We start from the raw sequence: 56,708 nt of genomic DNA, 5'->3' as shown, positions 1-56,708 counted from the left end.
GTTTTCACTTCCTCGGGAAAGGATTTGACCACGAAATCGTCGATCACCTGCGGGCTGATGACGAGCCAGGCACAGATCAGCACCAGAGCCGGCAAGACGGCCCAGATTGCTGCATAGGCGCCGTGATAACCGAACCGCGAATGCAGGACCGAGGACCTGCCGCCCGACAGCGCAGCCGCCTTCATCCGCCCCAGCACGAAGGCGGAGGCGCCGATGATCGACAGGCATGACAGCAGCAGTGACACACTCATTCCCATTCCCTGGCCTATTCTCCGGCCTATTTCGCCGCAATCGCCGGCGCGAGTGAGCGCACCGGCGGGTAGTCCTTACGCAATCACATGATCTTCCCGTCCGCGACATCCTTGCGGATCTGGTCGCGCTCGGCATCCGGCGCCGGCACCAGGCCATATTCGGCCAAGGGGCTGTCGGGTCCGATCATCTGATCGCTGGTGAAGAAGTCGACATATTCCTTCAGGCCCGGAATGACGCCGAGATGCGCCTTCTTGACGTAGAAGAACAGCGGCCGCGACACCGGATAGGTGCCATCGGCAATAGTCTGGCCCGACGGCACGATGCCAGCAATGGTCGCAACCTTCAGCTTGTCGGCATTGTTCTGGTAGAAATACAGGCCGAAGACGCCGACGCCGTGCTTGTTGGCATTGATGCGCGCGAGCGTCTCGGGATAGTCACCATCGATATCCACCGCGACGCCATCCTTGCGGACCGCGATGCATGTCTCGGCCTGCTTGTTGGCACCGGACACCTTAGCCTTGATGACGTCGAGCGCGCCGGAATCCTTGCAGCCGGCGGCAAGCACCTTCTCCTCGAAGACCTCGCGCGTGCCGTGCTTCTCGCCCGGAATATAGGCGGCGATCTCGAAGTCCGGCAGGGCCGGATTGATCTCCGACCATTTCTTGTAGGGGTTGGCGACCAGCTTGCCATCGACGACGACTTTAGCAGCAAGCGCCTTGTAGAGGTCGGCGGGGACAAACTTGATGTCGGGATTGCTCTTGTCGAAGGCGAAGACGATGCCGTCATAGCCGATCTTGATCTGCTGGATATCGGCGACGCCGGCCGCCTTGCAGGCGTCGACTTCGCTACCCTTGATCGGGCGCGAGGAATTGGCGATGTCGATGGTCTCAGGGCCGACGCCCTTGCAGAATTCCTTCAGACCGGCGCCCGAGCCGCCGGATTCGACGACGGGCGTCTTGTAGTTCGCAAAGGTCTCGCCGAAGGTCTCGGCAACGATCTTGGCGTAGGGGAATACGGTGGAGGAACCGGAAATCTGAATCTGATCGCGGGCCGTGGCAGCCCCGGCGAAGGCGACCGAAGCAACCAACGCTACGATAGACAGTTTCAACGCATTCATGGTGAACCCTCCCTGACGGACTGTGAAGAGCGCGACGGCGAACGGAACGTCCACCTGTTTCAGCATCTCTTTTTTAGCTGTCAAAGCACCGCCCTTTTATGTCAGGCGAGTGAAACAATTATGACAGTGCAATCCCTTGAAATTTATGGATTATACTGCGGTCAAAATTGCCGGTTCACAGAGGCTTTCAGAAGCGGACGGTAAAGTCCGTTCCTTTTCCCACCTCGGACTTGACGATCAGCCGCGCGCGATGACGGGTCAGAATGTGCTTGACGATGGCAAGCCCGAGACCGGTGCCTTTTTTCGAACGGCTGTCCTCGACATTAACGCGATAGAAGCGCTCGGTCAGGCGCGGCACGTGTTCGGCCGGAATGCCCGGCCCCCTGTCGGAGACGATGACTTCGACGGTCTGACCCGGCTCGTTCAAGAGCGAGACATCCACCATCTTGCCTTCCTGACCGTATTTGCAGGCGTTCTCGATCAGGTTTTCGAAGACCTGCACCAGCTCGTCGCGATCGCCCAGCACCTCCACCTTGCCGGGTGGCAGATGCAGGTTGATGGTGACATCAACATCGCCGGCGAGCGGCAGCAGCGCATCGCGGACATGGCCGAGCAAGGGCACCAGATCGACCTTCTGGTCCGGCGCGATATGCGATTTCAGCTCCAGCCGCGACAGTGACAGAAGATCGTCGACCAGCCGGCTCATGCGCGTCGTCTGGTCGAACATGATGCCGAGGAAACGCTGCTGCGCCTTCAGGTCCGCCTTGGCCGGGCCCTGGATGGTTTCGATGAAACCGCGCAGCGAGGCGAGCGGCGTGCGCAGCTCGTGGCTGGCATTGGCGACGAAGTCGGAGCGCATGCGGTCGATGTGACGGAGTTCCGAAATATCGCGGAAGGACAGCACGAAGAACATGCCCGGCTCGATCTCGGCCTCCGGCAGATCGATCGGCGCGATGCGGACCACATAAACGCGCTCGGATGGCAGCCGCTCGGAGTGCTCGATCTGGTTCGGCGCGTTGGTGGTGATCGTCTCGCGCACCATATCGAGGACGCCGGGAGAGCGCAGCTTGGCGGAGATATGGGCGTTGAGCGGAAAGGCGCCGAACGCCTTTTCGGCGGCGGAATTCTGCGCCACGACGGAGGCCTCGCGGTCGACGATCAGCACCGGCATGTCGAGTGCGGAAAGACCGGCGGAGACCGAACGCAGCAGAACGTCCGGATCGGCAGGCGCCGGATCGGAGGGCGATGGTGGCTCAGCCTGCTCAACCAGCGGCGAGCGGGTCAGCGCCACGATCACGGCAACCACCCAGATCCAGAAGACGATGGCAGTGTTGATGCCCTCGATGAGGGCCAGAATGGCGATCATCGTCGCCAAAATCAGGATAGCGGCCTCCTGCCGCAGCCGTGCCGCCAGCTTCCTGAGGAATGACCATTCGTCTTGCAAGTGCACCCGTCCCTTTTGCCTGCGATCACGGAAACCAAGACTCCGCGTCTTAACTGGGATTCATGACAGAAGTTTACGGCTCTATCCACAGAAGCCGTCAGCTTACGATAATAAATGTAGCCGGCGAAGGAGGGTATCGGCAAAGGGCTTGAAAATACTGCATAAATGCCCCACCTTGCCCTTGAGGTTTTTCCCGCGCCGACAAGTCAGGCCCGGGTGTCGCCAATTGCGGAGGAGCGGAGCGCATGGCAGAGGAAGTGGAAAGCCGCGCGGTGGAATTGGACATCCACGGCAAGACGCGCATCTTCGATGTCGATGACCCCGTCCTGCCGGCCTGGATCGAAGAGGAGGCGCTCGCCTCCGGCGGCTATCCCTACAAGAAGAAGCTGAAGGATGAAGACTATCTGGAAGAGCTGGAAAAGCTGCAGATAGAGCTCATCAAGGTGCAGTTCTGGCTACAATCGACTGGCAAGCGAGTGATGGCGGTGTTCGAGGGACGCGACGCCGCCGGCAAGGGTGGCTCGATTGCGGCGACCTCGGCGCATATGAACCCTCGCCTCGCGCGTGTCGTGGCGCTGACCAAGCCGACCGACCGCGAGGCCGGGCAATGGTATTTCCAGCGCTATGTCGCCCAGTTTCCGACGGCGGGCGAGTTCGTCCTGTTCGACCGCTCCTGGTACAACCGTGCCGGCGTCGAACCTGTCATGGGCTTCTGCACGCCGAAGCAATACGAGCAATTCCTGAAGCAGGCGCCACGGATGGAGAGGCTGATCGTCCAGGACGGCATCTTCTTCTTCAAATTCTATCTGGATATCGGCCGGGAAATGCAGCTGAAGCGCTTTCACGACCGGCGCCACGACCCGCGCGCGGTCTGGAAGCTTTCCTCCATGGATATCGCGGCCCTGACGAAATGGAAAGACTACGGCGAAAAGCGCGACCGCATGCTGAAGGACACGCATACGGACTATGCGCCCTGGACGGTGATCCGCGCCAATGACAAGCGCCGCGCCCGCCTCAACCTCATCCGTCACATCCTGCTGACGCTCGACTATGAGGGCAAGGACGAAAAGGCGATCGGCGAGATCGACGGCAAGATCATCGGCTCGGGCGCGCAGGTCCTCAAATAGAGGATCTGCGCCTTTTTGTGCTGGCCTTATTGTCCCGGAAGAATGCGGATCGCATAGACGTTGACGCCGCGCCCCTTGCCGTCGAGGTCGCTGTTGATGATCAGACGGCCTGATGCCGTGGGCGCCAGCGACCGATCGTAACGGACCTGGAGCAGAGCATCGGTCTTCTGCCGGGTGACGTTGAAGCGATGACGCCCGCAGGTGCCGAGCGAGCCGAAATTGCATTCCACGGTGATTTGCGTCGGCGTGTCGGATGTCGATTGCAGCGTGAGCGCGACGGTCGACGACTTGCCGGCCAATTGTTGCAGCACGCTGGCCGGCACTTCGACGGAGATGTCGCCGTCCGAGCCATTGCTCGTGGAGGTCAGCCGCACCGCCGGGCCTTCATTTTCCGACACGTTCTCGGCCTTGGCCTGCGTACCGCTGACAACTTTCGCCGCATCGGTGGGCTTCAAGACTTCGATCCACTCCTCGGAGAAGCTGTTCTGCGGATCGATCACCGCCAGGCCCGGATTAACGGGGCCACTATTGTCATCATCGTTCGACGCGGTGTCGTCGCCGCTGCCGTCGAAATCCTGAGAATCGACATGCGCCGGCGGATTGGGGACGCTGGTATCGCGCTGCGCCGCCGTCATGAACACACCCGAGGTCTTGACCCACCAGGCGCCGACGCCGAGGCAGGCGAGGAGAATGCAGAACACCAGCAGGCGCGAGAAGAACTTGCGCGGCTTGCGGCGCACGGCCGCGCGCTCCGGCTTGAAATTCATCGACCGTGTCGCCGTCGGCGCGGGTGCTGTCTGCCGCATGTCGCTATCGGCACCGAGATGATCGGCAGCGCTGGCACCCATGTCACCGAAATCGCCTTCCGGCGCGCGGGGTTGAGAGGCAACAGGGGCCGGCACGGCGACCGGATGGTGGTCGCGCGTGTCGCCACGCACGCTCATCGCAGGTTCCTGTTCCTGCTGCATCGGCTGCTGGGCTTGCTGCGGCGTCGTCACTGAGGGGATATGGGGTGCTTCCGGCTCGATCGGCGTCGGCGTCTCCGGCTGTCGGATACGCTCCTCGCCCTCGATCGCCCGGATCGTTTCTTCCAGGCGCTGACGCTGGCCCGAGACGATATTGATGTCGGTAACGTCCTGCTTGCGAAGCCCGGCTTCCAACGCCTGTCGCGCCGACTGATAGACACGGGCCCGAATTTCCGGATTGGCGCGATCGGATCGCTCCAAGGCGTTTCTGATAGCCGCTTCTAATCCGCTCACATCAGGTCCTTTACTCTCACTCGCGATACGCCCGCATACTTTACTGGCAAGACGACCATTCTCTTTACCATTGGCTAACCAGATTCGGTAACGCCCCGCTTGGCAATGTGCAAGTCTCTCTGAATCACCCACGGACACTCCGGCGGGGATAAATGGCAAAGACGACACAAATGGGGTGGCAGCAGGCAGTAGAGGGGAAGCGCTCACTCGCTATTGCCCACTGCCTCCCGGCATCTTCCCCTCCAAACAGACATCTGTTATCTGTTTGACGTTTCCGTAAACGTCAAAGATGGATGATATTCATGGCTCTTCCAGCAATCCTGACCGAGCGCCTGCGGCTGCCGGTCGTGGCTTCACCCCTCTTCATCATCTCGCATCCGGCTTTGACGCTGGCGCAGTGCAAGGCCGGCGTCGTCGGCTCGTTTCCGGCGCTGAACGCCCGGCCGGAGAGCCAGCTCGACGAATGGCTGGCGATGATTACCGAGGATCTTGCCGCCCATGACGCCGCCCATCCGGAGCGGCCATCCGCGCCTTTCGCGGTCAACCAGATCGTCCATACGTCGAACAAGCGGCTGGAGCACGACCTGATGCTCTGCGTGAAATACAAGGTACCGATCGTCATCTCGTCGCTCGGTGCGGTGCCGGAGGTCAATGCCGCCGTGCATTCCTATGGCGGCATCGTGCTGCATGACATCATCAACAACCGCCATGCCAATTCGGCGATCCGCAAGGGCGCGGACGGGCTGATCGCGGTGGCGACGGGGGCCGGCGGCCATGCCGGCCAGCTCTCGCCCTTCGCACTCGTCCAGGAGATCCGCGAATGGTTCGACGGACCGCTGCTGCTCGCCGGCGCCATCGCCAATGGCGGCGCGATCCTGGCGGCGCAGGCGATGGGGGCGGACATGGCCTATATCGGCTCGCCCTTCATCGCGACCGAAGAGGCGCGCGCGGCGGACGCCTACAAGCAGGCGATCGTCGAGGGGGCCGCCGCCGACATCGTCTATTCCAACTTCTTCACCGGCATACACGGCAATTATCTCAAGCCCTCGATCCTCGCCGCCGGCATGGACCCGGACAACTTGCCCGAGGCCGATCCCTCGAAAATGGATTTCGAAACGGCAACGACCGGCGCCAAGGCCTGGAAGGATATCTGGGGCTCCGGCCAGGGCATCGGCGCCGTCAAGGCCGTCGAGCCGGTGGCAGCGCTAGTCGACCGGCTGGAGGCCGAATACCGCCAGGCACGCGCCCGACTGGCGCTCTGAGACCATCACAAATGCGGCCGGCTTTTCACGGGCCGGCTGCTTTTTTGCCGATTGGCAATTTGAACGCTTGAAATCTGGTCGCATTGACTGTATCAGCGCCATGCAAATCGCGGGGCCGAACAAAACGCCCCTTGAATGCCGCTTTAGCTCAGGTGGTAGAGCACATCATTCGTAATGATGGGGTCGCAGGTTCGAGTCCTGCAAGCGGCACCATTTATTTCCAAAGACTTAGCACCGAATAATCAACACTGCCGTTCCAAGTACATTTACGGATGCTCGTTTTAGCCGCGCAGAGCTATTAATCGCGACGCAGGTAGCTCTTCTTGCCGCTATCGGTGATGCAGAAATGGCCGCCGCGCGGACCAACACAATATTTGCCGCCCCTGCATGAACATTCGCCCGACTGAACAGGAGCCATTTCCACAGCATTTGAGTCCAGAAGACCTGCGGCACCATTGAGACGGCCGGTATATGCCTGACACGACCTCTTGCTGGCGCTCACAGATCCGTCATTGCAAATGAAGGTATCGCCTTGGCAATGATCGATACCGCCTTTGCTGCCGCTGCACGGTGTATTCTGCGACAAAGCATGATTTGGCGCGAACAGAAGCCACGCCGCAAAGACGATAGCCCAAAATCGCATTATGTCCCCCGACTATCAGGAGAGAGTGCGCCCTTTGGTCCGGATAGGCAATATCGTGAGGTAGCCGATCGAATCATAGCAGATGGTTCGCAGCAACCTCTTGCCGGAATCCAGAATCCCGCTCCGCAAAAATGAAGCCACGCGCTCGGCTTCTGCTATTTTATGATATTCGTCAAAACCGGCCACAGAGTCGGCCCCATCTGGCATTGTTACGCCAAGCATCACCCAATTCATCCAAGGATATCACCATGATCCACGTTCTCGCCATTCTCACCGCCAAGCCCGGCAAGCGCGCCGAAGTGCTGGAAGCCTTTCAGGCGAATGTTCCGGCAGTGCATGCCGAAGACGGCTGCATCGAGTATACCGCCGTGGTGGATGTCGAGGGAGCCGATCCGGCTTTTGGGCCGGATACCTTCGTCGTCGTTGAAAAGTGGGAAAGCCGGGCGGCGCTGAAGGCGCATGCGGCTGCGGCGCACATGGCCGCCTATGGCGAAAAGGTGAAAGACTTGATGGCCGCTCGCACGGTGCATGTGCTGAACCCGGTTTGATCGCAGCCAAGGGGGGATGCCATCGGCGGCATTCCCAATTATCGCCGCGCCATTAGCGCGGTTGCGATAATTCTCATGACACTTCTGCTTGAACGCATCCTGTAAGGCCGGCGGTACGACGCCGGCCCGGATAGCCTCATTTCCGCCTACAGGCGGATATGAGGATGGCGCGCAAAGAGAATGCATAGTTCCCGGTGGCAGTATCCGTCAGCTATGCGAGACGTGGTGCCTGTGGTGATGCATCGGCCGGTGGTGATGCCACCCATGCCCATGATGATGACCATGGTGCATCTCCGTTACATGATGTCGATGGTGATGGTGATAATTTCGGGCTTCGGCGTAGGTAGCGGGTAACACGACAATGCCCAGCGCGACGAGAGCTGCTGCCAGGATTTTCATTTTCCGTCTCCTTGGGTGCCGGAACAAACCTCCGGCTGGGGTTGAGATCACACAAGCGTGCGTCCTAACGAACGCAGCGTCAGATAACGCGATTTCGCCCCGTTGGTTCCAAGTCGCCTTTAAGTAGAGATGCCCTCACCGGCCCCCGCCTCGCCCACCAGTTCCCGCACCGCTTGCCGGATCAGCCGGCAGGCGTCGACCGAGGCTTTTCGGCCGTTATGGGCGAGGTGATAGGACAGCGGCAGTACCTCATCCGGATCGACGATGCGGACCTTGTCGGCGATCGGCATGGCGCTGACGCGGCCGAGAAACGAGACATAGCCGTGGTTGGCGACGAGATCGACGATGACGGGCAGCGAGTCGGCCGAGGTAATGTCGCGGCCGCGAAAACGGCGGCGGTCGCCACTGTCATAGCCGAAGGCCATGGCGGCATTGCCGATGCCGGTGCGCGGGCTCGGCACGCAGAGCGGATGATTGTCCACCAGCGCCGCCACCGTCTGCTCCGTGCTGCCGGGCGGCGCGATCGCTACCATGTCGGTCGCCAGCAGTTCCATGTGATCGAAGGCGTCGAGACCGAAGACGGAATCGACGATGGCGACATCGATGCGGCCGGATCTCAACGCCTCGCGCAGATCGTCGGCGGTCATCAGCATCAGGGACAGCATGTTGCGATTGCCGCTGCTGTTCCAGCGCGCCACGAGGCTGGCAAGCGAGCGGGCCACCCAGCTTTCCGAGCCGGTCGGAATGATCGAGCCGATGCGCACCGCCCGCGCCACCCGCTGGAACCGCTCGTCCGACGTCGCCTTCATCTCGTCCCAGGCCTCGGCAATGCCAGCGAGAATGGCATGGACCTCGCGGCCCGCCTCCGTCAGCATCGAGCCCTGCGCCTGCCGCTCGAACAGACGGCAGCCGAACAGATCCTCCAGATTGGCGATCTGTAGCGAAAGCTGCGGCTGACCGAGGCGCAGGCGGCGGGCGGCGCGATTGATGCTGCCCTGATCGGCGACTTCGAGGAAACGCTCGATGGTGGCGATCTTCAGCGGCAGGCGGGCGGCCCATTGGGCATAATCGTCCGGCTCCGGCGGGTCCTTCGTCAGGGCCGAGAGTGCTCGCATGCCGGCAAGGATCGGCTGCAGGCCCTTCTTTACCTTCGCGCTGGCAAGCAAGGTTGCAAGCTCTCCGGAGGCGCGCTCGACAAGCTTCATCGCCAGATCCGTCTCCAGCCGCCTGAGCGCCCCCGATACGGTCGAGGCCGACAGGGACAGTCTGCGCGCAGTCTCCCGGACCGAGCCGATCGAGAAAACCGTATCGGCGATGAACAATGCCCCGAGATACAAGCCAGCACTCCTTTCAGACCAGCCCATGCGCCCGGCCAAGACGGCACACGATATGATGTGTTCCTGAAAAAAGATATCCCAGAGCCGTGGGGCGGCGACTATCGTTGGCGAGTCGTCCAACCGGTCTCACAATCAAAAGGAGATCGGAACAGCGTCAAACGGGTAAGGGGAACAAAAACAAACGCGCTTACCCCCCAAAAAGAAATCAGTTTTCGCGCTTATGCCGAGCACCCTCGTCATAATCGCGCGGCGACTGCCGGTGGAGGACTGGCACGGGGTAGCCGCTCGCCCTGCCGCTGATCATCGGCGAATTGAAGATCGCCGCCGTCATCAATATCGGCACCGCGACCATCGGCTCGACGGTCGCCGCCAAGGGCTCGGCGAAGTCATCATCGCCGGCCTAATCAACGACAACACCGCCTTCATCCTGCAAGGCGGCCTGATCGTCGGCCTGATGGCGGTAATGATCTATGACGGCATGGAGCTGATCGAACATACCGTGACGCGGAAGATTGGCGTGCAAACGCAGTGACGTTGGAGGAAAGCGTCGGCGGACACGCAATGTCAGACAAACACAGCCATCATTGGAAGATTTTTGCGAGTGTCATTCGCGGATGAACCGACACCGGATCATGGAGTAACAAGGCAGCCGACTCAAATAAAACCTCGACCATTACGTCATTGAAGGAAATCATCCAGAATCTCGGTTTAAGAACCCTCCAGCGTATGATCTCTTCCGCGTTGATTACTTCATTGAATGACCATGGGCGAACGGGATACCTGCATTGCCCCAAGCCCTCAACGTTCATGGGGTTTACTTGGAATTCGATGACGTCTCCGAATTTGACCACCGCGTTGCCGCCGCCTCCACGCAGCGAAATCTGATAGCAGAGAAATACATCATCACCGTCGAAGAAGATGGCGGGATTTGCGACGTGTCCGACTTCAGGAAATTTTTCGCGAGGCTCATCAACGATCGCCGTCATTACCGAAAATCTCCGGGCAGGTTAATTCATTGCATCCGCATATAACTCAATCAGAAGAAGTAGGTCAACGACAACACCACCTTCACCCCGCAAGGCGGCGTCCCCCTGTCCATAGACGTCAAAGGATTGCGTGACTATGATGATCAAACGGAGATGAGGAGATCTGAAATGAAGGTCGAGACCAATGATACTAACAGTCGAGCATGAAAAGGGAACTGACGGCGAGATTGCAATATGCTTCGACACAGAAGGATTATCGCTGCTGCTGAAGAAGCTGAGTTATCTCGCCGACAATGAAGACCATCTTCATCTTATGACAGAGACGTGGGGAGGAGACGACCTTACGGAGGCTGTTCAGGGCGGCGACAATTACCGACTTGTTCACAGCCTGAGATTAGTGCGTGTCTGAAGTGGTGAGCGTTGAAACGAAACCGGCGATCCGTGATCAAACATCAACGGGTCTCCGCCCCCGGACGGAAACCTGACGATTCTCGCACGGGCTGCTTGGCGGGACACATCCGGCTATCTCGATACCTACATCCAGTAAGGCGGCACGCCGAAATAGTCGTGGCTTTTATGGCCGTGCTCCTTGTGGGCAAGGATATCATCCTTGCCTAGGAAACGGCAGGCTTTCTCCACGTCTCTCTTGGTCATGTTGATGCGGTAGCCGTTGATGCGGGCGTCAAAGCGAAGCTTTTCCCACGGCACCCGATAGTGTTCCTGACCGATGCCGAAGAAGCCGCCGAAGCTCAGGATGATGAAAGCAATGCGTCCATCGCTCTTTTCCAGCATCAGTCGTTCGATATGACCGATCTGCTTACCGTCCGAACCGAACACCTTGGACCCCTCGACACGGTCGCAGGCGACCAACATCGACATATCCTTGACGTAAAGGTCACGGCTCATAGTATCGGCACTCTCTTTAAGCATGTGCGCACCTCCCTTTGGATACGCTTTACATACGCTGGAGCGTCCGATCACCGCCGTTTCTTACAGGCGTCACGATGCCCCGATGGGTTTTCACCCACGGCCCATTAACGCGCTCTTCCCGCAAAAGTTCCAGTCCTTTTTTCAAAATTGTCAAAAAAGGATTAACGCCTCGCGATTGTTGACGTTTACGTCAAAGTTAGTATAACTTTTTATAGCTCTCACCCATGGGTGAGAGGAAGGGCTGTAACGGTGTGAAAAGCGGGAGACTTTTCAGCCGGACAGTGACACGCTAGAAAACCACCGTTCGCCGACGGTGGGGCGTTGGATGCGTCAGGGAGGAAGTACGCATGAATTCAGTTTCCGCTCCTTCGGATGGACCGGTGGTCAACAAAATTTGGCTCACCTCCTATCCCGACATAGTGCCGGCCGAGTTGCCGCCACTGGAGCATGCATCGCTCGCCGAACTTCTGGAAGAAAGCTGCGCGCGCTATGCCGACCGCCCCGCTTTCACCAGCATGGGCAAGTCGATCACCTATCGCAATCTCGACATCCAAACCCGTAAGATCGGTGCCTGGCTACAGAGCCTCGGCCTGCAAAAGGGCGATCGCGTCGCCGTCATGATGCCGAACGTGTTGCAGAACCCGATCGCCGTCTACGGCATCCTCCGCGCCGGTTTCGTCGTCGTCAACGTCAACCCGCTCTACACGCCGCGCGAGCTCGAACACCAGTTGCGCGATTGCGGCGCCAAGGCGATCTTCGTGCTGGAAAACTTCGCGCACACGGTCGAGCAGGTGCTGACGCGTACCGATGTGCGCCATGTCGTCGTCACCGCGCTCGGCGACATGCTCGGTGTCAAAGGCCACATCGTCAATCTTATCGTGCGCAAAGTAAAGAAGCTGGTGCCGGCCTGGTCCATCCCCGGCCATCATAGCTTTGCCGCAGTCCTTGCAGCGGGTGGACGACTGTCACTGAAGCCGGCCGAACTTACCCACAGCGATATCGCCTTCCTGCAATATACCGGCGGCACGACCGGCGTGGCCAAGGGCGCGATCCTGACCCACGCCAATCTGCTCGCCAATCAATTGCAATTGCAGCTCTGGCTGGCATCCGCCTACATCACCAAGAAGCGGCCCGATGCGCTGAACTTCGTCTGCGCTCTGCCGCTCTACCATATCTTCGCGCTGACGGTGAATTCGCTGATGGGCGTGTCGATCGGTGCACATAATGTGCTGATCGCCAACCCGCGCGACATTCCGGCCTTCATCAAGGAGCTCGGCAAATACAAGTTCGACATGTTCCCCGGCCTCAATACACTGTTCAACGCGCTGATGAACAATCCGGAATTCCCCAAGCTCGACCTGTCGCAGACCGGGACGCTGGCGGGCGGCATGGCGGTGCAGCGCCCCGTGGCCGAGCGTTGGCAGAAGATGACAGGCTCCTGGATCACCGAGGGCTACGGCCTTTCCGAGACATCGCCGGTTGCCAGCGCCAACCGCTTCGACAGCTCGGACTTCACCGGCACGATCGGTCTGCCGCTTAGCAGCACCGATTTCGACATTCGCGACGAGAACGGCATTTCCCTGCCGCTTGGCGAGGTCGGCGAAATCTGCATCCGCGGACCGCAGGTCATGGCCGGCTATTGGAAGCAGCCGGTGGAAACCGCCAGGGTGATGACGCCCGACGGCTTTTTCCGCAGCGGCGACATGGGTTTCATGGACGCGCGCGGCTACACCAAGATCGTCGACCGCAAGAAGGACATGATCCTCGTTTCGGGCTTCAACGTCTATCCGAACGAGATCGAGGAAGTTGCCGCCATGCATCCGGGCATTCTGGAAGCAGCAGCGGTCGGCGTGCCGGACGAGCATTCCGGCGAGGCCGTCAAGCTCTTCGTCGTCAGGAAGGATCCGGCCTTGACCGAGGCCGACGTCAAGGCGCATTGCATTGCCAACCTCACCAACTACAAGCGGCCGCGCTTCATCGAATTCCGCACCGAACTGCCGAAATCGAATGTCGGCAAGATCCTGCGCAAGGAATTGCGTGGCTGACATAATTCCATGTCATTCGGAAAGCCGCTCGCCTTCATCCGCGAGCGGCTTTTTTCGTTTTGCCGGATAGGTGAACTTGATTTACGCCCTAGATAGCGAATAGTTTCCGCGACCAAACACTAGAATGCCCTGCCCTCGTCAGACGGCAAGCGGCGCGAACCGCAAGGAGTCCCCATGAACGCCCTCGTCGACCAACTGAAGAGCACCGCAGCGGCCACCAAGGCCACCGACGTCCGCGCTGCGTTTGCCGCCGACCCCAAACGTTTCTCGCGCTTCAGCGCCTCGTTCGACGACCTGCTGATGGACTATTCCAAGACCGCGGTGAACGACGATATCCTGACGCTGCTCGAAAAGCTCGCAGCCGAGGGCGGCGTTGCTGCCAAGCGTGAGGAGATGTTCTCCGGCGTCGCCATCAACTTCACCGAAAACCGCGCCGTTCTGCACACCGCCCTGCGTAACCGCTCCAATACGCCTGTGCTGGTCGACGGCAAGGACGTCATGCCCGATGTCAACGGCGTGCTCGCCGCCATGGGCAAGTTTGCCGACGGCATCCGCTCCGGCACGCTGAAGGGCGCCACCGGCAAGGCGATCACCGACGTCATCAACATCGGCATCGGCGGCTCCGATCTCGGCCCGGTCATGGCGACGCTGGCGCTCGCGCCCTTCCATGACGGCCCGCGCTCGCATTTCGTCTCCAACATCGACGGCGCCCATATCGCCGACATCCTCAAGCTGGTCTCGCCGGAAACGACGCTGTTCATCATCGCGTCCAAGACCTTCACCACGATCGAGACGATGACCAACGCCCAGACGGCGCGCAAGTTCATCGCCGATGCGCTCGGCGAAGCCGCCGTTGAGCATCACTTTGCCGCCGTTTCAACGGCGCTCGACAAGGTCGCCGCTTTCGGCATCGACAGCGCGCGCGTCTTCGGCTTCTGGGATTGGGTCGGCGGCCGCTACTCGATCTGGTCGGCCATCGGCCTGCCGCTGATGATCGCCGTCGGTCCCGAGAATTTCGGCAAGTTCCTCGACGGCGCGCATGCGATGGACAATCATTTCCGCCAGGCGCCGTTCAAGGAAAACCTGCCGATGCTGCTCGGCCTCATCGGCTTCTACCATCGCAACGTGCTCGGCTACACGACGCGCGCCATCCTGCCTTACGACCAGCGCCTGTCGCGCTTCCCGGCCTATCTGCAGCAGCTCGACATGGAATCGAACGGCAAGGGCGTCACCATCGACGGCACGCCGGTTGAGGGCAATTCCGGCCCGGTCGTCTGGGGCGAGCCCGGCACCAACGGCCAGCACGCCTTCTACCAGCTGATCCACCAGGGCACGAGCATCATCCCGGCGGAATTCATGATCGCCGCCAACGGTTTCGAGCCGGACCTGCGTCACCAGCATGAGCTGCTGATCGCCAATTGCCTGGCGCAGTCGGAAGCCCTGATGAAGGGCCGTACCTTCGAGGAAGCCAAGGCCCAGCTCACCTCCAAGGGCATGGACGACAAGAAAGCCGACTTTATCGCGCCACACCGCGTCTTCACCGGCAACCGCCCGTCGATCACCTTCGTCTACGACAAGCTGACGCCATTCGCCCTCGGACGCCTGATCGCGCTCTATGAACACCGTGTCTTCGTCGAAGGCGTGCTCTTCCGCATCAATTCCTTCGACCAGTGGGGCGTCGAACTCGGCAAGGAACTGGCCACTGGCCTGCTTCCGGTCGTCGAAGGCAAGGAAAGCGCCGCCGGCCACGATTCCTCGACACAGGGGTTGGTGGCTGCTTTGGCTAAACTGGAGAAGTAAGGTTCGGGTGATGGGGCGGATATGCTCTGCTCCATCTCACCGCCTGAATATGCGGAGAGTGCGTACCCCCCCTCTGTCAGCTTCGCTGACATCTCCCCCACAAGGGTGGAGATTGGTACTGCGTGGCGCCCTCTCGCACCAAACAAACATCGCATCTGCTGAGACTAAGCTTTTGGCATCAAAAGGGGATGCAGCAAGCTCCCTACGATCTCCCCCCTTGTGGGGGAGATGTCACGTCAGTGACAGAGGTGGGTATGCGTTCTCCGATCTCTCGGAGTCGATGATAGACTAAAGTCCAATCTCACTCGCCCAAGGCGGATTGGCACCCGCGCGGGAAACCGTCACAGCCGCAGCCTTGGCGCCAAGCGCCAGTGCGTCCCGCAGTGCCTTTTCGTCGAGGCTATCCACCTGCGCCTTGGTCAGCAGACCATTCATCTTCAGCGACGCCAGAATACCGGCATCGAAGGTGTCGCCGGCGCCGACCGTGTCGACCACGGTGACGCGTTCGCTCGGGACGGTGATTTTCAGCGACTTCGTGTACCCCGTAGCACCCTCGGCACCCTTGGTGACGACCACCAGCTTGGCGCCCTGGCTCAGCCAATGAGCGGCAAGTTCGTCATGGTTGCCGGGGATGCCGAACCATTCCAGGTCCTCGTCGGAGAATTTCAGGATATCGGACATGGCGGCCATACGGCTGATACGGCCCATATGCGCTGCCTTGTCCTTGATGAAGCCCGGACGGATGTTCGGGTCGAGCGAGATTACCCGGCTTTGATATTCGCGCTTCATCAGCGCCTCATAGGTCGCGCCGCACGGATCGGGGATCAGGCTGATGGCGCCGAAATGCAGGGCCTCGCAATCATCCCCCAGCGTCGGCAGATCGGCCTCGGTGATCATGCGGCCGGCGGAGCCTTCATCGTAGAAGGCATAGGTCGCCTGGCCGTTGACCAGCTTGACGAAGGCGATCGTGCTCGGACGGGGAGCGATGGCGCAATAGCTGTAGTCCACCTTGGCGGCTGCCAGCGTCTCGCGCAGGATTTCGCCCATCATGTCGTCGGCAATGCCGGTGAAGAAACCTGTGGGAACACCGAGACGGCCAAGCGCAATCGCGGTGTTGAAAATCGCGCCGCCTGCATAGGGCGCAAAGGCTTTTTCACCCAGCGTCGTCTCGCGCGGCAACATGTCGATCAAAGCTTCGCCACAGCACAATATCATTCCGGCCTCCTGGAGAGCACGTCTCTCGGTCTAGTTCCGTAAATCGATTAGATAAATTCTTGGCAAAAGCAAAGCGTCACTTTGTTGCCAGTTCCGCCACGCCGCCGTTGCGCCCGGACCAGGCGAGTGGCGCATTGAGGAAAGCCTCGACCTCCTCGAGCGTCTTGTCGTCGAACAGCTTCTGTTCCTTGGCGACGGCGAGCACGTTGCGCCAGGTAGCGATATGATGCAGCCGGACCTTGCCGTTCTCAAACCGTGCCTCGGCCTCGGGGAAGATGCCGTAGTAAAACAGCGCCATGCCGTGATCGACGATGCCACCGGCGGCGCGGATGGCATCGATGAAGGTGAACATGCTGCCGCCGGCCGTCGTCAGGTCCTCGATGACCAGCACGCGCGCACCATCCGGCATATGGCCTTCGATCTGGGAATTGCGGCCATGGCCCTTCGGCTGTTTGCGGACATAGATCATCGGCAGGTTCAGGCGCTCGGCGAGGAAGGCGGCAAAGGGGATGCCTGCGGTTTCGCCACCGGCAACGCAATCGAACTGTTCGAAGCCGGCATCGCGCATAATAAGGCTGGCGGCGAAGTCCATCACCGTCGAGCGGACGCGCGGATAGGAAATAAGCTTGCGGCAATCGATATAGACCGGGCTCGCCATGCCGGAGGCGAGCTTATAGGGCTTCTCGGCGCTGAAGTGCACCGCCTTGATCTCCCAAAGCATCTTCGCCACCAGTTCGGCCATCACGGCGCGGTCGGAAAATGTCATCTGGGTCATGCGGGGTCTCCTTGGCTCCTGGGACGTCCCTGCGGCAATAGCAGCTAGCGGCGGCGGTTTCCAGAAGCTTCGGGGGATTTGCACGCGTTCGTTCTCGGCAGCGGCCTTATCCCCGGCTGCGCCGCCGCCGGCTTCTCCGAAACGTGGGTCGCAGGTATAAGAGAATCATCACATCTTGAGGAGGAGGAGCTTCATGGTGCCGATCACGAATATCGCTCTTATCGCGGCTGCGCTCGGCAGTAGCCTCATCGCCGGTATTTTCTTTGCGTTCTCGACCTTCATCATGCAGGCCTTCGCCCGGCTTCCCGCCGAACAGGGTATCGCCGCCATGCAGTCGATCAACACGACGATCCTGCGCTCGCCATTCATGGTCTTGTTTCTGCTGACCCTTGCCTTGTCGGTCTTCATCGCCGTTATCGCGATCGTGCATTGGCGCGGCGGCGTCAGCATTCTGATGCTTGCCGGCGCCGCGCTCTACATCGTCACCACGTTTCTCTCGACGATCGTCTTCAACGTACCGCTGAACGACGCGCTGGATAAGGTCGACGGCCGCACGGCTGAAGCAGCCGAGCTATGGACGACCTATCTCAGCGATTGGACGAAATGGAACCATCTGCGCACGGCAGCGTCGCTGCTGGCGTCCTGCGCCTTCGTCCGGGCTCTCTTTTAGAGGATCGCGGCGGCTCAGCCCTCGACGTCCCAATGCAGCGGGAACATCGGGTCGAATACGGTAACGGTGCCTGCTCCGGTTTCGATCTTTTCGGGGAAAGCCACCGTTTCCACGCGACGGACGAGCGTGATCCGGTCCTCGTTCGGCGCCAGCCCATACCAGGCCGGACCGTTTAGCGAGGCGAAGGCCTCGAGCTTGTCCTGCGCGCCGTCCTGTTCGAAGACATGCGCCAGGCAACTCATGGTATTAATCGACGTGTAGATACCGGCGCAGCCACAGCCGCATTCCTTCAGCGGATCGACATGCGGGGCGGAATCGGTACCAAGGAAGAACCTCGCATCGCCGCTGGTCGCGGCCGCCCGCAGTGCCAGGCGATGGCTTTCGCGCTTGGCGACCGGCAGGCAATAATAATGCGGCCGGATACCGCCGACGAGGATGGCGTTGCGGTTGATGATCAGGTGATGCGTGGTGATGGAACCGGCGAGATTTGCGTTGGCCGACTTGATGTAGTCGACACCATCCGAGGTCGTCACATGCTCCATGGTGACCTTCAGCTCCGGCAGGCGCTGGCGCAGCGGATCAAGCACGCTTTCGATGAAGACAGCCTCGCGGTCGAAAATATCCACCTCCGGCGTCGTCACCTCACCATGCACGCAGAGCGGCAGGCCGATCTTCGCCATGCGCTCCAGTGTCGGCATCGCCTTGTCGATATCGCGCACGCCGCCGTGAGAATTGGTCGTCGCACCTGCCGGATAGAGCTTCACTGCGGTGATGAGCCCGCTCTTCTTGCCCTCTTCGACATCGTCGGGATTGGTGTGTTCGGTGAGGTAAAGCGTCATCAGCGGCTGGAAACGGTCGCCGGCCGGCAGAGCCTTCAGGATCCGCTCGCGATAGGCCGTGGCATCGGCCGTGGTGACAACCGGCGGCACCAGGTTCGGCATGATGATGGCGCGGGCGAAATGCCTCGAGGTATCGCCGATCACGCCTTCCAGCATAGCGCCATCGCGCAGGTGCAGGTGCCAATCGTCGGGGCGGCGGATGGTGAGCTTTTGCATGGGCGCGAACCTCTGGATGGTCTCATGGTATGGCGCTTCGATAGCACCATCCACCACTGCAAAACAATCGCCGATAATGTCTAAATGATCGCGGGGCTCAGCCCTGCACGATATCGACGGTGGCGTCCGCCCGGCGACGGTTTTCCAGAATCAGGCGGCCGTTGGGCAGGTCGTTGCCGTAGACCTTATCGCGCGCTGCCTCATCGTCGAGTTCATAGCCCTTCCAGCGCTCCCAGAGCCGCTGCTCCAGGACTTCCATGGGTGGCGCGAGCATGATCGAATAGTCGAACATGCCCTCCAGTGCCGCCCATTTACCCTGGCTGAGGAGCAGGTAATTGCCCTCAATGACGATGAAGCGATGATCGGGCGAGACGATGCGGGCTGAGGCGATCGCAAGTTCACGCGAACGGTCGAAGACCGGCACCAGCACTTCCTGATCGGCCGCGCGCACCGCCTTGACGATATCGAGAAAGGCGCGCACGTCGAAGCTTTCGGGGACACCCTTGCGCTTCAGCAGGCCCTTTTCAATCAGGACGGCATTGTCCATGTGGAAGCCGTCCATCGGCAGGACCTCGGCGCTTTCACCCTTGGTCCTCAGCGCCTCGGCCACATTGTCAGCCAAGGTCGATTTGCCGGCGCCCGGCGGGCCGGCGATGGCCACCAGGAACCGTTTTGTATCGCCGGCGCGCGCGATGATCTCGCCGGCGATGTCCTCAATCGTGGCGCTCATGCGGCCACGGTCTCCGATGGCGCAGCCTTGGCGCCGGTCATGAAGGCGACGGCATCGGACATGGTGTATTCCTTCGGATCGATCACAGCCAGTCGGCGTCCGAGACGGTGGATATGGATACGATCCGCCACCTCGAAAACATGCGGCATATTGTGCGAGATCAGCACGATCGGCAAGCCGCGTGAGCGCACGTCGAGGATGAGTTCCAGGACCTTGCGGCTTTCCTTGACGCCAAGTGCGGCCGTTGGCTCGTCCATGATGACGACCCTGGAACCGAAGGCGGCAGCGCGCGCCACCGCCACGCCCTGACGCTGGCCGCCGGAAAGCGTTTCCACCGCCTGGTTGATGTTCTGGATCGTCATAAGGCCGAGTTCGGTGAGCTTGTCTCGGGCGCGTTTTTCCATCGCAGGCCGGTCGAGCATGCGGAACACGGAGCCGAGGACACCGGGTTTGCGGATCTCGCGGCCGAGGAACATGTTGTCCGCGATCGAGAGCGCCGGCGATAGCGCCAGGTTCTGATAGACCGTTTCGATGCCGGCTTCGCGCGCTTCCATTGGCGAGCGAAACTGGACCGTTTTGCCCTCCAGCTTGATCTCGCCTTCATCGGGAATGACGGCACCCGAAATCGCCTTGATCAGCGATGATTTGCCGGCGCCGTTGTCGCCGATAACGGCAAGGATTTCGCCGGGATAGAGATCGAAATCGGCGTTATCGAGCGCAGTCACGCGTCCATAGCGCTTGACGAGGCCGCGCGCGGTGAGAAGGGGTTCGCCTGTCACGGTCATGCCGATACCTTTCTGATCCATTGATCGATCGCGACGGCGCCGATGATCAGCACACCCGTCAGAAGGACTTTCCACTGCGGATCGGCTCCGAGCATGTTAAGGCCCATGGAAACCACGCCGACGATCATCGCGCCGAACAGTGTGCCGAGGATCGACCCACGGCCGCCGAAGAGCGAGATACCGCCGATCACGGTCGCGGTAATTGCCTGAAGATTGAAATCCGTCACAGCCGATGAGGGCGAGACCGAGCCATTGCGGCCGATCGAGACCCAGGCGGCCAAGCCGGCGATCAGGCCCGAAATGCCGTAGACGGCCAGCAGCACCTTCTTGGTCTGGATACCGGCCAACTTCGCCGCCTCCGGATCATCGCCGACGGCATAGACATGCCGGCCCCAGGCGGTGTGATTGAGGACGTACCAGAGGAGGAGGACCAAGATTACCGTGGCGATGACACCCAGGGTGAACACCGCACCACCGATGCGGAAGCTGTATGCGAACAGATGCAGCAGCGGCGCCTGTTCGTCGATGTCGGTATCTCGGATTGTTTCATTGGCGGAATAGATAAAATTCGTCGCCATGACGATATTCCAGGTGCCGAGCGTCACGATGAACGGCGGCAGCTTCATGTTGGCGACGAGAAAACCGTTGAGCAGTCCACAGAGGCCGCCAGCAGCCAGGCCGGCGATAATGGCAACCGGCGTCGGCAGGCCATAGGTGACAGCGACGTTGCCCATGACGACGGAGGAAATAACCATGATCACGCCGATCGAAAGATCGATGCCGGCGGTCAGGATGACCAGCGTCTGCGCCGAAGCCAGAATGCCGACGATGGCGATCTGCTGCAGGATCAGCGTCAGCGTATAGGCAGAGAAGAACTTCCCGCCGATAGCGATACCGAAGATGACGATCGCCATCACGAGCACGATCAGCGGTACGGCTGCCGGCGTCGAATGCAAGAAATGCTGCATGCGCTTGAGAAGAGAGACATTCTGTTGATCGAACGAGGCGACATTCTTGTCGCTATCGTCGAGAACCTCTTCGAATTCCTGTGCTCCGGGCATTTTGTTCCTCCGCTGCCGCGCCGATCTGTACGCGGAAACCGCCGGCTGTTGAAACCGGCCGAGCTGGAGCCCGGCCGGCGTTGATATCAGGAAAGCATGGTCGCGAGCCGAAAAACCGCTTCAGCGAAACGTGTGAAGCGGCTCTCGGATTGGATCATGCCAAAATCAGGATAAGGCTTAGCCCCAGCACTTCGCAGTGCCTTCCTTGGTGTCGATCGACTTCAGGCCGGAAACCGGCTTGTCCGTCACCAGCGAAACGCCGGTGTCGAAGAAGGACTTGCCTTCGGTCGGCTTCGGCTTTTCGCCGGTATCGGCGAACTTCTTGATCGCCTCTACGCCGAGGGCTGCCATCATCAGCGGATACTGCTGCGAGGTAGCGCCGATCACGCCTTCCTTGACGGACTTGACACCCGGGCAACCGCCGTCAACCGACACGATCAGAACCTGCTTTTCCAAGCCGACAGCCTTCAGAGCCTGATAGGCGCCGACAGCAGCCGGTTCGTTGATCGTATGAATGACGTTGATGCTCGAATCCTTCTGCAGGAGGTTTTCCATGGCCTTGCGGCCACCTTCCTCGTTGCCGTTGGTAACGTCATGGCCGACGATGCGCGGATCGGTTTCGTCACCGATCTTGTTCGGGTCCTTCGGGTCGATGCCGAAGCCGATCATGAAGCCCTGGTCGCGCAGCACGTCGACGGAAGGCTGCGACGGCGTCAGGTCGAGGAAGCCGATCTTGGCGTCCTTGGCCTTGGCGCCGAGCGTCTTGTTGGCCCATTCGCCGATCAGCTTGCCGGCGAGAAGGTTGTCGGTGGCAAAGGTCGCGTCAGCGGCGTCAGCCGGTTCCAGCGGCGTGTCGAGCGCGATGACCAGCAGGCCGGCATCGCGTGCCTTCTTGACCGAAGAAACAATGCCCTTGGTGTCGGAAGCAGTGATCAGGATACCCTTGGCACCGCTGGCGATGCAGCTTTCAATCGCAGCAACCTGGCTTTCGCTGTCACCATCGATCTTGCCGGCGTAGGACTTCAGCGTCACGCCGAGTTCCTTGGCCTTGGCTGTCGCACCTTCCTTCATCTTGACGAAGAAGGGATTAGTGTCGGTTTTGGTGATCAGGCAGGCGGAAACATCGGCAGCCTTGGCCGGCGCGGCAAAAGCGACGCCGATCGCCAGAGCGGCGAGTGCTGCGGAAATAACAGATTTCTTCATTCAATCCTCCCAAGATTTGAAAACCGGGGTCTCCCGGCCGCTCCGGCTCACACTCGAGTCCGGGTTCAAGACGTGCCATGTCCGTTTAGATTTTTTCCCGCTGGACCGCCTCCAAGGTCATGCGCACATCCTCGACGGGATATATCTGACCCTAAAGATTTCGCCCTGTCAATAAATAAATCCGATTGAATTATTAATCGGATGTGGCATTTTGCTAAAAAAATAGGGCATGGCCATGATGGAAGGAGCGGGCCAATGTCTCCCCTGCAAGACCATGAGGAAACGCCGACATCGCCTTTGATTCTCGACCCCAGCGGGGGTGCGAATCAGGTTCGGGTACGTGCGCACAACGAACGGCTGGTGCTGTCGCTCGTGCGTCGTCACGGCGCGCTGTCGAAAGCCGACATCGCTCGGCGCAGCGGCCTGTCGGCGCAGACCGTCTCCGTCATCATGCGGGCGCTGGAGAAGGACGGACTGCTATCGCGCGGCGAACCGGTGCGCGGCCGCGTCGGGCAACCTTCGATTCCAATGCGGCTCAATCCGGATGCTGTGCTCTCCTTTGGCGTCAAGATCGGGCGGCGCAGCGCCGACCTCGTGCTGATGGATTTTGTCGGGCAAATCCGGATGCAGCTTCATCAGATCTATCCCTATCCACTGCCGCAGGACATCCTGTCCTTCGTCACGTCAGGTATTCAGGAACTGGAAGCGCGCCTCAGCAAAGAAGAGCGCCTCCGGCTTGCCGGGCTTGGCATCGCCGCGCCGTTCGAACTCTGGAACTGGGCGGAGGAGGTCGGCGCGCCCGATGGCGCGATGGACGTCTGGCGCGGCGTCGACCTGCAGGCGGAAATCGCCACCCGCGTGCCCTACCCCGTCTATTTGCAGAACGACGCCACCAGCGCCTGCGGCGCGGAACTGGTCTTCGGCGTCGGCCCGCATTATCCGGATTTCGTCTATTTCTTCATCGGCTCCTTCCTCGGCGGCGGTATCGTTCTGAACTCTTCGATCTTCGTCGGGCGGACAGGAACCGCCGGCGCTCTCGGCCCCCTGCCGGTACGCGGACGCAATGGAGAAACCCAGCAGCTGCTCGAAATTGCCTCGATCTTCGTGCTCGAAAACCTGCTGCGGGATCACGGTTTCGATCCGCAGCCGCTCTGGTATTCGGCGGACAACTGGATCGATTTCGGCGAACCGCTGGAGATCTGGATCCAGGAAACAGCCAGGGCGCTGGCACAGGCGATCGTTGCGGCCGCCTCGGTCATCGATTTCAGCGCCGCCGTCATCGATGGCGGCTTTCCCGACTGGGTGCGCGAACGGATCGTACGCGCCACCATCAAGGCGGTCGCCGAACTCGACCTGCAGGGCGTCGTCATGCCCGAAATCATCGAAGGCGCGGTCGGTCCGCAGGCGCGCGCCATCGGCGGCGCCAGCTTGCCTATCTTTGCGCGCTACCTCATCGACCAAAACATCCTCTTCAAGGAGATAGAGCATGCTGAAGGGCATTGACCCGCTGTTGAGCCCCGAGCTGTTGGCGACGCTGCGCGCCATGGGCCATGGCGACGAAATCGCCCTCGTTGACGGCAATTATCCGGGCCTCGAACACGCCCGCCGCCTCATCCGCCTCGACGGCCATGGCGTCGTGCGGGTGCTCGACGCCATACTCAGCGTCCTGCCGATCGACGATTTCGTACCGCAGGCGATTTTCCGCGCAACGGTGAAACAGGACCGCGACGTGGTCGATCCCGTGCACGCGGAGATGATCGAGGTCTGCGCTCGACATGTCCCCGACATCAAGGTCGTGCCGCTGCTGCCGGCGGAATTCTACGAGCGGGTGAAGCAGACGCATGCGCTGGTGCAGACCAGCGAGCCACGGCTCTATGGGAACATCATTTTGCGCAAGGGCGTGATCTATCCGGGATAGTGTTTAGATCTCCCCCGCCAACGGCCCCCACACGTCCGTCATCGCAAAACCATTCGCCATCGGATCGAACGGATCGAGCGCCACCTGGCTCAGGCCGAAGGTGAAGCCACGGCCCGTAATGGTGGGGATGATAGCGGGCTTGCCGGCCACTTCAGTCTCCGCCTGCAGGCCGACTTCGAATTCCGAACCGATGATCGAGCGGGACTTGAAGACATCGCCGACCTTAGCCTTGCCGCAGGCATGCAGCGTCGCCAGATTGGCGGAATTGCCGGTACCGCAGGGTGAGCGGTCGGCGCGGCCGGGCCACATGGTCGTGCAGGTACGGATCGCGCCGTCGGCATCGATGTCCCGGAACATCACATAGGCGACGCCGGAGATTGCCGGAATTTCCGGATGGACGACCGGGACCGTGCGGTTGATCAACTCCTTGAGCACCATGCCCGCCTGGACCAGCGATGCGGCCTTGGCCTTTTCGATCGTCAGGCCGATCTGGCCAACATCGACCAGCGCATAGAAAATGCCGCCATAGCAGAGATCAAGCTTGATCCTGCCCCATTGCGGCGTGTCGATCTCGACATCCAGCTCATGCACGAAGGACGGCACCATGGTGAGGCGGACCTTCTCGCAACGGCCGTCGCGGCAGGTGGCGGTTGCCCTGACCAGCCCGGCGGCGGTTTCGAGCGTCACCACCGTTTCCGGCTCCTTCATCTCGACGATGCCGGATTCGAGCAGTGCCGTGGTCACGCAGATGGAATTGGAGCCGGAACTCGCATGCGCCTGATCCGGCTGCAGGATGATGAAGGCGGCATCGGCGTCGGGATGCCTGGCCGGCAGCAGCAGGTTGACCGAACCGATCGGCGCACCGCGCGGCTCCAGCACCAGAAAACGGCGCAGCTCTTCGCCCTTCGGGTCGGTGTTCAGCCAATGCAATTGCTCGGCGATCGTATTGCCGGGGATCTTCGGCACGCCGCCGATCGCGACCCTGCCGATTTCACCCTCGCAATGGACATCCAGCAACTGGATCGTGCGCTTCCATCTCATCTCGATAACTCCAATCAGACGTGACGGGTGACGCCGCCATCGACGCGAATATTCTGGCCGGTGATGTAGCCGGCGCCGTCGGAGAGCAGGAAGGCCGCCGTCTTGGCGATCTCGCTCATCAGGCCGATGCGCTTCATCGGCACCTTGTCGGCGGTTTCCGGCTTATGGTTCAGGCTGTCTATATAGCCGGGCAGGATGCAGTTCATCCGAATATTGTCGGCCGCGTAACGATCCGAGTAGAGCTTGGTGAAGGCGCCGGCGGCCGCGCGATAGGTGCAGGAGACCGGGAAGACCAGCGACGGTTCGTAGGCCGCGAAAGTGGTGATGTTGACGAAGGCGCCCTTGCCCTGCTTCTGCATGACCGGCGTCACCAGCCGCGCCATGCGCACCAGCGACAGGATCATCATGTCGGAGCCGAGCGTCCAGCTCTCGTCGGTTATATCGAGCAGATCGCCTTTCGGCGGATGGCCGGTATGGTTGACCACGGCGTCGACGCGGCCATAGCTCTTCATCGTCAGGTCGAAGATTGCCTGGATATCCTCGGCCTTTTCAGCCACACCGCGCGAGGCGACGCCACCAAGTTCAGCCGCCAATTTCTCACAGCTTTCGGAAGGCGACATCAGCGCCAGGCGATAGCCGCTGGCGGCCAGTTCGCGAGCGATTGCCTCACCCATTCCACGGCCACCGCCGGTGATCAGCGCGACAGGTTTTTCGGTCTCGGACATTTGTTTCCTCCTAGTAGCGATTGATGCGGAACGGGGTCATGTCGACCTCCGGTGTGATGCCGGTCATCATATCGGCCATCAACCGCGCTGTCGTCGCCGAAAAGGTGAGCCCGAGATGGCCGTGGCCAGTAGCGTACCAGACGCCGGAAATGCGAGATGACGGTGAGATGATCGGGATCGTGTCGGGCAGCGCCGGGCGATGGCCCATCCAGTCCTTGGCGTCCCCCACCTGCAAGCCGGGCAGCACCCGCTGGGCATGACGAACGAGAATGCGCGGGCGGCGAAAATCCGGGGGCGCATCGAGGCCGGCCAGCTCGACATTGCCGCCGACGCGGATGCCGCCGGCCGTCGGCGTCACCATGAAGGCGCGATGCGGCCAGATGATCGAATAGCGCATGTCGATGCCGGGCTTCATGATCTGCGTGTGATAACCGCGCTCGGTCTCGAGCGGGATCGGCTCGCCCAGCGCCGAGGCAATGAACCGCGTGCGGACACCGGCGGCAAGCACCACATCATTGGCCTCCAGCCGCCGCCCGTCTTCGAGAAGCACGGTCACCACGCCCTTCGCCTGCCGCTCGACGGTTCGGACCGAACCGGAGGCAAAGGTGGCGCCGAGGGCTTTTGCAGCCTCCACCAGCTTGAGGACGAGCTGATAGGGATTGCGGATCGACTTGTTATCCGGCAGCAGCACTGCCTTGGCAATTTTCGGAGAAAGCGCCGGTTCATGGTCGCGGATTTCCGTACCCGAGAGAATTTTGTGCTCCAGGCCGTAACGCCGCATCAGCTCGATATGGGCACGATCACCGGCGAATTCGGATTCGGTCTCGTAGATGGCGAGGCACCCTTCCTCCGTCATCAGTTCCTGCACGCCGAGGGCATCGAGCATTGTTCTGAAATCACCGAGAGCATAGCGCGACAGGCTCATGCCGGCATCCTCGATCTCTCTCAATCGCGACGGACGACCGGCGGCAATGAAGCGCAGGAACCAGGGCAGCATTTTCGGCGCGTAGGAAGGTCTCAGCCAGACCGGGCCTTCCGGGTCCAGCAGCCAGCGGGGAATTTTTGCCCAGGTGGACGGGCCGGAACCGGCGGCGAAATCGAGCGCGATGCTCGCCATATTGCCAAAGGAGGCGCCCTCGCCCGGTTCGTCCTTGTCGACAAGCGTCACCTGCCGGCCGCGCCGTTGCAATTCGAAGGCGATGGCCGCGCCGATGATACCGGCGCCGACAACGATAACCGTACGCTTGTTTTCGTCCATTCCTGAGTCCGTCCGCCGAGCGCCGCGATGCGCTATATTGCACGACTCTGTGATATATCAGATCGAGGAAGACGGCTACGATGTTTTTGGAAGGCGTGTCGGGTGGGACCTATTGGCCAATCGCCGAGCCGACATTGCTGCCTGTCGTCTGCAAGCTATCGCCGACGGAGCCGACAGTATTGCCGGCGGAAGCACCGACACGTCGCAGCTGCTCACCATAATTCCGGCGGGTGCGCGGATCGAAAATGGCGATCGGCGCGCTGACGGCGGCGCTTGCCGCACTGCCGACCGTCTGTGCCGCACCGAGGGCAACGGCGCCGACCGCATCGCCAATGCCGACATCGGAATCGGTGATGGTCTGCCCAGCGATCAGCCGGTCGCCAATCAGTCGCACCACTTCCGGGCTTTCGGCGAATTTGCCATGGTTCAGCCCATCGCCGGTCTTGAGCTTGGTGAGATCGAGCACGGTGATGCCCTGTTTTTCCAACTCGCTGCGATAGGGTTCGACGGTTGGGTCGATCTGGCCGAGGCGATCGACATTGCCGGAAATACGGCGCGACAGCGACAGCGCCCGGTCATCACGCGAGACGAACAGGGTGAAATGCGGCTTGTCCTTGCCAAGGGCGGCAAATTGCTGGCCGAAGACATCGACGTCGAGATCCGGAGAGGCCAGAATGACGTTGGTGATCTTGGGCGCGACACGACCGTCGCGGATCGCCATCTGCCGCAGAGCTTCCACGGCAAGCCAGGTGCCCATCGAATGCGCCATGACCGTGATATCGCCGACCCTCGGATCGGAAGCGGCGCGGTGCAGCATCTCTTCCAGCGCATCGCGGGAATAGTTGGTGCTTTCCTTGTCGTAGGCGTAGTCGAAAATGCTGGCGCGGGACGGCCAGGTGAAAACGACCGGCGCGACGTCGGCATGGGAATCATGGACGATCTGGGCGAAACGGTAAACGGCATCCTCGTAAGTGTTATTGAAGCCATGCACGAAGATCAGGACCCGCTTGCTCTTCGGCAGATGCGGGCGCAGCCAGGCGTGAACATCGGCCTCAGTCGGCAGTGGCTGGACGGCGGTGGTGACGAAGTTCTTCAAGGGATCGCCGGGCAGCCTGCTCGGCCACTGCACCTGGCCAACCTTTCGATTGGCTTCCGGCGGGATCGAGATGCTGACCGCATCCACCTTCAGCCCCGCACCGCGCTCGCCGGAAAACAGGATCGCCGGATCCTTGTCCGGCAGTCGGGTGGTGGCGACCATCAGCTCGACTTTGGTGGTGCCTGGAACATTTTCCGCGCTGGGCTGCATGACGCCGACCGGACGGCCACAGGCCGTCAGAGAGAGTGCTGCGACAACGGCGATAGCCCGGAGGAATGTCCTTCCCCATCGACCGGCATCTTCCATACGCTGCATCACACCCAACCTCATCGTTGCAAATCCAACGTGGCCGCCACTCTACGCATGAGGGATCGCGGTGCAAGCCGCGTCGCGGTTCCAACCCATGTGAGGCCGCGCTAATTCATGGCAGCGCGGCAAAGAGGCAACGGTCGCCGGAACCGTTGGGGGAACGCTTGCGAAAGCATGGAAATAAAAAAGAGCCCGACGCGGGAGGAGGATGCGTCGGGCTCTTGATCCGGATTGGCAACAGGGAGGAGGAGAGTTGCCAATCGATGAAGGCGCGCTGGGAGGAGGAGTGCGCTGCCTTCGAGGGGATAGATATAACCGCCGAGCAAACATGAACAGATCCCCTTCCGCAATGCAGCAATGCAAAAAACGCAATGCTTTTACCGGAAACACCTAAAATACCGCATATCACGGGCATTTTCGGCATTCAGCCGCCTATTTTACAGCCGCAAAATGCAGATAGAGGCGATTCACATAATCGTGATCCGTCAATTTCGGGACGCGGTCGTCAAGCGTGACCGCGTCCTCACGACCGACGACTCAAGCGGCTGCGAACGCCTTCTTGCCTTCGGCATCCAGCGCCGAGAACTCTTCGTCGGACAGGGTGATATTGACCGCCGCCGTATTCTCCTCGAGGTGCTTGACCTTCGACGTCCCGGGGATCGGCAACATCACCGGGCTGCGCTTCAGGACCCAGGCAAGCGCGATCTGGCTTGGGGCCGCGCCGTGCTTCTTGGCAATAGTGTCGAGCAGCGAGCCCTCCTTAGCAAGTTCACCGGATGCAAGCGGGAACCAGGGAATAAAGCCGATATTATGCTTTTCGCAATAGTCGAGCACGTCTTCGCTGGTGCGGTCGATGAGGTTGTAGCGGTTCTGCACCGTTGCCACCTTGAAATACTTCGAGGCAGCCTCGATGTCGGCGACCGACACTTCGCTAAGGCCCGCATGGCGGATGATCTTGGCGTCCAGTAGCGACTTGATGGCATCGAACTGTTCGGCCGCCGGCACCTTGGGATCGATGCGGTGAAGCTGCCAGAGGTCGATCTGCTCGAGACCTAGATTGCGCAGGCTCTTATGCGCCTGCTGGATGAGATATTCCGGACGTCCGACGGGAATCCATTCGCCAGGACCGGTGCGCGTCAGGCCGCCCTTGGTGGCGACAACCACCTTCTTGTCGTAGGGATAGAGCGCTTCCTTGATCAGACGCTCGGAGACATCGGGACCGTAAGAATCCGCCGTGTCGATGAAGTCGATGCCGAGTTCCGGCAGGCGCTTGAGGGTACGGATGGATTCAGCGTGATCGTCCGGCTCGCCCCAGATGCCGTAACCGGTAATGCGCATGGCGCCGAAGCCGAGGCGATTGACGCTGAGATCGCCGCCGATCTTGAATTGACCGGACTTGGCTGCGTTAAAATCTGACATGGTTTTCGTCCCTATAGTATCGTTGAGCTTATTCGAAATCCGTGGAGGCCGAGACCTGTTCCCAGGCGTCGAGCTCGGTCTTCAGCAGGCCGAGCTTTTCGCGAACGAGACTAAAGGCGTCGCGGCCTAACAGAAGATGGGTCGGCAGGTTTTCCGATGCAATAAGCTGCAGCATAACTTGTGCCGCAAACGGCTGGCGCCTTCATCTGAAATCAGCGATTAGGGTCACGTTGGCGCACCAGCGCTCCGAGATCGGCAAGCGTGGTCCAGAGCTGTTCGAACATACGGTGAGCGAATTCCTGCAAGGACAGCTCCTGCGGCCTCTCATTCCAGCATTCGCCGCCGATGCGCAATGTGCTGACGACAATTGCCGACAGCAAGCCCAGGCGAAGCCGTTCCTCCTCGCCCCCCGAACCGGGCACGGAGCGCGTCCGTCAATTTCTTTTCGAGCTTGGCGTATTTCAACTGGTCGCGGGCACGAAGGACCGGCGTGTCGCGAATCAGGGCACCAATGGCAAGGCGTTGCGGATCGGATGAGGCGATCAGCACCAGCGAGCTCAGAGCACCTTCGATCACCGCGACAATCGACGCACCCTTGGGCTGTGCGGCGACGGCATCCGCCAGTTCGTCGGCGAATTTATCCTGCCAGGCGAAGACCACCTCTTCCTTGCTTGGAAAATAATCAAAAAAGCTGCGCTTGGAGACATCGGCCGCCTCGGTGATATCCTCGATCGTCGTGCCGTCGAAGCCACGTTCGAGAAACAGGGCCCGCGCCGCTGCCTCGATGCGCTCCCGCGTCTGGCGACGCTTGCGTTCGCGCCGGCCTTCCTTCACCGCACCATCGATCTCCTGAACATCCGCCATGAAGTCCCCCGTTATGCGCCCGCTTCCGGCTGCCCCACGTCGGCCGCGCTGGTATCAGCCGCATAGACGGCGATGCCGGCATTATCATGCGTGCTGCGATATTCGGAACCATCGATAGAGAGCTCCAACGGTTTTCCACGCGATATCCGATAGACGCCCGCTGGCGGAATATTGCGCACCGTGCCGCCGACGCGTGTCGCCTTCAGGCCGAGGCGATTGAGGATCGATCGCGCCACCGGACAGCGCGGACCGTAGGTGAACTGATAGAAGGAGCCGCCGGGCTTCATCGTCGCGAAAGCACCGCCGACGATCGCGGTGATCTTCTCCGGAGACATGGAAAGCAGCGGCAAACCGCTGACAACCGCGCCGAATGGCGTGTTGGCGAACAAGCCGCACTGGGCGAGCTGCGCCGCATCCATCTGCACGACGCGCGCATCAGGAAAACGGCCCCGCAACGGAACGACGAATTCCTCCCCGAACTCGACCAGGGTCAAATCGCATTCGGCGACGCCGCGCGCAAGCAATGCGCGCGTGAAGACGCCAGTGCCCGGACCGAGTTCGAGGACCGGACCGTTGAGCGGCTCGATCTCCTGCGTCATCAGCCGCGCCAGCCGTTCGCCGGACGGCGCGATCGCCGCCACGCGCATGGGGTCGCTTACCCACGAGCGGAAGAACTGCACGAAATCGGAGCGTGTCGTCTTTGTCGTCATTCCGTTAGTCCCATCTGCGGCGAGGAATACCAATTGTGGCGTAATCACGCCACGAGCAGCGTGGCAATTCGAAGGCACGGCAGTCAATGACGCCGCCGAGATCTGCGGCATGCAAATCACAACAGCGCCTCATAATCAATGCATTTTTTTAACTATTGTATTTTTGCGTTTAGTGCAATAATTAATCCAGTACAGAAATTAACAAAACTCTTACCCTGGAGACCCGCAATGCCCGACTGGACCGTGAAAGACATTCCCTCGCAGACCGGCCGCATCGCTGTCATCACCGGCGCCACCAGCGGCATTGGCTATGAAGCCGCAAAGGCACTGGCGGCCGCCGGCGCCAGGGTGATCATCGCGTCGCGTAATGAGAGAAAAGGTGCTGAAGTGCTGGCCGAAATCCGTGCCGCGACACCCGGCGCCGACGTAACCTTCGAACCACTCGATCTCGCCAGCCTCGTTTCCGTCGCCCGCGCCGCCACGCGCATCGCCGCTTCCGCGCCAAGGATCGACCTGCTCATCAACAATGCCGGCGTCATGGCCATTCCGGACCGGCATGAGACGGAGGATGGCTTTGAGACGCAGATGGGTGCGAATTATATCGGTCACTTCGCCCTGAACATGCGGCTGCTGCCCAATGTCCTTGCCACCAGGAGCCCGCGCGTCGTCACCGTCAGCAGCCTGGCGCACCGCAGCGGCAAGATCAATTTTGACGATCTGCAATGGGAAGAGAGCTACGGCGCATGGCGCGCCTATTGCCAGTCGAAGCTGGCGACGCTGATGTTCAGCCTCGAACTCGACCGGATCGCCCGCGCCGAGGGCTGGAACCTCACGAGCACAGCAGCCCACCCCGGTTTCGCGATCACTGGCCTGCAAAGCACTGGCCCACGCATGGGCCGGAACAGGCCGGGCTTGCTTGAGCTGCTTAGCAAGGCAATAGAGCCGATCCTCTCGCATTCGGCGGCGGGCGGCGCCTTGCCAACGTTGTTCGCCGCCACCTCGCCTATTGCCGAGGGCGGCGTCATGTATGGTCCTGATGGTTTCTACGAGCTGAAAGGCCCGCCCGTGCGTGCCAAGATCGCGCCCTCCGCCCGAAACAAAGCCATATGGCGGCGGCTCTGGGAGGTATCGGAGCAGTTGACGGGATTGAGGATGCCGGCGCCGGCTATAGCGTGATACTCGCCCCTCTCCCCGCAAAACGGGGAGAGGGTTTTCTATGCCAAATCACCGCACGACGCACTGCCGGCGCGGACCATTGCTCGGCTGATAGGTGTTGTCGGAGGCGCGATACGACCGATACCGGTTGGCGCACCAGCGAGCGTGCCCAGTCCCATGCGATGGGCGGGCCACGGCACCACCGACGATCGCGCCCGCGGTGAAGGCGGCCATCGGATACCACCAGCCATCATGATGCCGGCGATAGCCTGGGCGTCCGTAACGATAGCCGCGATGGCCCTGCCAATAGCCCGGGCGATGATGATAGCCAGGGCGATAGTACGGACGGTAATGCGGACGATAGTGCGGTCGGTGATGACGATATTGCACTTCGGTCACGCCATTGGCCTGGCCGGTCGTCTGCAAAGCCCCGTTCGTCTGCAATGCCAATGGCTGCGGCAGGGGTTGGATTGGCCCCGCAGTGGCCGGATTGATGGACGAAACGGCAAGCAAAACACTCAAGGCGGTGGCTGACACCGCCGACAACAGTCTCCTCACGGTCATTCTCCTCTCAAGTCCCAACGACATCAGAAAACGCGCAATGATTGAAAAAGGTTCCCGCGGATTCGATCGCTTGCGCAAACTTGAACAGCGTAATATCTATATAGATAGGAAGCCTACCTATCATATGAGATATGAACGCATGCATGAAGCCGGACACGCCGACGATATCGAAGAGGCAATGGCGCTCGCCGAAGCGCTGCGCCCGGCCCTACATCGCCTTCACCGGCAACTGCGGCGTGAGACCGACGACCCCGGCATCTCACCGCTGCAAGCGCTTCTCCTCGTCGCTATCGTCCGGCAACCAGGCATCGGCGTCGCCGAGCTGGCCCGGCTGGAAAAGCTGCGTGGACCGACGATATCGGGGCACATCAAGGCCATGGAACGCGAAGGCCTCGTCGCCCGCGCCGCGCCCGATCCGCAAGACCGGCGGCGCAACGGCCTGATCGCCACCGACAAGGGACGAGGCATCATTCATGCCATGAAGCAGAAGCGAACCGACTGGCTCGCCTTCGAACTCGCCAAATTATCACCCGACGCGCGCGCCGCAATTCGCGCCGCCATCGGCCCACTCGGAGAGATCGGACAATGACCATCCAGAGTCAGCAAGCCGCTCCACAACCGCAGCCAACCGGAAACGATGCGCCCGACCGCCGTGAAATCCGCGCCGTCATCCGCGGCCTGATGATCGTTCTCGGCCTCGCCGCCATCGACCAGAGCATTGTCGCGACTGCCCTGCCGCGCATCGTCAGCGATCTCGGCGGCGTGACGCATCTGTCCTGGGTGGTCAGCGCCTATGTGCTGGCCTCGACCAGCACCATGCCGCTCTACGGCAAGCTCAGCGATCAATATGGCCGCAAGCCGATGATCTATACGGCGATCCTGATCTTCCTTCTCGGTTCCGTCTTGAGTGGCATGGCGCAGACGCTGCCCCAACTCATTATCTTCCGCGCCATTCAGGGAATTGGCGCCGGTGGACTGATGCCGCTCGCGCAGATCATCATCGGCGACCTGGTGCCGCCGGCCAGGCGCGGCCGCAACCAGGGCTCGATCGCTGCCGTCTTCGCCGTCTGCAGCGTCATCGGCCCGGTCGTCGGTGGCGTCATCACCGATCTGCTCTCCTGGCACTGGATTTTCTACGTCAACCTGCCGATCGGCGCGGTCGCCCTCGTCATGATCGGCCGCGCGATGAAGCGGCCGCATCAGGCGCGCAGCCGTCGCATCGACTATCTCGGCGCGGCCCTGCTGACCGCCTGCACCACCGGTTTCTTGCTGGTCCTTGCGCTTGGCGGCAACGAATGGGCCTGGAATTCACCGGAGATCATCGGCCTGTCGGCCGCCTCTCTCATCCTCAGTGTCTTCTTCGTCTTCCATATTCGCCACGAACCGGAGCCGGTGCTGCCACCCGATCTCTTTCGCAACCGCCTGTTCGTCGTCGCCTGCATCGTGCTGGCCTTGACCTTCATGGGCATGCTCGGGGCAAGCCTGTTCTTTCCGCTGTTCTTCCAGATGGTGATGGGCGCAAGTCCCTCGCAATCCGGCCTTCTGACCGGACCGCTGATGGTCGGCTTCGTCATCTCCTCGATGTTTAACGGGCGCGTGCTGCTGCAGCGCTCCGGCCGCTACAAGCCGGCCCAGCTTTCAGGCCTCGGCCTTGCAACCGTGGCCTTCGCCGTGCTTGCCTGGGCCGCCGCCGAAAGCCAGGGATTTGCCATTATAGAACCCTCGATCTTTGCGCTCGGCCTGGGGCTTGGGCTGGTGATGCCGACGATGACGATCGCGGTACAGAATGCCCTGCCGCTGGCCCATCGCGGTGTCGGCACGGCGACGCTTGCCTTCTTCCGCTCGCTCGGTGGCCTGATCGGCGTCACCGGCTCCGGCGCCATCCTGGCCTATCGCGTGCACCAGGCGACCGGCGCCTCCGGCAGCCTGGACATATCGTCACTGACCGAAAGCGGCCTGAAGCAACTCGCCACCGCATCGCCGGACGCCCATGCAGCGGCGATCGCGCTCTACCGCCACGCTATCGCCATGACCTTCGCCACCGGAACCGTCATCGTGGCACTGGCGCTGATCGCCCTATTGTTCCTGCCGGAACTGCCGCTGAGAGCGGATCACGACGAGGGCACCAAGCCGGTACGTTGAAATCACTGTAGATTTTCTTCCGCCACAACGGATCTGACGCGATCATAGCGCTCAGCGAAAAGAGGACCCGGCAGGATCTCCTCAGGGGAATATTTCGCATACAAGGCAAAGCTCAGCTCGATAAATTTCTCCAGGGAAATGAGCCTGTAGTCGTGATGCGGCTTGAACATATAGGAGCCCTCGACTCCCAAAACCTCAGCCACCTCAGGATAGACCGGAAAACAACATCCAGCCATGATGACGTCAGCGGGCACGAGATCGGTCTGGTTTGTTTCGATGCCGCACTGCCGCAGGAAGACGTGCGCGATATCGCGGATCGGGCGAGCCTTGGAATGATCTATGCCATACATGAAGCTCTCGCGCCGCGACCAGGCTCTGAAGGACTCCGATATATCCAGCCCGTGCGCGGCAAAGCTTTCCAGCAGCTTCTTTCGCTCGCTCTCCCAGCGTGAAAAGAATCCGCTTCGCTCGAAGACATCGCGCCGAAACAAGGCTCGCGTTCTCTCGGCGGTCAATCCCGCCCGAAAGCCGGCCAGCACAATCATGGAGTGATAAGCGCCCATTGGACCGTTGATGAGCTGTCCTCGCGCGCCGACAAAACAGATGTCCGGATGATAGGCATCAAATTGTATGGACGGAATTCGGCTCAGCTTTTCCACCGAGGAGAAATCATAATATCCATGCTCGATCTGGGGATGGATCACGATCCTGTCATATGTGGGAATAGTTTGGACGAAATGGTCCAGACTTGCCCGAAGCGTCCAGACATCGACGTGATCGATCTTCACATCATTGGTCAGCAACCTCATGGAGTTTGCAAGGCCGAACGTCTGGGCATTCGAAATAATCAACCATGCTTCCACGGCGGGCTCCCAATGATATTCATATGCTCCCTGAACACCTCCCATGAGCCGGCAACCGGCTCCGGGCGCGTCAGGGACGTAACATCTCGATCTCTCGTTCGTCGCAGACCACGGTTTGATATTCGGTCTCGGGAGGTGGCGGCAGCATCGCGGCTTTGGGCTCGGCTTCCTTGTTGGGCTGCGAGACATAGTTCCTGACGAAGCACCGCATCACATGCGCTACACCGAGATGGTTTACCTCACGATAGTCGTCTTCATAATAGAGGCCGCCGGCATAGCTTCCGGTGATGATCTCGTAGGACGGGAAATAGTCGACCCAGTCAAAACGCGATAGCATCTGCTCTGCCACCACGCGCAGCACGGCTTTGCTATAGGTCGTCGAAACCAGGACGTTCCGGTTTTCATAGGTCGCCACCAGCGGCACCGGGGAAACGGTGAGAAGCACTTTTACGCGAGGATTGACCTCCTTCAATTTCTTCAGGAACAGCGACAGATGACGGTCGACCTCTTCCACGGTGAAATTGACGAATTCATACCGGTCCGGATCGAACGATCCCGCGGTAACCCCCGGCGCAAGAGGAAAGACGGATCCATCCGCCTTCGATCGCCACGATTCCGTCAGCCCCAGCGTGAAAACCAGAACATCGGAATCGAGGAATACCGACCGCACGGCCTTAAGATGTGAACGGCGCGCCTCGATGACGGCCTCCGGGCTTTCATACCCATCAGGCTCGATCTGCGGACGGTAAGGATCGACGAACCTTCCATCCTTGCGCAACCAGGCCTTCTCGGCGGGTTCACGACCCTCGAAGACCTCGTCGAAAAGCTGAAGCAACTGCCGGGCCGTATAGATATTCCCGTAGCGCGCCGAGAAGACGCCGAAATTTCGCTTGGATTTTTCCGCGTCGGACAAATCCTCGCCCTTCTCGGAAATGAAATAATGAAAGCCGATCCGCTGGATCTGACGCGAGATATGCTGCGCGAAACAACTCCCGGCCGTTGCGACTTTAACTTGCCTGTCGATCTTGAATCTCGGATTGACGATCGGATCGAACATATGCGTTTCCACGCGCGCAACGGACCGACGCCACAACTGATAGTCATTGATCGTGGAATATGGATTGCTCATGCATCTGCCTCCGCTATCGCCTGCTTTACGCGGTTGAAACGCGTGAGATAGCCCGGCTCGACCGTGATCTCATCCGTCCCATAGTCTGCGTAGGCTTCGAAACTAAGCTCAATGAGTTTCTCCAGCGAGATGAGCTTGTACTCGCCGAAAACCTTAAACATGTACGAGCCGCGGACCCCGAACAACTCGCCTATTTCGGGATAGACCGGAAGGCAAACGCCATTCACGATTGTGTCGAAAGGCACCAGATCCGTCTTGTTCGTCTCGATGCCGCGATTCCTCAGAAATGTACGAGCGACATCGAGGATAGGGGGAGCCTTGGGATGCCCCAGGCTATGCATGAAACTCTCACCCCGCGTCCAGCGCCTGAAGGGGTTCGTCATATCCATCCCAAAGACAGCGAAGGTGGAGATCAGCCTGTCTCTCGCCGGTTCCCAGCGCGAGAAGAAACCGCTTTGTTCATATATGTCGCGACGAAACAGCCTTCGGGTCTTCTCGACGCTCAATCCCGCCTGGAAGGCTGCGATAATGATCATCGACTGATTGGCGGCCAAAGGCTTGTAGATACGTTCGTTTCGCGCGCAGGCGAAACAAAAATCCGGGTGGTAGGCGTCGAACTCCAGGTTCGGAATCCTGTGCAGATTTTCCACCGATGAAAAATCATAACCCATCAGCTCGGCTATGGGATTTATGATCAGCCTATCGTATTTTGGAATCTTCTCGGCGTAATCCGCCATTTCCCTCTTGAATTGCCAAACATCCACACAATCAAGATCGAAACTGTCACTCAACAACTGCAATGAACGCGCAAGCGCATAAGTATTGCAATTGGAAATCAACAACCAACGCTCCACGGCGCGCCCCCTAAGCACAGGCCTATTTTCAGCAACCTCGCCATCGCCTGCCGGATTTCGAATAAGTAGCCCCAACTTTATTCGAATATTGCGACGTGGAAGCACCAACAGAGAAACCTCCGAGAAAGACGGAGGTCTATTCTCCAGTTATCTGAGCGTTAAGTCATGGAATCTCCAACACCATTTGAGTGCTGAAATGAGTAAACTTGCTATGAGCAAGCAATTCTATACAGATAACGGCGGGCCCAGTCGGCTAGCGCCACATCATTATGGAACGCCTCGTATTTCTGTCGGTGGGGCATGAATTTACCGCTTGAAAATTGAGGCAATCGTAGCCGTGTCTTCCAATCGCACGACAGGAAGACATCGGGTCCAGGCATGTGAGACTTGAAGTTGACCTCGGAGTGCCGAAATCCGATCAGCGATCCCGTTCCCGCGCGTCATAACTGACGCGGGCGGCGATGATTTCCCGCTGGTTATTTTCCGTCCAGTTGACCAGCGACTGGATCGTCTCATGCAAGGTGCAGCCGAGCGACGTCAGCCTGTATTCGACGCGTGGCGGGACCACTGGAAACACCGTGCGTTCGACGATGCCATCACGCTCCAGATGGCGCAGCGTATTGGTCAGCATCCGCTGGCTGATGCCATCGATGCTCCTCTTCAACTCCGTGAACCGCAGCGTGCGTTTTTCAAGCAGGGCAATGACCAGCAGCGACCACTTATCGGCGATCCTGTCGAGGATCTGCCGGACTTCGCAGCCCTCACGCTGATCCCATTGGAGAACATCGTAGTCCCCATCGGTGCTGCAGCAATCACTCGGTGAGTTTGAAGTGCCTTCTTCCATGGCTGTGGAATATGCCTTACCTCAACCATGGTTACAAGAAGTAACTGACAGGCTCCATAGTGATTGACCTGCCATTTCCATACCAAACCATCAAACGTGAGGGCATACCCATGTCGACCTTATCTCACACCTCGAGTTCGCAAGCGCCGATGAGCGCAGGGGCGAGAGGCGCCCTGCTCGTCCTATGCGGAGCGATTTTCCTCGAAGGCATCGATGTCGCGATGCTGAATGTGGCCCTGCCGGCGATCCGCGCCGAATTGGGCCTCTCGACCACGACCCTCAGCGCCGTCGTCAGCTCCTATGTGCTTGGCTATGCCGGCTTCATGCTGCTCGGCGGCCGCGCGGCTGATATCTTTGGCAAGCGGCGGGTATTTCTCTCCGCGCTTGCCGTGTTCATCGCATTCTCCGGTCTCGGGGGCTTCGCCACCGAAGGCTGGATGTTGCTGACGGCGCGTTTCGTCACCGGCGTCGCCTCAGCCTTCATGACGCCGGCCGGCCTTGCGCTGATCATCACGAACTTCCCGGAAGGGCCGCAGCGTAACAAGGCGGTGCTCATTTATGCCGGCACGGCTGCCGGAGGCTTCTCGCTGGGGCTTGTTGCTGGCGGCCTGCTTGCCGCCATCGACTGGCGCTGGGTATTTTTCGCACCGGTCATTCTTGCCAGCCTTATCTTCATCCTGACACCGCGCCTGGTCACCAACGACCATCAAAGGGACCACGGCCAACGTTTCGATATGCTGGGCGCCGTCATCCTCGCAGGCGCGATGTTGTCCGCCGCCTATGGCGTGACACGGCTCGAAAACCCCACGCACGGCCTGGATTGGACGATTTCCGTCTTTGCTGTCAGCGCAATCCTCTGGATTGCCTTTGTCGCCACCCAACTGAAGGTCAAAACGCCGCTGGTGCGCCTCGGGATCCTGCGCACGCCCTCGCTCATCCGCGCCAATCTCGGCGCGCTGTTCTTCGCCGGCTCCTTCTTCGGCTTCCAGTTTCTGGTGTCGCTCTACCTGCAGGAACTGATGGGCTGGACATCGCTGCAGACAAGCCTCGCACTGCTGGCCATCGGCGCCGACGCAATTCTCGCCCCAACCGTGACCCCGTGGCTGGTCAATCGCTTCGGCAATATAAAAGTCATTTTCGGCGGGGTGCTGCTGGCGGCATTTTCCTATGCCTGGTTCCTGCAGGTGAGCCTCGACTGGACCTATGCGGCAATGTTCCCCTCGATGATCCTGCTTGGCTTGGCATTCTCGCTCGCCTACGGCCCGCTGACCATTCTGGCAACGGACGGGATCGGCGAAAGCGAGCAGGGTCTGGCGAGCGGCCTCGTGAACACGGCCTTTCAATTCGGCGCGGCACTCGGGCTGTCGGCAGCAAGCGCCGTCGGCGTCCTGGCGCTCGGCGCGGAAACCGACGCCGACGCTCGCCTAGAAGCCTTGAGATTGGCACTGCTCGTGCCCGTGGCGGCTACGATCATCGGTCTTGCCGTGATCTCGACGGGATTAGGCCCATGGCGAAAGCCTGCTCACGGATAAGCGATACGCGCCGCTTATATCACGGACGTTTTGGAGGCCACTGCATTAATATAGAGGAAAAAGAAGTGGCGCACCCGGAGCGATTCGAACGCCCGACCCCCAGATTCGTAGTCTGGTGCTCTATCCAGCTGAGCTACGGGTGCGTGTCCAAACGGAGTAAACCGTTGGCGTGGCGGTTCTCTAAAGCGTCCTTCGGGGGAATGCAAGTGGGTTTCTGAAAAAGATCGCGATTTTCACAGGAATGGCGGCGAAGAAGCTGAAAAACCTCAGCTTTCGTGGGCGCTGCGGCTACGGTAATCGTCGAGTGAAACCGGGCGGTCCGGTATTTCGATGCGGAACTGCGTGCCGGCGGCAGGTTTTTCCACCAGTGCAATGGTGCCGCCATGGGCAAGCACCAGTTCGCGGGCAATTGCCAGCCCCAGGCCGGTGCCGCCGGAACGCGCGGAGCCACGGAAGGCGGTGAACAGGTTCTCCCGCGCCTTCTGCGGCATACCCGGGCCGGTGTCGTCGACGGTGATGCCGACGACGCTACCGATGCGATGTCCCGAAACCGTGATGCGACGGATGCTGTCGGGCTCCGCATCGCCGAAGGTAACCAGCGCCTGATGGGCGTTGCGGCAGAGATTGTGAATGACGCGGAACAGTTGCTCGCTGTCGGCATCGACAACCAGATCCTGGCTTACCTGCTCGACGAACTCGATGCCGCCATCAGGGTCGATCGCCAGGATATCGCGGACCTCGTCGATCAGCTCATGCAGATGCACCCGCCGGCGCCGCGGTGCTGATTCGGAGGTCTGGCCATAGGACAGGACCTCGGTCGTATAGCCGACGGCGCGGTCGATGGTTCGCAGGAGCTTCGGCGCGAAGCGCTTGACCATGGGGTCGTCGACATCGACCAGCCGGTCCGACATCAGTTGCGCCGCCGACAGGATGTTGCGCATGTCGTGGTTGATCTTCGACACGGCAAGACCGAGGGCGGCGAGGTTCTTCTGCTGCTTCAGCGTCTTTTGCAGTTGCAACTGCATGGCGGCGAGGTGGTGGCCAGCGACGGCGAGCTCGTCGCGCCCTTTGTCCGGCGTAAGCACCCGGCTCGGATCCTCCGGATCGTCGGAATAGGCCTGCATGCTGTCGGTCAGCCGGCGGATCGGACGGATCATCATGCGGTTGATGGCAAAAAGATCAGGGTCGCGGTGAACAGCGAAATCAGGATCGACATCAGCAAGACACTGCCCGAATAGGCGAGCATGGCGTTGCGCAAGCGCGTGTCCTTCAACACCACCTCAATGCCGGTGCCGGCATCGCCGCCGACCGGGCCGAAGACGCGGATAATCCGGTTGCCACCAAACAGCAGTGTGTCCAGCGCATCACGCATTGCGGTCGGCAGGGAGACATTGCTCAGATCATATTGTTCGTCGACGGAAGTCGGCATCTCGGCGGTCGCCAGCAGCCGTGACGTCCCGTCCTTGCGCAGCACGATCGCACGCGTGCCGGTCGCCATCAGCGTTTCTTTCTGAAGCGCGCGAGGCAGTTCGACCGGCTGCAGGCCATCAATGACAGTGGCGGCGGCGGCGGCCGTGCTCAGCCGGTCTTCCAGCCAGCGCAGCCGCATATTGGCGACCGACGGCACGAAGATCAGCACCTCGGCAAGCAGGATGAAGAATACGGTGAGGAGCAGGAGCTTGCCTGACAGGCCGCCGAAAATACCGGTCGGCCGACAGAAACGGGCATGACCACGCGCCTCAGCCTTGTCGGCCGTGCCGATGTTCCTGTCCTGGTCACTATCCATTTCGGCTGTCCCGCTTTTCTGCAAAGCGATCTGATGACGACATATCGAGGATAGATCATAGGGGATTGCGGAGCGTTTTCCAATCGCTTCCGTGACAGGCGACAAGATTGGCCTCAGCAGCAGCGGGAAAGGCGTGCCCGGACGCCTTTCCCGTCACCGTTCTGATGGATCAAAATTCCTGTACCGCCGCCGGACCGCCGCCGAAAGCGCTGGCGATCTTGCCGATCATGCGATGCGCCGGCGATGCCACGGCGCGATGTGTCTCCGGGCGCGCCGATACCGGTGCGGATGCAACATCCGCCTCGACCCTGAAGCGGGCGACAAGGCGAACGAGGCCATCCGCCTCCCCCGAAAGACGGTGGGTGGCGGCCGAGGTTTCCTCGACCATGGCGGCGTTTCGCTGCGTCACCTCGTCCATCTGGTTGACGGCCTTGTTGACCTCGGTCAGGCCGGTCGCCTGCTCGCGAGCAGCCGTCGCGATCGAATGAATGTGATCGTTGATCTTCAAGACGCGCGCCTCGATGGTCGCCAGCGCCTCGCCGGTTGCCTGCACCAGCTTGACGCCTACCTGCACCTCGCTGCCCGATTTGCTGATCAGCGCCTTGATATCCTTGGCAGCCGTGGCCGAGCGCTGCGCCAGCTCGCGCACTTCCTGGGCGACGACGGCGAAACCCTTGCCGGCATCACCGGCGCGGGCAGCCTCCACACCGGCGTTCAGCGCCAGCAGGTTGGTCTGGAAAGCGATCTCGTCGATGACGCTGATGATCTGGCTGATCTCGCCCGACGCCTGCTCGATACGCCCCATGGCGTCGACGGCATTGCGCACGACCGTGCCGGAACGAGCGGCATCTTCCTTGGCTTCCGTCACCATGACGCTCGCCTCCCGCGCCCGCTCGGTCGAGCTTCGCACCACGGCGGTGATCTGGTCGAGCGCCGCGGAAGTCTCTTCCAAAGCGGCGGCCTGCTGCTCGGTGCGCCGCGACAGGTCGTCGCTGGCATGGCCCAGTTCGTTGGTATTGGCGTTGATCGAACCGGTCGTCTCCCGCACTTCGCGCATGGTGTTCTTGAGGGTTGCGAACGTGGCGTTGACGTTCTGCTGCAGCTCGGCGAAGGCGCCCTGGAATTCGCCCCGCATGGTCTGGGTCAGATCGCCATCCGCAAGGCTCGCAATAACGCGGCGAACCTCGCCGACACCAATATCGACACTTGCCAGGAGTTCGTTGATGCCGCCGGCGAAACGGTTGAGATTGACGTCTTCGTAGTCCTTGTCGATGCGGCGGCTGAAATCGCCGGCGGTCGCGGCGGCAACGACGATCGACATGTCGGACTGCAGATCCTCGCTCCTGGCCCGCATCGTCGTTTCCTCGGCATTCATGCGTCGCACGGCCTTGCCGTTCTGCTTGAATATGTCGACGGCGGCGGCCATCTCGCCGATTTCATCCGCGCGCCCGGCGAAGGGAACCTCGACATCGAAATCGCCATCCGCCACTTGCTTGATGGTTTGCGTCACCTTGCGGATCGGGCGGCTCAAATGCACTGCGCCGATATAGCTGCCGAGGCCAGCACCCACGGCGATGCCCAGCATCGTGATGCCGAGCACAGCCCAAAGGACCATTTGATGGAAAGCTTCGATTTCGGCGCCGACCGTCGCGAGCTCGGCCTTGTCTGCCTGAACGACTGTGTCGATCTCGGCCTGGAAGGCCTTGCGATTGGCGCGGTTGGCCTCATTATTACCCTGCTTGCTGGCGGCATCGGGACCATCCGACAGAGCAAGTCTCACGGTTTCAGACCGGAATGTGCGGAATTCCTGGGCTCGATCCTGCAATTTGGCGAATTCCGCCTTCTGTGCTTCGGGAACCATTGGCGACCAGGTGGCAAATGTGCTGTCGATCTCGTCGAGATCCTTCATCAATCCGTCGGCGAAATTCTTGGCGTCCTTGACGGTGGCCGACGCATAGATACCGCGCGCTTCCATGACGACGGCGGTCACGACACGGTTCAGATGCTCGCCCTTATAGGCGCGGCTCGCCGTCTGCTCATAGGCCCGCATCTGCCGCTCATACCGATGCACGGCATAAAGGGCGGTTGCGCCGATCAAAAGGGCGGCACTGGCCATCACACATACAAGCAGATTAATCTTGCCACGAATCTTCAACGACATGCCTCCTGCAAGCGGAAGCCACCCCCTCAAAAACTCGGGCTTTCCGCAATACCCCTAAATATCCACTAAAATTATTAATGTTATATTGCGGCACCCTTAATATAAATTTCAAAACACCTTCGGATACTTAGTATATATCCAGAAATAGCATTCTTAATATTATGAAATGCGAATTTACCGGCTGTCCGGAATCGCAACAACACTACCCGCCGCCAAGACAAAGCCGCGCCTTGCCCAGGAAGCAGGTTTTCAGGAATCTGCGGCGATATAATTGACTTCGGGGGACATGATCCGTATAAGCCCGCGCACGTCCGGTCACGGAGCCTGCATTTGCGGGCCGAGTCCGTTCGTCATAATCAACAGCGCTCCTTGCTTTTAAAGCAAAGCTCAAGAAGGGCCGCACTCCGCGGTGTTCAAATAAATGAAGCGTACTTACCAACCATCCAAGCTTGTTCGCAAGCGTCGTCACGGTTTCCGTGCACGCATGGCAACCGCTGGCGGCCGCAAGGTTCTTTCCGCCCGCCGCGCCCGCGGTCGCAAGCGTCTTTCGGCCTAAGGGCCGGAATGCCCGAGAAGATGGCGGGCGAATTGACGAATGAACGATCCAAAAAGACTGTCGGGCGGCTGAAAAGCCGGCCGCAGTTTCTTGCTGTCCGCCAGGGCGAAAAGCGCAAGGGAAGTCTCTTCCTGATCGAAGTGCTGGACCGCAAGCTCACCGACGCCGAACCCCGCGTCGGTTTTACCGTTACCAAAAAACATGGCAACGCGGTGGAACGCAACCGCATGCGGCGCAGGCTGAAGGAAGCTGTGCGACTTCATGCCGGGTTTGCAATGCAGCCCGGACACGACTATGTGGTTGTCGCGCGGCGCGATGTACTGACCGCACCTTTCGAAAAACTGGCGAGCGAACTCGCCCACCGGATCGAAACCAGGCCGAAACCCCGCCGGCCGGAGACGGACCGCTCCAGGAAAGTATGATGGAAAACAAACGCAATTACTTCATAGCAATTGCCCTGTCTGTGCTGATTGTTCTCGCCTGGCAGTTTTTCTACATGAACCCGCGCCTCGAAGCGCAGCGCAAGGCCGATCAGGCCGCGAAGCTGCAGCAGCAGACGCAGCAGGCCCAGACGACGCAGACCCCAGCCAGCGGCACTGCCGTGGACGGTGCGCTGCCATCGAGCGGCCAGAATGCGCCGACGACGCTGACGCATGATCAATCGGTTGCCAAGTCGGCCTCCTCACGCGTGATCATCGACACGCCCGCGCTGTCCGGCTCCATCAATCTGGAAGGTGCCCGCTTCGACGATCTGCAGCTCAAGGCCTACCATGACACGGTCGACAAGAGCAGCCCGATCATCACGCTGTTCAGCCCGGCCGACACCAAGGACGGCTATTTCACCGAACTCGGCTATGTCGGCAGCGACACGACTGGCGCCGTTCCCGGCCCCTCGACGGTGTGGACGCTTTCGGGTGGCAACAAGCTGACCGACAGCACGCCGGTGACGCTCTCCTACACCAATGACAAGGGCATCACCTTCGCCCGCACGATCTCCGTCGACGAACGCTATATGTTCACGATCACCGACAAGATCGCCAATGCCGGTCAGGCGCCGGTATCGTTGTCGAGCTATGGCCGCGTGACGCGTTACAACAAGCCCACCACGCCGTCGGCATACGTTCTGCATGAAGGCTTCATCGGCGTTATCGGTGACGATGGCCTGATCGAGACCAAGTATACCGCCGCCGAAAAGGAAGCCGTCAATCCCGCGAAAGCGACCGGCGGCTGGCTTGGCATCACCGACAAGTACTGGGCAGCCACGATCGTGCCGCCGCAGTCGGGTGCCTATGACGCGCATTTCTCGCATTTCGCCGATGGCCAGCCGCGCTATCAGGCCGACTACAAGCAAGATGCCATCACCGTCGCCCCCGGCCAGTCGCAGGAGCTGAAGAGCCTCGTCTTCGCCGGCGCCAAGGAAGTGCCGGTCATCGACCGCTACGAGACGAGCTATTCGATCCCGAAATTCGACCGCCTGATCGACTGGGGCTGGTTCTATTTCATCACCAAGCCGATGTTCAAGCTGATGGATTTCTTCTTCCGCTACTTCGGCAATTTCGGCGTCGCCATCCTGTGCACGACCATCGTCGTCAAGGGTCTGTTCTTCCCGCTCGCCAGCAAGCAGTACGCTTCGATGGCGAACATGAAGCGCATGCAGCCGAAGATGGAAGAGCTGAAGGCCAAGTTCGGCGACGACCGCATGGGGCTGCAACAGGCAACCATGCAGCTCTACAAGGAAGAGAAGATCAACCCGATCGCCGGCTGCTGGCCGGTGCTCCTGCAGATCCCGATCTTCTTCTCGCTCTACAAGGTGATCTACATCACCATCGAGATGCGCCATGCGCCGTTCTTCGGCTGGATCCAGGACCTTTCCGCTCCCGATCCGACCTCGATCGTCAATCTCTTCGGCCTGCTGCCGTTCACGGCTCCGACCATCCTGCATCTTGGCGTCTGGCCGCTGATCATGGGCATCACCATGTTCCTGCAGATGCGCATGAACCCGACGCCGCCGGACCCGACCCAGGCGATGATCTTCACCTGGATGCCGCTGGTATTTATGTTCATGCTGGCCAGCTTCCCGGCCGGCCTGGTGATCTACTGGGCGTGGAACAACACGCTCTCGGTGATCCAGCAGTCGATCATCATGAAGCGCCATGGCGTGAAGGTGGAACTCTTCGACAATCTGAAGGGTGTCTTCAAACGAAAACCGGCACCATCGAAATGACGAAAAAAGCCCCGCGAAAGCGGGGCTTTTCTTTGGGGATATAAGCTGACGTCTATCAAAACTTGACTTTCGGCGGCAAAACCCCGAAGCCAGTCAACAATTGAACCGGAAGACCTTAAGCAGCATGGCAGAACAGACGATAAAAGACGACAAGCCGCTTTTCGGCCGCCCGTGGATCTTCATCCGCGGCGTGCCGGCGATGAAGTTCCTGCCGCCGGAAGGGCCTTTGGAAGTGGCTTTTGCCGGACGCTCGAATGTCGGCAAATCGTCGCTGATCAACGCGCTGGTCGGCCATAAGGGCCTGGCACGCACCTCGAACACGCCGGGCCGCACGCAGGAACTCAACTACTTCGTTCCCGACGGTTTTTCCGGCGAGGCCGGCGACTTGCCGCCGATGGCCCTCGTGGATATGCCGGGCTACGGCTATGCCGAAGCCCCGAAGGAACAGGTCGATGCCTGGACGAAGCTGGTGTTCGATTATCTTCGGGGTCGCACGACGCTAAAGCGCGTCTATGTGCTGATCGACAGCCGCCACGGCGTCAAGAAGAACGATGAGGACGTCCTGAACCTGCTCGACAAGGCCGCCGTTTCCTATCAGATCGTGCTGACCAAGACCGACAAGATCAAGGAAGCGGGCCTACCGAAGCTGCTGGCCGATACGGCCGAAAAAATCCGCAAGCGCCCCGCCGCCTATCCCGGGATCCTCGTCACCTCCTCCGAAAAGGGCGAAGGCCTTGAGGACGTGCGCCAAGCGATCAGGCTGACGGTCGGCATCGCGATCTGATTTCCCGATACAAACAATATCAAACCGCCGCCCCTGGCGCCCCAGGAGCGGCGGCTCTTTTACCGAAACTGATTACATTTTCGGCAACAAGACCTTGTCGACCACATGGATCACGCCGTTCGACTGCTTGACGTCGGCGATGGTGATGTGAGCAGTGCCGCCGGCCTCGTCGACCAGCGTCAGCTTGCCGCCCTTCTCCTTGGCCTTGATCACGCAGCCGCCGACCGTTTTCAGGTCGTATTCACCGCCGTTGCTCGTCGACATCTTCTTGATGGCCGCTTCCAGGTCGTCACCGGCCACCACATGGCAGGTCAGGATCTTCGTCAGCGTTGCCTTGTTCTCCGGCTTCAGCAGCGTCTCGACGGTGCCGGGCGGCAGTTTCTTGAAGGCTTCGTTGGTCGGCGCGAAGACGGTGAACGGGCCTTTGCCCTCCAGCGTATCGACAAGGCCGGCAGCCTTGACGGCGGCGACCAGCGTCGTGTGGTCCTTGGAGTTCACGGCATTCTGAATGATGTTCTTGGTGGCGAACATCGGCGCGCCACCGACCATCGGGTCCTTGGCATAGGCGAGGCCGGTCGCGGCCGAGAGCGTTACGGCAACTGCGGCGATGCGGATCACGGTCTTGATCATAGGTCTATCCTCTTCCTCTTTTTGCCCCGATCTTGCGGGGTCAAAGCAAGGTACGGAGACGCTGGAAGAAGAGTTTCAGCCGCAGTTCCTTTTTCGGAAGAAAGACGCTCTCAGGGCAGACGGATCGTTCCGGAGGCGATGACGTTGCCTGTCGGCTTGCCGGTCGGCGAGCCGCCGAAGGGCTCGACGCTGACGGCGATGATCGCGCCTTCCGTTAGCTTGCCGTGAAGCTCCGACGGCAAAACAATCTCGCCCTCGCCGGTCTGCGGCAGGATGCCGAGCGCTTCGGCCGGATCGCTACCGCGAATCAGCCAGAGTTCCAGCGATTTTTCCTGGGGCTGGCCGGCGGCAACCGGTGTCACCCTCAGCAGCCCATTGGTGGCATCATAATTCGCAAGCAAATTGATGGGGCTGTTCTGTCCGGCAAGAGACGCGGTGAGCTGCTTGCCCGGCGATGGCTGCGAGGTGTTGTTGGTGACGGTAAACATCAGGACACCGATGGCGAGAAACAGCGAGCCGAAGGCGACCGAGCGCCAAAGTAGCAGCGAGCCCCAGAGATGAGCGCCGAACGCAGTTTCTCTGAAAACACGCTTCTCGACCTTGGGAAACACTGAGGCCGGCGGCGCGACGATCTCGTAGTCGTCGTTGAATCCCGAAAGATTCTGTTCCCAGCGGCTGACGATCGCTGCGAACTGACGATCGCTGCGCATGCGCCGCTCAACCTTTTGCCGATCCTCCAATGACAGCACGCCGAGCACGTATTCTCCGGCCAGGACTTCATCGCGGGAGCGGCCTCCCTTGCTTTGATCGGACGAACTCATCGGTCCAAGCACTCTCTTAGTCTAATCAGGCTTCGGCGCAGCCAGGTACGCATGGTATTCAAAGGCACCGCATATTGCTCGGCAAGTTCCTGGTAGCTCAGGCCCTCGACATAGGCGCTACGAACAGCTTGAGCCCGACCAGCTTCCAACTCTTCCATGCACCTGTCAATGCGCCTTCCCTCTCCCTTCACGATTGCCTGCTCCTCGGGACCGGGTTCGGTGTCGGCAAGATCATAGGCTAAGTCTATTTCGTCGGCTACGGGTTTTCGGGCGCGGATGGCATCGATCGACTGATTGCGCGCAATCGTCGTCAGCCACGGCATCGCCGGACCTTCCGAGACGAGAAAACGCTCCGCCCGCTGCCAGATTTTCACGTAGACCTCCTGCAAAACCTCCTCGGCATCGGTCTTGTTGCGAAGGATACGCAAACAGACGGCATAGAGTTTCGGGCTGGTCTGCCTGTAAAGTGCGGCAAAGGCTTTCTGGTCGCGCATTGCAACCCTACTGATCAGCGTCTCTATCTCCTCATTCGCCATCCGCCCCCCAATCATGGTTCCCTCCGTGCATCTTTAAGGGAAAGATACCGGGCGGCAAGCTCGCTTAAAGGATGAAACCGGGCGTGGGCGAGGTGACGTAATAAAAACTAATCTTGTCATCATTATTCCCTCTGTCAAAAACTTGAGATAAAAGGCCGCGAACCATTTCACGGGGTGCCCCATGTCCGAAGCCGAAAGCGAACTCCAGGCCAGCCTGCTTGCCAAGGCCCTGCCCTACATGCAGCGTTATGAAAACAAGACCATCGTGGTCAAATACGGTGGCCATGCCATGGGCAATGCCGAGCTCGGCAAAGCGTTTGCGGCCGATATCGCGCTCCTGAAGCAGTCGGGCGTCAATCCAATCGTGGTGCACGGCGGCGGCCCGCAGATCGGCGCCATGCTGACCAAGATGGGCATCGAATCGAAATTCGAAGGCGGCCTGCGCGTCACCGACCAAAAGACGGTCGAGATCGTCGAAATGGTGCTCGCCGGCTCGATCAACAAGGAAATCGTCGCGCTGATCAACCAGACCGGCGAATGGGCGATCGGCCTTTGCGGCAAGGACGGCAACATGGTCTTCGCCGAAAAGGCGCACAAGACCTTCAAGGATCCGGACTCCAACATCGAGCGCGTGCTCGATCTCGGCTTCGTCGGCGAAGTGGTCGAAGTCGACCGTACCCTGCTCGACCTGCTAGCCAAGTCGGAAATGATCCCCGTTATCGCTCCGGTCGCTCCCGGCCGCGACGGCGCCACCTATAACATCAATGCCGACACCTTTGCGGGCGCCATCGCCGGCGCGCTCAGCGCCACCCGCCTGCTCTTCCTCACCGACGTTCCGGGCGTGCTCGACAAGCAGGGCCAGCTGATCAAGGAACTCTCCGTCGCCCAGGCGCGTGCGCTGATCGCAGACGGCACGATTTCCGGCGGCATGATCCCGAAGGTCGAGACCTGCATCGACGCCATCAAGGCGGGTGTCCAGGGCGTCGTCATCCTCAACGGCAAGACCGCCCATTCCGTACTGCTCGAAATCTTCACCGAGCACGGCGCCGGCACGCTGATCATCCCCTGATAGGAGCTGAGCGCTCCGCGCCGGCGCTACCGATATATGGAAGCCTGCTCCTCCGGTAGCGGCCTCTCAAGCCACGTGGCGCACAATTCGAGGTGCTCCCGCGTTACAGAAAACGTGTCGGGCGGCAAGTCCTGGTTACGCGCCTCGAGACGGTTAACCAGTTCCTCAAAAGGCGGATCCAGGAAGATTAGTTGGGCCTCGGCGCCTGCCTTTGACGCCAGCGTTCGTGCGTCGTCTCGCTCTACTCGACGGAAGAATCCAAATTCCAAGACCACGTCGCGCCCCAGACGAAGAACCCTATCGGCCAACTCCAACTGCAATTGCTGTACCGCACGTCGTCTGTCGGCATCGTAGCCGTCTCTAACAACTCGCGCCATCCATACGTCTGGAGACAGCAGCAATGCAGGGCATTCCTGCTCAAGACGTTTGCCAATTGTTGTCTTACCCGCCCCTGGCAGCCCCATTAACATGTATAATGTTGCCATACATTATCCTTCGATGGCACTTGCATCTCCGTCTCGGCGGCCCTGCTCATAAACGGCTTCTGCCTCGCTCTTCAGCATGCCCATGACTGTGCGATAGGGAGCTGGACCATAACTGATGCGGCTGACGCCGAGGCTTGCCATTGTGTCATTGTCGGGCGTCGTCGCGCGCACCATGATATTGACGGGCAGCGACGAGCGATCGCAAAGGGCCTTGATCAGCTCCGCATCGACAAGACCCGGCGCGAAGAAGCCGCTGGCGCCGGCCTCGGCAAAGGCATCGGCGCGGCGATAGGCTTCATCGAGCAGCAGCTGGTGATGCGCCGTATCGCTTTCCTGCAGGAACAGATCGGTACGGGCGTTGATGAAGAACGGTATTTCCCGTCGGGTAGCCATCTCGCGGATAGCACGGATGCGGGGTACCTGCGTCTCGATCGGGTGAACGCCGCGGCCGCCGATCACCTGATCCTCGAAATTGATGCCGATGGCGCCGTGATCCATGATCTTTTCGACATTGGTGGCAACAGCATCCGGCTCCACGGCATAGCCGCCCTCGAAATCGACGGAGACCGGCAGAGGGCTCGTCACCGAAATCAGGCGGGTGATGACCGCCAGCAGCGACAGCGGAACGGCTTCGCCATCACCGAAGCCATTGGCAGCCGCGACCGACCAACTTCCCGTCGCCAGCGCCTTGGCGCCCGCTTCGGTCACTGCCTTGGCCGAACCGGCATCCCATATATTGAAGAGGACCAACGGATCGCCCTTGCGATGTAACCGGGCGAACTCTTCTGCCTTTTCAACCTGACTCATTATATCCCCCTCCGCAAAAGCCCAACCGGGCAGATTCCGTGCGCTGCGTCCAAAGAAGCTCCAGGCTCCTCCTCAACCAGGAAACTAGTGCAAAACCCCGGAATTCAACCAGCGAAACCATAGCCTGCATTGTAACTATCGGCAACGTCCCCACCATTTCCCGCATATGCAGCGGGCATATTTTGCTTTTCCTCAGGCAATGCCGCATGCCATAACGCCGTCATGACCCAGACAAAAACACAGCCCCGTCCCGCCGATTTCTCCGATATCCGAGACTGGGTGTTCGACCTCGACAATACGCTCTATCCGCATCATGTCGATCTGTTCGCGCAGATCGACAAGAACATGACGGCCTATGTTTCGACGCTCCTGCAGATGGAGCGGGACGAGGCGCGGAAGCTGCAGAAACAATATTATCTCGAGCACGGCACGACATTGCAGGGGCTGATGATCCATCATCGCATCGACCCCAATGACTTCCTGGAGAAGGCGCATGCGATCGACTATTCGGCGCTGATGCCGCAGCCGGAACTGGCCGCCGCCATCAAGGCGCTGCCGGGACGCAAGTTCATCTTCACCAATGGCAGCGTCAGCCATGCGCAGGCTACAGCCGGAGCGCTCGGCATTCTCGATCACTTCGACGATATCTTCGACATTGTCGCCGCCGATTACGTGCCGAAACCGGCCGGCAGCACCTATGACAAATTCATGAGCCTCAACCGGGTGGATACGAAGAGAGCCGCCATGTTCGAGGACCTACCGCGCAATCTCACCGTGCCCAAAGCGCTCGGCATGAAAACGGTCCTGCTCGTGCCGCAGAACCTTGAGGGCACCATCGTCGAATGGTGGGAAAAGACCACCGGCGAAGACGAACATATCGACTACGTGACCGACGACCTCACGGCCTTCCTCAAAACTTTGGTTTGAGGATTCATTAGGATCGGGTTACGAAAGTTTCATCCGCCTTACAGATGTTTAATTGGTCGTTTCTGACCGCCAGCCGTATCGTTTGACCAGTCCTCGACACGAAAGGAAAAAAACGATGAACGGGAAAAAACTTCTTCTGGCGGGCCTTTCCGCAGCCCTTCTGGTCGGCGCTGCCGCGCAGGGCAGCTTTGCCGCACAACGCGGCCACGACGGCAGAGATGGTCGAGATGGTCGAGATGGTCCGCGCTTTTCGCCGGAAATCGCCTATGTGCGCCTGCTGAAGCAGTTCGGCCAGCCCGGCGACACGAAGATCACCAAGGACGAAGTCAAGGCCGGCGTCGACAAGATCTTCGATCAGATCGACACCAACCACGATGGCGAGATCACCCCCGGCGAAGTGCGCGCCTATCGTCAGGAGCGCTTCAAGGAATGGAAGGCTGCACACACCAAGGGCAATGACAGCCAGGCCAACAACCAGACCCAGAACGATCAGACCAAAGGCGACCAGGCTCAGAACGATGACAAGGGTGACAATGGCCCACGCCGTCACGGGCATCACGGCCGCTTCATGCATGAAGCCGGACTTATGCGCGGGATGATGCTGTTCCACCGCATCGACAAGGACGAAAACGGTCAGATCAGCAAACAGGAAGCCGAAGACGCCGCCAACAAGTTCTTCGACCGCATGGACCGCAACCATGACGGCGTGATCTCGCTGGACGACATGCCGGACCGCCCGCTGCTGTAAATCAATCGATAGACACAATCCTATCCAAAGACCCGCCGTCGCGTCGCAACGGCGGGTCTTTGCTTGTCAGTGTCCGTTGTCGTGCTCGTAGAAATCCGAGACGATCTTCCACGCGTCCTCGGCCGTGTCGACAAAGCTGATCAGCTTGACGTCGTCGGGGGCAATGGTGCCGAAGTCGGCGAGCGCATCGAAGTTGATGATCTCGCGCCAGAATTTTTCGCCGAACAGGATCAGCGGCAGGCGCTCCATGCGGCCGGTCTGGATCAGCGTCAGGCATTCAAACAGTTCGTCCAGCGTGCCGAAACCGCCCGGAAATACCGCGATCGCCTTGGCGCGTACCATGAAATGCATCTTGCGGATCGCAAAATAGTGGAAATTGAAGCTGAGCTCCGGCGTCACATAGACGTTCGGCGCCTGCTCGTGCGGCAGCACGATGTTGAGGCCGATCGAGGGTGCCCCCTCCTCCGAAGCCCCACGATTGCCGGCTTCCATGACGCCAGGGCCGCCGCCGGTGACCACGACATATTCGTGGAAATCGAAGCCGGCGGAATAACGCGAGCATAGACGCGCGAATTTGCGCGCTTCTTCGTAATAGACGGAGGCTGCTTCGAGATTGGCCCGCTGTACCTCGTTGCGCGCCGCCCAGGCACTGGCGCCCGGCGCCGGAATGCGTGCGCCGCCGAACATCACCACCGTCGATTTGATGCCGCGCTCGGTGAGAGACATTTCGGTCTTCAGCAATTCGAGCTGAAGGCGGATAGGCCGCAACTCCTCACGGCAGAGAAAATCCTCGTCGGCGTAGGCGAGACGGTAGGAAGGCGACATCGACTGCGGTGTCTTCGGAACGGATTCAGCCCGCTGCTTGTCGGCCGAACTCGTCTTCAAGGGATCCCAAACCCCGTCCTTGCGCGTCAGCCTGCCGTTCTTCGCCTTGCTCATTTCCAATGCCTTTCGATCGATCCTTCAAGGGCCGCCATACACCGCAGCGCGAGCAGCCAAGTATCGCATATGCCCCTCTAACGCCTTGAATCCAAGCTTAATCCGCACCGAAAAATCATTCCATTTTTCGGGCCCATGCTGTAGGACCAATCGACCGTATTTGCGGACACCCCTCCGATCGCAACGATAGCCATTGAAGTTTAAGGAATTCTCATGAGCGCCACCGATCTCGCCTCTCTCGAAAACGCCATCGAGGCGGCCTTTGAAAATCGCGACAATGTGAACGTCTCGACACGCGGCGAAGTTCGCGACGCCGTGGAAACGGCGCTGAACCTGCTCGACAGCGGCAAGGTGCGCGTGGCCGAGCGTGGTTCCGACGGCAACTGGACCGTCAATCAGTGGCTCAAGAAAGCCGTGCTGCTCTCCTTCCGCCTGAACGACATGCAGATCGTCGACGGCGGCCCCGGCGGCTCGACCTGGTGGGACAAGGTGCCGTCGAAGTTCGAGGGCTGGGGCGAGAACCGCTTCCGCGAGGCAGGCTTCCGCGCCGTGCCGAACGCCGTCGTCCGCCGCTCGGCCTACATCGCCCCGAACGCCATCCTGATGCCGTCCTTCGTCAATCTCGGCGCCTATGTCGGCGAAGGCACCATGGTCGACACATGGGCGACCGTTGGCTCCTGCGCGCAGATCGGCAAGCATGTGCATCTCTCGGGCGGCGTCGGCATCGGCGGCGTGCTGGAACCGATGCAGGCCGGCCCGACGATCATCGAGGATAATTGCTTCATCGGCGCACGCTCCGAGGTGGTCGAAGGCTGCATCATCCGCGAAGGCTCGGTGCTCGGCATGGGCGTCTTCATCGGCAAGTCGACCAAGATCGTCGACCGCGCCACCGGCGAGATCACCTATGGTGAAGTACCGCCCTACTCCGTCGTCGTCGCCGGCGCGCTGCCGAACGGCAACATCATGGCGAACGGCCAGCCGGCTCCAAGCCTCTATTGTGCCGTCATCGTCAAGCGCGTCGATGAAAAGACCCGCTCCAAGACCGGCATCAACGAGCTGCTGCGCGATTAATGGTTCCGGGAGCGCACTTTCCGGGTCGCGCTCCCCTTTCCTGGTTGGCTAACAGCCCCATATGATCTGCTGGAACTACGGCGGAAATCTTCGGACAA

The 56,708-nt window shown here is 60.3% G+C and carries 54 protein-coding genes, 2 tRNA genes and 3 pseudogenes (1 of these 59 cut by a window edge); 23 read left to right on the top strand and 36 right to left on the bottom strand.

Annotated elements, in window-relative coordinates:
- From pstC to phoR, 3 genes are all read right to left on the bottom strand, one after another.
- A protein-coding gene (gene pstC, locus HB780_RS28455; RefSeq protein ID WP_183691192.1) for a phosphate ABC transporter permease subunit PstC crosses the window boundary here: on the bottom strand, positions 1-251 show its beginning. The gene continues 1,231 nt to the left of window position 1, outside the view; 251 of the gene's 1,482 nt are visible here — the first part of the coding sequence; the start codon lies at positions 249-251; the stop codon falls past the left edge of the window.
- A gap of 83 nt (positions 252-334) precedes the next feature.
- Positions 335-1,369, bottom strand: a complete 1,035-nt coding sequence (locus HB780_RS28450; RefSeq protein WP_183697571.1) for a substrate-binding domain-containing protein — start codon at positions 1,367-1,369, stop codon at positions 335-337.
- Between the two features lie 187 nt (positions 1,370-1,556).
- Positions 1,557-2,735, bottom strand: a complete 1,179-nt coding sequence (phoR, locus tag HB780_RS28445; RefSeq protein WP_183697568.1) for a phosphate regulon sensor histidine kinase PhoR — start codon at positions 2,733-2,735, stop codon at positions 1,557-1,559.
- A 323-nt stretch (positions 2,736-3,058) separates the two neighbouring features.
- On the opposite strand from phoR, the gene ppk2 reads away from it, so the two are divergent.
- On the top strand, positions 3,059-3,940 hold the full coding sequence (gene ppk2, locus HB780_RS28440; RefSeq protein WP_183691190.1) for a polyphosphate kinase 2: 882 nt from the start codon (positions 3,059-3,061) through the stop codon (positions 3,938-3,940).
- 26 nt (positions 3,941-3,966) lie between these two features.
- On the opposite strand, the gene HB780_RS28435 is transcribed toward ppk2, so the two are convergent.
- Entirely contained in the window at positions 3,967-5,199 is a 1,233-nt protein-coding gene (locus tag HB780_RS28435) for a hypothetical protein (RefSeq protein ID WP_183691188.1), read from the bottom strand.
- Positions 5,200-5,501: 302 nt separating this feature from the next.
- On the opposite strand from HB780_RS28435, the gene HB780_RS28430 reads away from it, so the two are divergent.
- The 3 genes from HB780_RS28430 (at position 5,502) to HB780_RS28420 (ending at position 7,652) form a co-directional block, all read left to right on the top strand.
- The gene (locus HB780_RS28430; RefSeq protein ID WP_183691186.1) at positions 5,502-6,461 is read left to right on the top strand and encodes an NAD(P)H-dependent flavin oxidoreductase; all 960 of its coding nucleotides are present in this window, start codon (positions 5,502-5,504) and stop codon (positions 6,459-6,461) included.
- Between the two features lie 137 nt (positions 6,462-6,598).
- A tRNA-Thr gene (locus HB780_RS28425) sits at positions 6,599-6,674 on the top strand.
- A 678-nt stretch (positions 6,675-7,352) separates the two neighbouring features.
- Complete coding sequence (locus HB780_RS28420) at positions 7,353-7,652, top strand: putative quinol monooxygenase (protein ID WP_183691184.1); 300 nt, start codon at positions 7,353-7,355, stop codon at positions 7,650-7,652.
- 518 nt (positions 7,653-8,170) lie between these two features.
- Here the strand turns inward: HB780_RS28420 and HB780_RS28415 are convergent.
- Positions 8,171-9,388: a LysR family transcriptional regulator gene (locus HB780_RS28415; protein ID WP_183691182.1), complete on the bottom strand. Its 1,218-nt coding sequence runs from the start codon at positions 9,386-9,388 to the stop codon at positions 8,171-8,173.
- Between the two features lie 281 nt (positions 9,389-9,669).
- Between HB780_RS28415 and HB780_RS28410 the strand changes: the two are divergent.
- A pseudogene (locus HB780_RS28410) lies at positions 9,670-9,920 on the top strand (ABC transporter permease); the annotation flags it as partial.
- A 49-nt stretch (positions 9,921-9,969) separates the two neighbouring features.
- Here the strand turns inward: HB780_RS28410 and HB780_RS28405 are convergent.
- Positions 9,970-10,374, bottom strand: coding sequence for a hypothetical protein (locus HB780_RS28405; RefSeq protein ID WP_183691180.1), 405 nt, complete (start codon positions 10,372-10,374; stop codon positions 9,970-9,972).
- 184 nt (positions 10,375-10,558) lie between these two features.
- Between HB780_RS28405 and HB780_RS28400 the strand changes: the two genes are divergently transcribed.
- Positions 10,559-10,783, top strand: coding sequence for an Imm32 family immunity protein (locus HB780_RS28400; protein ID WP_183691178.1), 225 nt, complete (start codon positions 10,559-10,561; stop codon positions 10,781-10,783).
- 125 nt (positions 10,784-10,908) lie between these two features.
- Here HB780_RS28400 and HB780_RS28395 read toward each other — a convergent pair whose 3' ends face one another.
- Entirely contained in the window at positions 10,909-11,304 is a 396-nt protein-coding gene (locus tag HB780_RS28395; protein WP_183691176.1) for a PRC-barrel domain-containing protein, read from the bottom strand.
- A 347-nt stretch (positions 11,305-11,651) separates the two neighbouring features.
- Between HB780_RS28395 and HB780_RS28390 the strand changes: the two genes are divergently transcribed.
- Together HB780_RS28390 and pgi are read left to right on the top strand one after the other, a co-directional pair.
- Positions 11,652-13,349, top strand: coding sequence for a long-chain fatty acid--CoA ligase (locus HB780_RS28390; RefSeq protein WP_183691174.1), 1,698 nt, complete (start codon positions 11,652-11,654; stop codon positions 13,347-13,349).
- A gap of 174 nt (positions 13,350-13,523) precedes the next feature.
- Positions 13,524-15,149: a glucose-6-phosphate isomerase gene (pgi, locus tag HB780_RS28385; RefSeq protein WP_183691172.1), complete on the top strand. Its 1,626-nt coding sequence runs from the start codon at positions 13,524-13,526 to the stop codon at positions 15,147-15,149.
- Positions 15,150-15,437: 288 nt separating this feature from the next.
- Here pgi and HB780_RS28380 read toward each other — a convergent pair whose 3' ends face one another.
- Both HB780_RS28380 and HB780_RS28375 read right to left on the bottom strand, forming a co-directional pair.
- A complete protein-coding gene (locus HB780_RS28380; protein WP_183691171.1) occupies positions 15,438-16,364 on the bottom strand; it encodes a carbohydrate kinase family protein in 927 nt (308 codons plus the stop codon).
- Positions 16,365-16,440: 76 nt separating this feature from the next.
- A complete protein-coding gene (locus HB780_RS28375; protein WP_183691169.1) occupies positions 16,441-17,139 on the bottom strand; it encodes an orotate phosphoribosyltransferase in 699 nt (232 codons plus the stop codon).
- A gap of 193 nt (positions 17,140-17,332) precedes the next feature.
- On the opposite strand from HB780_RS28375, the gene HB780_RS28370 reads away from it, so the two are divergent.
- A complete protein-coding gene (locus HB780_RS28370) occupies positions 17,333-17,809 on the top strand; it encodes an anthrone oxygenase family protein (protein ID WP_183691167.1) in 477 nt (158 codons plus the stop codon).
- Between the two features lie 14 nt (positions 17,810-17,823).
- On the opposite strand, the gene pyrC is transcribed toward HB780_RS28370, so the two are convergent.
- The 5 genes from pyrC to HB780_RS28345 form a co-directional block, all read right to left on the bottom strand.
- Complete coding sequence (gene pyrC / locus HB780_RS28365; RefSeq protein ID WP_183691165.1) at positions 17,824-18,864, bottom strand: dihydroorotase; 1,041 nt, start codon at positions 18,862-18,864, stop codon at positions 17,824-17,826.
- Positions 18,865-18,961: 97 nt separating this feature from the next.
- On the bottom strand, positions 18,962-19,594 hold the full coding sequence (locus HB780_RS28360; RefSeq protein WP_183691163.1) for a nucleoside triphosphate hydrolase: 633 nt from the start codon (positions 19,592-19,594) through the stop codon (positions 18,962-18,964).
- On the bottom strand, positions 19,591-20,400 hold the full coding sequence (locus HB780_RS28355; protein ID WP_183691161.1) for an ATP-binding cassette domain-containing protein: 810 nt from the start codon (positions 20,398-20,400) through the stop codon (positions 19,591-19,593). Before HB780_RS28355 ends, HB780_RS28360 begins: the two co-directional genes overlap by 4 nt.
- Complete coding sequence (locus HB780_RS28350; RefSeq protein WP_183691159.1) at positions 20,376-21,440, bottom strand: ABC transporter permease; 1,065 nt, start codon at positions 21,438-21,440, stop codon at positions 20,376-20,378. Before HB780_RS28350 ends, HB780_RS28355 begins: the two co-directional genes overlap by 25 nt.
- 177 nt (positions 21,441-21,617) lie before the next feature.
- Positions 21,618-22,643 (bottom strand): sugar ABC transporter substrate-binding protein, encoded by a 1,026-nt coding sequence (locus tag HB780_RS28345; RefSeq protein ID WP_183691157.1) that lies wholly within the window; start codon positions 22,641-22,643, stop codon positions 21,618-21,620.
- Positions 22,644-22,898: 255 nt separating this feature from the next.
- On the opposite strand from HB780_RS28345, the gene HB780_RS28340 reads away from it, so the two are divergent.
- Both HB780_RS28340 and HB780_RS28335 read left to right on the top strand, forming a co-directional pair.
- A complete protein-coding gene (locus HB780_RS28340; protein ID WP_183691155.1) occupies positions 22,899-24,146 on the top strand; it encodes an ROK family transcriptional regulator in 1,248 nt (415 codons plus the stop codon).
- Positions 24,130-24,561 carry an RbsD/FucU family protein gene (locus HB780_RS28335; RefSeq protein ID WP_183691153.1) on the top strand — a complete coding sequence of 144 codons (432 nt, stop codon included), beginning with the start codon at positions 24,130-24,132 and terminating at the stop codon, positions 24,559-24,561. The genes HB780_RS28340 and HB780_RS28335 overlap by 17 nt, the downstream gene beginning before the upstream one ends.
- A 3-nt stretch (positions 24,562-24,564) precedes the next feature.
- On the opposite strand, the gene HB780_RS28330 is transcribed toward HB780_RS28335, so the two are convergent.
- From HB780_RS28330 to HB780_RS28295, 8 genes and pseudogenes are all read right to left on the bottom strand, one after another.
- Entirely contained in the window at positions 24,565-25,602 is a 1,038-nt protein-coding gene (locus HB780_RS28330) for a 4-hydroxyproline epimerase (protein ID WP_183691151.1), read from the bottom strand.
- 14 nt (positions 25,603-25,616) lie between these two features.
- Positions 25,617-26,327 carry an SDR family oxidoreductase gene (locus HB780_RS28325; protein WP_183691149.1) on the bottom strand — a complete coding sequence of 237 codons (711 nt, stop codon included), beginning with the start codon at positions 26,325-26,327 and terminating at the stop codon, positions 25,617-25,619.
- Between the two features lie 10 nt (positions 26,328-26,337).
- A complete protein-coding gene (locus HB780_RS28320) occupies positions 26,338-27,585 on the bottom strand; it encodes an NAD(P)/FAD-dependent oxidoreductase (protein WP_183691147.1) in 1,248 nt (415 codons plus the stop codon).
- Positions 27,586-27,694: 109 nt separating this feature from the next.
- Positions 27,695-28,996, bottom strand: a complete 1,302-nt coding sequence (locus HB780_RS28315) for an alpha/beta hydrolase (protein WP_435693896.1) — start codon at positions 28,994-28,996, stop codon at positions 27,695-27,697.
- Between the two features lie 531 nt (positions 28,997-29,527).
- Positions 29,528-30,409 carry an aldo/keto reductase gene (locus HB780_RS28310; RefSeq protein WP_183691145.1) on the bottom strand — a complete coding sequence of 294 codons (882 nt, stop codon included), beginning with the start codon at positions 30,407-30,409 and terminating at the stop codon, positions 29,528-29,530.
- Between the two features lie 28 nt (positions 30,410-30,437).
- Positions 30,438-30,584 (bottom strand): hypothetical protein, encoded by a 147-nt coding sequence (locus HB780_RS28305; protein ID WP_286203083.1) that lies wholly within the window; start codon positions 30,582-30,584, stop codon positions 30,438-30,440.
- Positions 30,585-30,621: 37 nt separating this feature from the next.
- Positions 30,622-31,273 (bottom strand): annotated as a pseudogene (locus tag HB780_RS28300) (TetR family transcriptional regulator).
- A gap of 11 nt (positions 31,274-31,284) precedes the next feature.
- Positions 31,285-31,983 (bottom strand): class I SAM-dependent methyltransferase, encoded by a 699-nt coding sequence (locus tag HB780_RS28295; protein WP_183691143.1) that lies wholly within the window; start codon positions 31,981-31,983, stop codon positions 31,285-31,287.
- Between the two features lie 228 nt (positions 31,984-32,211).
- On the opposite strand from HB780_RS28295, the gene HB780_RS28290 reads away from it, so the two are divergent.
- A complete protein-coding gene (locus HB780_RS28290) occupies positions 32,212-33,159 on the top strand; it encodes an SDR family oxidoreductase (protein ID WP_183691141.1) in 948 nt (315 codons plus the stop codon).
- A 48-nt stretch (positions 33,160-33,207) separates the two neighbouring features.
- On the opposite strand, the gene HB780_RS28285 is transcribed toward HB780_RS28290, so the two are convergent.
- Positions 33,208-33,702, bottom strand: a complete 495-nt coding sequence (locus HB780_RS28285) for a BA14K family protein (protein ID WP_435693895.1) — start codon at positions 33,700-33,702, stop codon at positions 33,208-33,210.
- Positions 33,703-33,841: 139 nt separating this feature from the next.
- Here HB780_RS28285 and HB780_RS28280 point away from each other — a divergent pair, with 139 nt between their 5' ends.
- A complete protein-coding gene (locus HB780_RS28280) occupies positions 33,842-34,291 on the top strand; it encodes a MarR family winged helix-turn-helix transcriptional regulator (protein WP_183691137.1) in 450 nt (149 codons plus the stop codon).
- Positions 34,288-35,844, top strand: a complete 1,557-nt coding sequence (locus HB780_RS28275; protein WP_183691135.1) for an MDR family MFS transporter — start codon at positions 34,288-34,290, stop codon at positions 35,842-35,844. Before HB780_RS28280 ends, HB780_RS28275 begins: the two co-directional genes overlap by 4 nt.
- Before the next feature lie 2 nt (positions 35,845-35,846).
- On the opposite strand, the gene HB780_RS28270 is transcribed toward HB780_RS28275, so the two are convergent.
- From HB780_RS28270 to HB780_RS28255, 4 genes are all read right to left on the bottom strand, one after another.
- The gene (locus HB780_RS28270; protein ID WP_183691133.1) at positions 35,847-36,707 is read right to left on the bottom strand and encodes a WcbI family polysaccharide biosynthesis putative acetyltransferase; all 861 of its coding nucleotides are present in this window, start codon (positions 36,705-36,707) and stop codon (positions 35,847-35,849) included.
- 70 nt (positions 36,708-36,777) lie between these two features.
- The gene (locus tag HB780_RS28265) at positions 36,778-37,836 is read right to left on the bottom strand and encodes a GSCFA domain-containing protein (RefSeq protein ID WP_183691131.1); all 1,059 of its coding nucleotides are present in this window, start codon (positions 37,834-37,836) and stop codon (positions 36,778-36,780) included.
- Positions 37,833-38,795 carry a WcbI family polysaccharide biosynthesis putative acetyltransferase gene (locus HB780_RS28260; RefSeq protein WP_286203194.1) on the bottom strand — a complete coding sequence of 321 codons (963 nt, stop codon included), beginning with the start codon at positions 38,793-38,795 and terminating at the stop codon, positions 37,833-37,835. Before HB780_RS28260 ends, HB780_RS28265 begins: the two co-directional genes overlap by 4 nt.
- A 313-nt stretch (positions 38,796-39,108) precedes the next feature.
- Complete coding sequence (locus HB780_RS28255; RefSeq protein ID WP_183691130.1) at positions 39,109-39,534, bottom strand: winged helix-turn-helix transcriptional regulator; 426 nt, start codon at positions 39,532-39,534, stop codon at positions 39,109-39,111.
- A gap of 110 nt (positions 39,535-39,644) precedes the next feature.
- Here HB780_RS28255 and HB780_RS28250 point away from each other — a divergent pair, with 110 nt between their 5' ends.
- Positions 39,645-41,066 carry an MFS transporter gene (locus tag HB780_RS28250; protein ID WP_183691129.1) on the top strand — a complete coding sequence of 474 codons (1,422 nt, stop codon included), beginning with the start codon at positions 39,645-39,647 and terminating at the stop codon, positions 41,064-41,066.
- A gap of 66 nt (positions 41,067-41,132) precedes the next feature.
- On the opposite strand, the gene HB780_RS28245 is transcribed toward HB780_RS28250, so the two are convergent.
- From HB780_RS28245 to HB780_RS28235, 3 genes and pseudogenes are all read right to left on the bottom strand, one after another.
- Positions 41,133-41,209: transfer RNA gene (locus tag HB780_RS28245), tRNA-Arg, on the bottom strand.
- A 123-nt stretch (positions 41,210-41,332) separates the two neighbouring features.
- A pseudogene (locus HB780_RS28240) lies at positions 41,333-42,852 on the bottom strand (ATP-binding protein).
- 169 nt (positions 42,853-43,021) lie between these two features.
- Entirely contained in the window at positions 43,022-45,007 is a 1,986-nt protein-coding gene (locus tag HB780_RS28235) for a HAMP domain-containing methyl-accepting chemotaxis protein (RefSeq protein ID WP_183697559.1), read from the bottom strand.
- A 427-nt stretch (positions 45,008-45,434) separates the two neighbouring features.
- Between HB780_RS28235 and rpmH the strand changes: the two genes are divergently transcribed.
- The 4 genes from rpmH to yihA all read left to right on the top strand — a co-directional run bounded on the left by rpmH (position 45,435) and on the right by yihA (position 48,577).
- Entirely contained in the window at positions 45,435-45,569 is a 135-nt protein-coding gene (gene rpmH, locus HB780_RS28230) for a 50S ribosomal protein L34 (protein ID WP_046794124.1), read from the top strand.
- A 20-nt stretch (positions 45,570-45,589) separates the two neighbouring features.
- Positions 45,590-45,991 carry a ribonuclease P protein component gene (rnpA, locus tag HB780_RS28225; protein WP_183697556.1) on the top strand — a complete coding sequence of 134 codons (402 nt, stop codon included), beginning with the start codon at positions 45,590-45,592 and terminating at the stop codon, positions 45,989-45,991.
- Positions 45,991-47,793 (top strand): membrane protein insertase YidC, encoded by a 1,803-nt coding sequence (yidC, locus tag HB780_RS28220; RefSeq protein ID WP_183697553.1) that lies wholly within the window; start codon positions 45,991-45,993, stop codon positions 47,791-47,793. The genes rnpA and yidC overlap by 1 nt, the downstream gene beginning before the upstream one ends.
- A gap of 124 nt (positions 47,794-47,917) precedes the next feature.
- A complete protein-coding gene (yihA, locus tag HB780_RS28215; protein WP_183691127.1) occupies positions 47,918-48,577 on the top strand; it encodes a ribosome biogenesis GTP-binding protein YihA/YsxC in 660 nt (219 codons plus the stop codon).
- Between the two features lie 72 nt (positions 48,578-48,649).
- Here the strand turns inward: yihA and HB780_RS28210 are convergent, their stop codons facing one another.
- From HB780_RS28210 to HB780_RS28200, 3 genes are all read right to left on the bottom strand, one after another.
- Positions 48,650-49,207, bottom strand: coding sequence for a fasciclin domain-containing protein (locus HB780_RS28210; protein WP_183691125.1), 558 nt, complete (start codon positions 49,205-49,207; stop codon positions 48,650-48,652).
- A 110-nt stretch (positions 49,208-49,317) separates the two neighbouring features.
- Positions 49,318-50,028 carry an anti-sigma factor gene (locus tag HB780_RS28205; protein ID WP_183691123.1) on the bottom strand — a complete coding sequence of 237 codons (711 nt, stop codon included), beginning with the start codon at positions 50,026-50,028 and terminating at the stop codon, positions 49,318-49,320.
- Positions 50,025-50,564, bottom strand: coding sequence for a sigma-70 family RNA polymerase sigma factor (locus HB780_RS28200; protein WP_183697549.1), 540 nt, complete (start codon positions 50,562-50,564; stop codon positions 50,025-50,027). Before HB780_RS28200 ends, HB780_RS28205 begins: the two co-directional genes overlap by 4 nt.
- 181 nt (positions 50,565-50,745) lie before the next feature.
- Between HB780_RS28200 and argB the strand changes: the two genes are divergently transcribed.
- Complete coding sequence (gene argB / locus HB780_RS28195; RefSeq protein ID WP_183691121.1) at positions 50,746-51,633, top strand: acetylglutamate kinase; 888 nt, start codon at positions 50,746-50,748, stop codon at positions 51,631-51,633.
- Between the two features lie 26 nt (positions 51,634-51,659).
- Here argB and HB780_RS28190 read toward each other — a convergent pair whose 3' ends face one another.
- Both HB780_RS28190 and HB780_RS28185 read right to left on the bottom strand, forming a co-directional pair.
- Complete coding sequence (locus HB780_RS28190) at positions 51,660-52,118, bottom strand: P-loop nucleotide/nucleoside kinase family protein (protein ID WP_183691119.1); 459 nt, start codon at positions 52,116-52,118, stop codon at positions 51,660-51,662.
- Between the two features lie 3 nt (positions 52,119-52,121).
- On the bottom strand, positions 52,122-52,925 hold the full coding sequence (locus HB780_RS28185) for an isocitrate lyase/PEP mutase family protein (protein WP_183691117.1): 804 nt from the start codon (positions 52,923-52,925) through the stop codon (positions 52,122-52,124).
- A gap of 222 nt (positions 52,926-53,147) precedes the next feature.
- Here HB780_RS28185 and HB780_RS28180 point away from each other — a divergent pair, with 222 nt between their 5' ends.
- Both HB780_RS28180 and HB780_RS28175 read left to right on the top strand, forming a co-directional pair.
- Entirely contained in the window at positions 53,148-53,852 is a 705-nt protein-coding gene (locus HB780_RS28180; protein ID WP_183691115.1) for a pyrimidine 5'-nucleotidase, read from the top strand.
- Positions 53,853-53,967: 115 nt separating this feature from the next.
- Positions 53,968-54,600 (top strand): EF-hand domain-containing protein, encoded by a 633-nt coding sequence (locus HB780_RS28175; RefSeq protein WP_183691113.1) that lies wholly within the window; start codon positions 53,968-53,970, stop codon positions 54,598-54,600.
- 66 nt (positions 54,601-54,666) lie between these two features.
- Here HB780_RS28175 and HB780_RS28170 read toward each other — a convergent pair whose 3' ends face one another.
- On the bottom strand, positions 54,667-55,539 hold the full coding sequence (locus tag HB780_RS28170) for an LOG family protein (protein ID WP_183691111.1): 873 nt from the start codon (positions 55,537-55,539) through the stop codon (positions 54,667-54,669).
- Positions 55,540-55,752: 213 nt separating this feature from the next.
- Here HB780_RS28170 and dapD point away from each other — a divergent pair, with 213 nt between their 5' ends.
- Positions 55,753-56,610 (top strand): 2,3,4,5-tetrahydropyridine-2,6-dicarboxylate N-succinyltransferase, encoded by an 858-nt coding sequence (dapD, locus tag HB780_RS28165; RefSeq protein ID WP_174161124.1) that lies wholly within the window; start codon positions 55,753-55,755, stop codon positions 56,608-56,610.
- The last annotated feature ends 98 nt before the right edge of the window (positions 56,611-56,708 follow it).

Origin of the sequence: Rhizobium lusitanum (genome assembly GCF_014189535.1) — a bacterium.
GTDB lineage: Bacteria > Pseudomonadota > Alphaproteobacteria > Rhizobiales > Rhizobiaceae > Rhizobium > Rhizobium lusitanum_C.
The sequence above is the reverse complement of the archived record's forward strand: the minus strand, read 5'-3'. Positions and strand labels throughout refer to the sequence as shown.

Coding starts and splice junctions, on each gene's coding strand:
- HB780_RS28450 (WP_183697571.1), bottom strand. CDS start 1,369: ATGAATGCGTTGAAACTGTCTATCGTAGCGTTGGTTGCTTCGGTCGCC.
- phoR (WP_183697568.1), bottom strand. CDS start 2,735: ATGATCGCCATTCTGGCCCTCATCGAGGGCATCAACACTGCCATCGTC.
- ppk2 (WP_183691190.1), top strand. CDS start 3,059: ATGGCAGAGGAAGTGGAAAGCCGCGCGGTGGAATTGGACATCCACGGC.
- HB780_RS28430 (WP_183691186.1), top strand. CDS start 5,502: ATGGCTCTTCCAGCAATCCTGACCGAGCGCCTGCGGCTGCCGGTCGTG.
- HB780_RS28420 (WP_183691184.1), top strand. CDS start 7,353: ATGATCCACGTTCTCGCCATTCTCACCGCCAAGCCCGGCAAGCGCGCC.
- HB780_RS28405 (WP_183691180.1), bottom strand. CDS start 10,374: ATGACGGCGATCGTTGATGAGCCTCGCGAAAAATTTCCTGAAGTCGGA.
- HB780_RS28400 (WP_183691178.1), top strand. CDS start 10,559: ATGATACTAACAGTCGAGCATGAAAAGGGAACTGACGGCGAGATTGCA.
- HB780_RS28395 (WP_183691176.1), bottom strand. CDS start 11,304: ATGCTTAAAGAGAGTGCCGATACTATGAGCCGTGACCTTTACGTCAAG.
- HB780_RS28390 (WP_183691174.1), top strand. CDS start 11,652: ATGAATTCAGTTTCCGCTCCTTCGGATGGACCGGTGGTCAACAAAATT.
- pgi (WP_183691172.1), top strand. CDS start 13,524: ATGAACGCCCTCGTCGACCAACTGAAGAGCACCGCAGCGGCCACCAAG.
- HB780_RS28380 (WP_183691171.1), bottom strand. CDS start 16,364: ATGATATTGTGCTGTGGCGAAGCTTTGATCGACATGTTGCCGCGCGAG.
- HB780_RS28375 (WP_183691169.1), bottom strand. CDS start 17,139: ATGACCCAGATGACATTTTCCGACCGCGCCGTGATGGCCGAACTGGTG.
- HB780_RS28370 (WP_183691167.1), top strand. CDS start 17,333: ATGGTGCCGATCACGAATATCGCTCTTATCGCGGCTGCGCTCGGCAGT.
- pyrC (WP_183691165.1), bottom strand. CDS start 18,864: ATGCAAAAGCTCACCATCCGCCGCCCCGACGATTGGCACCTGCACCTG.
- HB780_RS28360 (WP_183691163.1), bottom strand. CDS start 19,594: ATGAGCGCCACGATTGAGGACATCGCCGGCGAGATCATCGCGCGCGCC.
- HB780_RS28355 (WP_183691161.1), bottom strand. CDS start 20,400: ATGGATCAGAAAGGTATCGGCATGACCGTGACAGGCGAACCCCTTCTC.
- HB780_RS28350 (WP_183691159.1), bottom strand. CDS start 21,440: ATGCCCGGAGCACAGGAATTCGAAGAGGTTCTCGACGATAGCGACAAG.
- HB780_RS28345 (WP_183691157.1), bottom strand. CDS start 22,643: ATGAAGAAATCTGTTATTTCCGCAGCACTCGCCGCTCTGGCGATCGGC.
- HB780_RS28340 (WP_183691155.1), top strand. CDS start 22,899: ATGTCTCCCCTGCAAGACCATGAGGAAACGCCGACATCGCCTTTGATT.
- HB780_RS28335 (WP_183691153.1), top strand. CDS start 24,130: ATGCTGAAGGGCATTGACCCGCTGTTGAGCCCCGAGCTGTTGGCGACG.
- HB780_RS28330 (WP_183691151.1), bottom strand. CDS start 25,602: ATGAGATGGAAGCGCACGATCCAGTTGCTGGATGTCCATTGCGAGGGT.
- HB780_RS28325 (WP_183691149.1), bottom strand. CDS start 26,327: ATGTCCGAGACCGAAAAACCTGTCGCGCTGATCACCGGCGGTGGCCGT.
- HB780_RS28320 (WP_183691147.1), bottom strand. CDS start 27,585: ATGGACGAAAACAAGCGTACGGTTATCGTTGTCGGCGCCGGTATCATC.
- HB780_RS28315 (WP_435693896.1), bottom strand. CDS start 28,996: ATGCAGCGTATGGAAGATGCCGGTCGATGGGGAAGGACATTCCTCCGG.
- HB780_RS28310 (WP_183691145.1), bottom strand. CDS start 30,409: ATGTCAGATTTTAACGCAGCCAAGTCCGGTCAATTCAAGATCGGCGGC.
- HB780_RS28305 (WP_286203083.1), bottom strand. CDS start 30,584: ATGCTGCAGCTTATTGCATCGGAAAACCTGCCGACCCATCTTCTGTTA.
- HB780_RS28295 (WP_183691143.1), bottom strand. CDS start 31,983: ATGACGACAAAGACGACACGCTCCGATTTCGTGCAGTTCTTCCGCTCG.
- HB780_RS28290 (WP_183691141.1), top strand. CDS start 32,212: ATGCCCGACTGGACCGTGAAAGACATTCCCTCGCAGACCGGCCGCATC.
- HB780_RS28285 (WP_435693895.1), bottom strand. CDS start 33,702: ATGACCGTGAGGAGACTGTTGTCGGCGGTGTCAGCCACCGCCTTGAGT.
- HB780_RS28280 (WP_183691137.1), top strand. CDS start 33,842: ATGCATGAAGCCGGACACGCCGACGATATCGAAGAGGCAATGGCGCTC.
- HB780_RS28275 (WP_183691135.1), top strand. CDS start 34,288: ATGACCATCCAGAGTCAGCAAGCCGCTCCACAACCGCAGCCAACCGGA.
- HB780_RS28265 (WP_183691131.1), bottom strand. CDS start 37,836: ATGAGCAATCCATATTCCACGATCAATGACTATCAGTTGTGGCGTCGG.
- HB780_RS28255 (WP_183691130.1), bottom strand. CDS start 39,534: ATGGAAGAAGGCACTTCAAACTCACCGAGTGATTGCTGCAGCACCGAT.
- HB780_RS28250 (WP_183691129.1), top strand. CDS start 39,645: ATGTCGACCTTATCTCACACCTCGAGTTCGCAAGCGCCGATGAGCGCA.
- rpmH (WP_046794124.1), top strand. CDS start 45,435: ATGAAGCGTACTTACCAACCATCCAAGCTTGTTCGCAAGCGTCGTCAC.
- rnpA (WP_183697556.1), top strand. CDS start 45,590: ATGGCGGGCGAATTGACGAATGAACGATCCAAAAAGACTGTCGGGCGG.
- yidC (WP_183697553.1), top strand. CDS start 45,991: ATGGAAAACAAACGCAATTACTTCATAGCAATTGCCCTGTCTGTGCTG.
- yihA (WP_183691127.1), top strand. CDS start 47,918: ATGGCAGAACAGACGATAAAAGACGACAAGCCGCTTTTCGGCCGCCCG.
- HB780_RS28210 (WP_183691125.1), bottom strand. CDS start 49,207: ATGATCAAGACCGTGATCCGCATCGCCGCAGTTGCCGTAACGCTCTCG.
- HB780_RS28205 (WP_183691123.1), bottom strand. CDS start 50,028: ATGAGTTCGTCCGATCAAAGCAAGGGAGGCCGCTCCCGCGATGAAGTC.
- HB780_RS28200 (WP_183697549.1), bottom strand. CDS start 50,564: ATGGCGAATGAGGAGATAGAGACGCTGATCAGTAGGGTTGCAATGCGC.
- argB (WP_183691121.1), top strand. CDS start 50,746: ATGTCCGAAGCCGAAAGCGAACTCCAGGCCAGCCTGCTTGCCAAGGCC.
- HB780_RS28190 (WP_183691119.1), bottom strand. CDS start 52,118: ATGGCAACATTATACATGTTAATGGGGCTGCCAGGGGCGGGTAAGACA.
- HB780_RS28185 (WP_183691117.1), bottom strand. CDS start 52,925: ATGAGTCAGGTTGAAAAGGCAGAAGAGTTCGCCCGGTTACATCGCAAG.
- HB780_RS28180 (WP_183691115.1), top strand. CDS start 53,148: ATGACCCAGACAAAAACACAGCCCCGTCCCGCCGATTTCTCCGATATC.
- HB780_RS28175 (WP_183691113.1), top strand. CDS start 53,968: ATGAACGGGAAAAAACTTCTTCTGGCGGGCCTTTCCGCAGCCCTTCTG.
- HB780_RS28170 (WP_183691111.1), bottom strand. CDS start 55,539: ATGAGCAAGGCGAAGAACGGCAGGCTGACGCGCAAGGACGGGGTTTGG.
- dapD (WP_174161124.1), top strand. CDS start 55,753: ATGAGCGCCACCGATCTCGCCTCTCTCGAAAACGCCATCGAGGCGGCC.